Origin of the sequence: Blautia sp. DFI.3.45 (assembly GCF_020593505.1) — a bacterium.
Lineage (GTDB): Bacteria > Bacillota > Clostridia > Lachnospirales > Lachnospiraceae > Blautia_A > Blautia_A wexlerae.
On sequence record NZ_JAJDMI010000011.1, the window covers coordinates 1 to 57,671 of the forward strand.

Here is a 57,671-nt window from a genome sequence, read left to right on the forward strand (position 1 = left end):
AATCTGCACGCCCCACTTTGCGGTATATTTTGTCCGAATTCGGTTGTCGTAGCCCGCTATGACGCCCTCATCCGAACAAAATCTTCCACAAATTGTGACGCACATCTTGCGTAAAGCATTTTTCAAACACACTCTAAAGACTCCGAGAATACATACTTATGTTTAATATTTATTAGCGTCTTTCTTATTAACCTGAATAGTGATCTTAGTGCCATCCGGCTTCTCCACTGTCCATGTGGAAATATCCGGTTTCTCTGATACAACCATACTTGCACCTCTGCCTCCCACATCAGCTCCAAGGAAAAAGCGGATGGCATCATGCCTGCATTCCTTAATACAGGAAGTACATCCCCAGCAGTCTCTTACCTGACGGATAAAGGCTTTGTTCTCTTTATCCTTTTTGATCAGATTTCCGGGACAGGCTTCAATACATCTGCCACATCCTGCACATTTACTTTTTTGAATCCGAATGCTCATCTCTCACCTGCTCCTTTCTCTGCTGTATTCAAACCTGTATTTTCCTTTGTGATCAGGTCACGATATAAGATCTTAATCTCGCCGTTTTCCATACGGGAGTTTACATATTTCATCCACTCTTCGCTCTGCTGCGGGTAGTCTGTATTCTCTCCGAAACTATGCCATCTGGTTTCCTTTCTGGCTGCCAGATGTGCGATCACTGCCTGACACACGATCAGTCGTTCGCGAAGTTCATAAATCTGCATCAGTTCATAAGTATCTGTTGCTGCCAGAGTGTCAACTACTGGCAACAATGCTGCAATCTTTTCATCTGCCTTTGCAAGACTCATCCCGCTGTATCTGTAGTCTGTACCGATTCCTCCTGCATACTGATCCATGATCTTCTGCATGGCTTCCTCAAGCTGCTCTGCATTCATCAAAGAACGGGAAGCATTCAAATGTGATTCGTATTCTGCCTTCTTAGCTATTGCAGTTTGAGACAGCTCCTGTTCTCCGCCACGCTCTAAAGCCTCTTCCTTATTTTCCGCTGCGATCCGGTCATCATCTTTGCCATTCAGATATTCCAAAATCGCCTCTGCTGCGATCTCTCCTTCTGCCAGTGCGCCGGTTACATATTTCTGCGGACATCCTCCTGCTACGTCTCCGGCTGCATATAAACCTTCAATAGTTGTAGCTCTGTTATTATCTACCCAGTAACCGCTGGCTGTATGTCCGCCTACAATATATGGCTCTGTGCCCTCAATCTCTACATTCTCTTCGGATGGTCCTTTTCCGGCTTCCATCCATTTCAGAGTCTGGGACGGTGCCATATTCAGGTAAGCTTTGTAAAGGTCCTGCTCCTGTTCTTTGGAAATACCTTCCGTTCTGAGATAACATGGACCGTTTCCTTCTCTGTTCTCCATGACTGTACCGTAAACTCGCTGGGAAGTTGTCAGACCATATTTTGTTTCATAAATATCACCATGTGCATTGACCTGTCTGGCCCCAACACCCTGAGCAATAGTTCCTGTAGGAGCAATCGTGTCCTTACATCTCAATGCAATGAAACGCATCTCAAAGGTTGTCATCTCCGCACCGGAAAGAAGTCCCATTGCATATCCTGCACCTGTGTTAAACGGAGGATACCACATCTTATGTCTGGAAAATCCCGGATTATTCGGTCTGTAAAGTCCCGCTGCACCACCTGTGGCACAAAGAACTGCTTTCGCATCAATGTCATAGAAAATATCCTCATTAACGCTAAATCCAACTGCGCCTGTGACTTTTTTGTTTTCTGTTTTATAATCTGTAATATTTACATGATTGAGAACCGTAACATTCTCCTGTTCAGCTGCCGCCTTTGCAAGGATTGGCTTCATATTTTCGCCATTGATCTTGATGTTTCGGTTTCCTCTGGCAACATATTTTCCGTTTTCGTCCTTCAGGATGACCAGCCCCAGATCTTCCATCACCTTTGTCACATGATTCAGTCTCTCTGACATGGTAAGAAGAAGGTCTTCTCTTACGATTCCATGGGCATCCTTTTTGGCATAATCCACATAATCCTGTGGCACTCTGCCTTCTGTAATATATGCGTTCAATGCATTCACGCCCGCCGCCAGACATCCGCTTCGCTTAATATTCGCTTTCTCTGCGATCAGAACTTTTCTGCCGCTTTTTTTGCCGATCACATAGGCTGCAAAGCATCCTGCCGTACCGCCGCCGATGATCAGCACATCTGTCCTGATTCTCTCTGTTCTCATTCTCTCTTACCCTTTCCTCCATACCAGTGTGCCAACAAGTTGATTTCCCGATCAGTCTTGCGTCTGAATTTCTTATTTCTTCATTGTCGTCAGTCGCCGCAGCCACCGCTGTCAGATAATTACAAAGTCATCCCTTACAGCCTCATTTTCGATCAGCTGTACACTGTCACCTTTCAGTGCAAAAATCCTGTAAAGGAATACATTCACAGTCTCACCTTCCCGGATATCTGCTTTCTCCAGGCTTCTTCTGGCAGTTACGACGGAATTGTTGACTCTCACCTGAAGTTCCAGATTATCTCCCCTGAAAGAAACCCGTTCAACCACTCCCCGGGATACGGAAGTTTTGAACTTCTCCACCTCATCCAGTTTGGAGATTTTTACAAATTCCGGGCGGACAATGATCTTGTCTGCTCCTTCTGCCTGAGCAAAGGTATGGAAATCATCCGCATTTTTCAACACAGATGGCTGTCCGAAGAAGGACGCTGTAAAAGCTGTCTCAGGATTTCTATAAACCCCTATAGGAGTTCCTTTCTGTTCGATCCGTCCTGCATTAGTGATAATAATCTCATCTGCTACTTCAATGGCCTCATCTTGATCATGAGTAACGAAAATACTGGTAATTCCCAGCTTCCCGATCATCTCTTTTAACCAGCTTCGCAGTTCCTGACGGATTTTTGCATCAATGGCTGCAAAGGGCTCATCCAGAAGCAGCACCTGGGGATTTGGAGCAAGGGCTCTGGCAAATGCCACCCTTTGCCTCTGACCGCCGGATAACTGGCTTGGATATCTTTTTTCCAGTCCTTCCAGCCCCACCAGTTTGATCAGTTCTCTGACTCTGGCATCAATTTTCTTCTTATCAGCCTTCTGAACCTTCAAACCAAATGCAACATTGTCATAAACTGTCATATAGCGAAACAACGCATAATTCTGAAATACAAATCCAATCCCACGCTGACTGGCCGGAACATCATTTACCACTTTTCCATCAATAATGACCTCTCCGCTGTCCGGGGTTTCCAGACCTGCAATCATTCGAAGAATAGTTGTTTTTCCGCTTCCGCTTGGTCCCAACAGACCAATCAGTTTACCTTTCTCAATTCCGAAATTCACATTCCTTGATGCCTGGTAAGAACCATATGTCTTATTGATATTTTTTAACTCTACATACATATCAGGCTTCCTTCTTTCCTTTATATTCAATCAGGCTTCTGACTACCAGAATGATAACCGCCATGATCACAAGCAGTGAAGATACGGCAAACGCCGGAACATACTGAAACTCATTAAACAAAATCTCTACATGAAGAGGAAGTGTATTGGTCTTTCCTCTTAAATGTCCGGAAAGTACAGATACCGCTCCAAACTCTCCCATTGCTCTTGCCGTACAGAGCACAACTCCGTACAGTAATGCCCATTTGATATGAGGGAATGTGATCTTCCAGAAAATGGTCCATCCACCTGCTCCCATCAGGGCTGCCGCTTCCTCCTCATCGCTTCCTTCTGCTTCCAGAACCGGAATCAGTTCTCTGGAAATAAAAGGAAAGGTTACAAATACAGTTGCAATAATGATTCCCGGTACAGAGAATACAACTTTAATCCCTAACTTCATGAGAAAAAAGTAAACAGGACTCTGTCGTCCGAAAATCAGAAGAAAGATCAAACCTGCAATAACAGGGGAAATAGTAACCGGAAGGTCGATCAGTGTGGTAAGAAGCTTTTTACCCCTGAACTGAAACTTCGTCAGTGCCCAGGCTGCAAAAACACCAAAAACAGTGTTAAAAACAACTGCAAAGAGTGTTGCCTTCACTGTAAGAAGAAGTGCTTTGATGGTGTACTCATCTGTCACTGCAGCTGCATAGACCTTCCATCCGCTCCGCAATGCTTCTGTGATCACAGTGATCAGAGGAAGAAGGAGCATGACTGCCAGAAACAGAACACTGATCACGACAAGCAGCCATTTTGTAATTTTCTCCGAAGTCTTTTCATTGTTGTCCATCAGGCATTTCCTCCTCTTAAAATTCTTGCATTTCTCTGCTGTATCATACTGTTAAGGAACAGAATAAAAAATGAAACTGCCAACATCACAAGTGCGATTGCCGTTGCACTTGAATAATCAAATTCCTGAAGCTTTGACATAATAACCAGCGGTGTGATTTCTGTATAATAGGGTTTATTTCCTGCGATAAATACAACACTTCCATATTCACCCAGACATCTTCCGAACGCAAGTCCGGTCCCTGCAAAGATCGCAGGCTTCAGTTCCGGAAAAATGACCTTCCAGAAGATAGTTGTTTTCTTTGCTCCCAGCACTCCTGCTGCCTCGCTGTAAGAATTATCCATCTTTTCCAGAACCGGCTGTACACTTCGCACAACGAACGGTATTCCTACAAATATCATAGCCACTGTAATACCTATTCTTGTGTATGCGATCTTGATACCGAATCCTGCAAAAAAGCTGCCGACAATTCCCGAATCTGAGGTCAGGGATGTCAGTGCAATACCTGCTACCGCTGTGGGAAGAGCAAAGGGAAGTTCGATCATCCCATCCATAAGTCTCCTGCCCGGAAAATCATATTTCACAAGCACCCACGCAAGAACAGTTCCCATAATTCCATTTATTACTGCTGCTGCAAAAGCACATACAAAACTGGTATAAAAGGATACCAGCACTCTGGCCCTTGTGATGGTTTCGATAAAATCTTTAAAACTCAGCTTCGCTGTGTAGACCACCAGGCTTGCCAGGGGGATCAGAACTACCAGACTCAATATGGAAATGGTAATTCCCATGGAGAGCCCAAACCCTGGAATCACCGGTTTATTTCTTTTTTTCATAATCAATTACCACCTCTCCTGTCTCATATATTCTGTCTGTGCTTATGCTCTTGCTTCATCTTGTCTTCCTTTATCTCTCATAAATCTGATCGAAAATTCCGCCATCTGTGAAATGTTTCTCCTGCACTTTATCCCATCCGCCATAATCACTGATATTTGCCAGATTTATATTCAGATCAAACGTATCACTGTGCTTCTTCAGGATTTTCTCATTAGTGGGGCGGAAATAATTCTCTGCTGCGATCTCCTGTGCTTCGTCGGAATACAGATAATTCAAATACTCAGTTGCCAAATCTCTTGTATCTCTGTAATCCACCACTTCATCTACCACCGCCACAGAAGGCTGTGCCAGAATACTTACGCTTGGAGTAACAATCTCATACTCATCCGGATAATCCCGCATGGATAGATAAGCTTCATTTTCCCACGCAACCAGCACATCTCCTTGTCCGTTCTCCACGAAAGAGGTCGTTGCACCTCTTGCGCCTGAGTCAAGAACCACCACATTCCGGTAAAGTTTCTTGATAAATTCCTTCATCTGCGCTTCATCGCCACCATACTTTTTATCTGCGTAAGCCCACGCTGCCATGTAGTTCCATCTGGCACCGCCGGAGGTTTTCGGATTTGGTGTTACTACTCCCACTCCTTTTTTCGTCAGATCGTCCCAGTCTTTGATATCCTTGGGATTTCCTTTCTTCACCAGAAATACGATAGTGGATGTATAAGGAGAACTGTCATTGTCAAATTTATCTTTCCATCCTGCCTTGATCAGCCCTGCGTTTTCAATAGACTCAATATCATATTCAAGTGCCAGGGTTACCACATCTGCATCCAGACCATTGGCTACCTCCAGTGCCTGTTTCCCTGAACCGCCATGGGACTGTATCACTTCCACATCTTCCCCGGTCTTCTCCTTCCAGTGGTCTTCAAATATTTTATTATACTGTTCAAACATCTCTCTGGTAGGATCATAGGAAACATTGGTGACAGACACCGTTTTTCCAAAAGCCTGTACCGGCATCAGTGCCAGTACAACTGCAAGACCAAAGGCAAATAATTTTCTGATCATGTTTCATCTCCTTTAAGGTACCAGTAGTTTTTTGCATTCTCTACTTTTCATAGTTATTCGATATGTTTTATATGATATTACAAGAAATGACAGAATTTGTCAATAGTGTATTAAAATAAGTACAATTTACGTTGTATAGATGTTACTGTTCACACATCACTATCCCGCGAGGTGTTTTGGCATGAATATGCCAAAATCCCGAGACATACAAGCCAAAATTCCATTGCCGCAGGCAATCTGGAATGAATTTTGGCTACGTTACTGAGAACGGAGTGAACAGTAACGTATAGATAAGAACACAAAAAAAGCAGCATCCTGAAATACAGAATGCTGCAGTCAAAATTACATATTTTTTATTCGGCAGAAGCTGCTGCCTTTTCTTTCTCCGGGAAAAGCTTTCCGAAAATAAATCTTACGAATGGTCCGGCATAAAAGATCTGCCAGAAGAATGCCATCGGAAAGTTCATTGCTGTTGTCTGGAGCCATGTGGGAATGATCTGACTTGCCGGTGCATGTTTGATCAGCACAGTTGCCGCAAAGCTCATACATGGACACATAAATGCAACGGATACTGCTGAGATTGCAAGTACAAGGTGGAACGGATTATCTCTTCTCATATCCACAATACCAAATGCAATCTTCTTTGCAAGACCACCGATGATAAAGAAATCAAGAATAAATGCAATCGGTCCCATGAATGTTAATTCATGAAAAGCTAACAGAAATGTCTCATTTGTCATTGTCCCTGTATTCAGTACAATGTTGTAGCAGATCATGGCATAAACCATTACAAACACCATGATAATTGTAAAAATAACTTCCTGAAACTTGTTTTTAGGCATAAAAAATCCTCCTTAGATAGTATGAATAACATCAATTAGAGATTTGTGTTGTTCATAACCATCCAGGAGGATGTACCGTTTCCAATAATACCAAATATCTGTTTCTTAAATTTACCGTTGATTATTATATGGATTCCGGATGCAAAAGTCAAGATTTTTTTTATAAATATGGTACCCCCGGGGTCTCCGGATAGCTGCCCATTGCGATCAGAAGTTCCAGACCGATCTGTCTTGCATTCAGTACCGCTGTTTTCGCAGCACTGGCATCACCTGCAACTGCCAGAATCACTTCATTGGAATGACTGGTTCCCTTATCAGGTGTCATATATTTTGCAATAGAAAGAGAGGCAGACTTCATCGCTGTATCTGCCATTACCAGTCCGATTGCAGCAGGAGAGCCAGCCATAAATCCGAATGCTTCTCCCATTGGTACTCCGAAAGCCTTATTCAGTACCTGTCCTGCACTGGCTGAATAGGCAAACTCCAGATGACCACTTTCACTGATATATACCTCTCCTGCATTTTTATTGGTAAGCTCCAGTGCCATAGATATGGCATGGCGCACATCTGAGACATCAGTTCCTCCAAGAACAATATAATTACCGTGACCGCCCCAGCCCTTTGTATCCCTTGGCAGTTCTATGGAAAGAACCTCTGTGTTGGTTGCTTTTACTGCATCATCAAGAGCAGTCAGCTGCCCTGCTGCCCCTGTACGGGAACTGAATAATCCCAGACAATGATACTTCGTTCCTATGTTCATCTCCTTGAGCAAAGTATCATCAATTCCGGAAATCACAAGTCCTATCGTATCCAGCACTGCTTTACCTACAAATTCACTGCGCGTACAGTGTGTGCTGATATTTTTTATATCTATCATTTGTTACGCCCTCCTGTATATATTACCCCATAATACCAGATTTTATATGTTTAGCTTATCATGCCCTGACAGGATAGGCAACAGAAATATACTATGGTGATCAATGTGACGAGAACACAAAAACGACAAAAATCCCCAACTCCCGCAGACCAATTCTGCGGGAGCCGGGGATTTTATGTAGGTATGAACATAATACACGAATACGCCAGTTATATAATCGATATTATACAATTAATTACTTCACGATCATACCAGTCTTCCTGTCACTGAAGATTGCTACCTCGATCAGGAAGATGATACCAAGGATCAGCTGCTGTAACTGTGTCGGCATCATCAGCATTACCAGACCACTGGAAAGTACTTTGTATGTCATAACACCAAGAATGATGTTATAGAATCTTACTTTAGCACCGCCGTTTACAGGCATTCCGCCAAGTACCAGAGCGATCATGATCTGTGTTTCCAGCTGGTTACCTGCTGTAGATGTAACGGAACCTACTTTGATAGCATTTACAAATGCTGCAAGTCCTGTGATACATCCTGCTGCCACGAATACAAGGATCTTTGTAGTCTCTACACGGATACCTGCGAATCTTGCTGCTGTTTCACCTGCACCGATTGCTTTCAGTCTGGAGCCCAGACCTGTGTAAGTAAATACAAGATATGCCACTACGAAGATGATCACTGTGAAAGTAAGCATAAATGGCAGTGTGTTGTATTTGGAAATATCACTTACTGCGTAAACAGGTGAGTTAGTTGTTGCATATGCACAAACTCCACGGAACAGATACATGGTACAGATTGTAACAATGAAGCTTGTGATTTTTCTCTTAACATTGAAGTAACCATTGATCAAACCGATGAGACCACCTGTTACCACACCACCGAGTGCTGCCAGAACCATATTGTAGTGGGAAAGGTAGCATACTACGATGGAAGCAACACCAAGCATGGAGCCCTGGGAGAAATCCAGACCACCCATTGTCATGACCATGAACACGCCGATGGATGAGATCAGCAGCATGTATGACTGGCTCAGAAGCAGTGATATATTTTTCGGCTGAAACAGTCTGCCGTCTGTGAGGATTGCAAATAATACACAGATGATCACGAATCCTGCAATAGGAAGGATCGTACGCACAATGGGACGTTCCAGAAATGGTACTTGCTCAGTTGATTTTTTTGTTGTACTCATTTTTTTACCCCCTTAAATCATATTGTCAATCAGATCTGTGTCTTTCAGATCCGGAGAGCGAAGGAATTCACCATTGATCTTACCGTCCTTCATGATCAGGATACGGTCTGCCATACCCAGAAGCTCCATGATTTCCTCAGAGATCATAATAATGGATTTTCCTCTTTTTCTCATATCGTCCATCATGGCGTAGATATCAGCTTTAACTTTGACATCAATACCACGTGTAGGGGAGTCAAGGATGATCAGGTCGGAGTCCTTACCAACCCAGCGTGCAAGAACGACTTTCTGTTTGTTACCGCCGGAAAGAGCGGATACAAACTGGTCAACGCCTGTCATTTTTGTACTCATCTGTTTTGCAAATTTATTGGCAAATTCATTCATTGTCTTTGCACGAAGGAATCCATGAGTCTTCAGATCCTCCAGAGATGGAAGACAGATGTTATCGCCAATTGTATCATTGATGACCAGAGATTCATTGTCTCTGTCTTTGGAAGCATAGGCAATACTGTGTTTGATGGCATCCGGAATGGAATTGATCGGTGTGCCGTCTCCCAGAGTTACACTTCCCTGGCGGAAATAGGAAGCTCCGAAGAGTGCCTTTCCAACCTCATGCATACCGCATTCGGAAAGTCCTCCGATACCAAGGATCTCACCTTTGTGAAGATCAAGGTTCAGGTTCTCGATCTGCCCTTTTACTGTCACGTTCTTTGCAGAAAGAACAACTTCGTCAGATACTTTTTCACCGTAGTCTGTACGATAGTAGCTGTCACCGATCTCACGGCCTACCATTAAGGCTTTCAGTCTGTCAGGTGTAGCTTCTTCCTTTGTGATGGAACCGATCTTCACACCATCTCGAAGTACACTGATATTATCAGACTGCTCGATAACCTCCTCAAGGTCATGGGAAATAAAGATTACGCAGTTTCCTGTGTCACGAACCTTGTGCATTACCTTGAAAAGCTCTTCACGGCCTTTCTGTCCAAGTGCTGTTGTTGTCTCGTCTACAACCAGAACCTTCGGATTAAAGTAGGTAGATTTTACGATCTCTACCAGCTTACGATCCTCGAAGTTGTAATCATCGATCACCTTAGTTGCATCAATATAGTTGAATCCGTAACTGTCCAGATATTCCTGGGCTTTCTTGTTCATTGCTGCGGTATTTTTGATACCACATTTAGTAAACTGATCCTCGTTTCCAAGGAAAATATTCTCTGCTACAGTCAGTCCGGAAAGTGTTCCGATCTCCTGTACGATAATGGCTACACCCTGATGGTTGGCTTCAACCTGGTTGGTTGCGGTGATCTCTTTTCCTTCAAGGATAAACTTGCCGGAATCTTTCTGGTAAATACCTGTCAGGCAGGATGTTAATGTAGATTTACCGGAACCATTTTCACCGATCAGTGCGTGGATCTCACCTTTATTAAATGTAAAGGAAACGTTGTCCAGGGCGTGTGTGATGCCAAAATGTTTATCAATATTTTCTGCTCTTAATAATATTTCACCCATAATCGTTCTCCTTATTTTACTACAAGACCTTTAACCGGTTTAGTTGTCAGTGCAACGATAACCAGCAGAGCAACACCTGTTACTACGTTCTGGATCGTAGTCGGAGCTCCCAGTGCAACGAAACCGTTGAACATAAGCTGAATGATCATTTCACCGATTACAATAGCGATAACCGGATGGCCATATTTCTTAAATGCCAGTCCAAAGAATGTTCCCATCAGAGGAGTAAAGTTACGGCTCATAGAGGAAAGGTTGGAAGCTGATGTCATGGAAGTACCAAAACTGATTGTCAGGATTGCCTGAAGTCCGAAGAAAAATCCTGCAAGAGTAAATGCTACGATCTTATATTTCGGAACATTTACACCCATGTTCTTGGCTACAACTTCGTTACTTCCGATGGCGTAAGTATAAGTACCGATTTTTGTATATTTCAAAATGAATGCGCAAAGCAGATATGCGATCAGTGCCAGGATCAGGTTGCCCGGATAATCACCAAATGCTCTGTAGTCTGCTGAAAGTATTACGTTCTTTCCGTTTGTGGCGTATACACTGAAGGCCTCATAGATCAGGGACAGCGCACATGTAACGATCAGGGAAGAGATATGTAATTTAATATAAACAATACCATTGATGAGACCAATGATCGTACCACAGATCAGCGGTGCAATGATAAGACCGGCATAACCGAATTTTTCACTTGCATTGCAGGCGATAATGGATGAAAGTACGATATTGGCACCAACACTCATATCGAAAGGTCCCATTACGCAGATAAAGTAGAGGCCACATCCGCCAACTGCGTAAATTAATGCTGATTTCATGTAAGTGGCCAGTTTCTCCGGGGAACCGAAAGTAGTCGGTGCAAGTACTTTAAATACTGCCCAGAAAACTACAAGCATAAGAACCAGAAGGCCGATTCCATAATACTGGCTTTGTTTGAGTTTTTTCATAACCATTCTCCTTATCCAATTCATCGCCCGCCAAAAGCAGGAGGTCACACGCTTCATCAGGGTTTGGCCTTTTGCTTCGAGCGGGCACTGACAATTACCTCTTAAAAGTTTCTCCACTGCCCTTTGGAGAAAAGGCAGTGGAGCACAAGTTCATCATATTAGTTGCTGTGACGGGAAATAACATCCTCAATAGAAAGTGATGTGGCTGCTTTGTTCAGATCATCAAAGCTGTATCCTGCTAATTCCACAAGCTCTTCGTCTGTGTATGGATCGTCATCTACAAAGTATTTCTTGTAGTTTTCATAGTCTTCGGAAGAAGATACATACAGGTATGGGAACTGGATTTCGTATCCGAAGGATCCTTCATCTTTTACATAGTTGCCTTTGATTGCGTTATATGTGATAAGGAATGCATATAACGGGTCGCAGAAGTGTCCGCCTGATTCAGCAAACATTCCGCCTGATTCAAGCTGCTCGCCAAGGTCATCAAGGAAGTCTGTGGAAACAACGTCGATCTTTCCTGTAAGTCCTTCGTTTGCCAGAGCACCGATGGAACCAACAAGCGGGTCACCGCCACCACCTGCAACGATCAGAGCGTCCATATCAGGGTTGGAATTGTAAAGGGAAAGAGCTGCTGCTGCACCTTCTTCAGAAGATGTGTTAGCATATACAGGCTCTGTGATTGTTGCCTGATCATCAGGATTAGCTTCGTTCCATTCGTCAACTGCCTGTTTGTAACCTGTCCATCTCTGCTGGAATGTAGCATCACCAACTGTCCATGCCTCAAGTCCGATGTTTCTGTCACCGTTCTCAAGAAGCAGGTTAACCAGTGTATATCCGTTTGTTACTTCGTCTTCATGAACTGCACCAAGATAATACTGTGAGTTGCATGCTGTCTGATATACTTCAGGGCTGTTCTCTTCGGAGATGATACGATAGAACTGTGTAAGGTAAACCTGATTTGCATCACATGTCTGGATGGCAGATGTCATTTCGGAGTCTGCAGAGTTACAGATTACGATACCGTTACATCCTGCTGCGCAAAGCTGTTCAACAGAAGCTGTAACCTGCTCAGATACGTGGCCCTGGTCAACATACATTACATTAACACCAAGAGCATCTGCTGCTTTGTCAATGATTTTTTTACTCTGGCTTCCAAGTACGTCTGTGGAGCTCCAGATTGATACGCCGATTGTGATGTCGTCATCGGCTGCCTGTGCTGTAACTGCACCTGCCGGTAAAGAACCAACCATTGCTGCTGTTGCTGCGATAGCGACTGCTTTTCTCATTCTTTTTTTCATGTTGTAAAACCCTCCTTGAAAAATTTTGGTTTCTTGTTTTTTTGAACGGAAGTTTTTCCGGGCTTTCCGTTCCTCTGTGATTATATTAAACCATACTTTGCCTTTGGTCAGTTAGGACATATTTGGAAAATTTTGTTGCACATTTTTGACCAGTTTATATATAAAACTTGGACAAAATATGAACAAGTTGAGCAAAATGCCAGTAACTTGTATGTTTTCTCTATTGTTTATAGCAATTCCATAAAATAATGCAATCAAGACAGTTCAGCAGAGTGCGAAGGACAAGGAAGATACCTGCAGGCGTGCTGACGCACGGCAAAGATATCTTCCCAAAAAGTCCTCTGTATCCATTCGATTCGATAAGAACCGCCATACAGAGGACTTCCGCTTTCGTTACTGTCCACTCAATTCTACCTGAGTTTCTTCCATATTATAATTGTGCAAATTTATTCCGATACTCCCTCGGGCTGCATCCCATCTTCTTTCGGAACACCCTGCTGAAGTAGTTATAATCATCATATCCCACCAGAAACGAAATCGTCTCCAGCTTCTTGTCCTGATCTTTCATAAGCTCTGCCGCTTTCTCCATCCGGATTCTGGTAAGAAATGCAATGATCGTCTCACCGTATTTCTGACTGAAAGTCCTGGAGAGATAGCTTGCATCCATATGATACTGTTCTGCCAGAGCAGTGAGTGTAATATTCTCATGATAGGAACGCTCAATATATTTATGGATCTGCTCTACCTGCTGCATAATAGAACCTGCATCAGAGCTTTTATCTTCTCCGCTCTCCCATAAGCTGTCCAGCAGGATTTTCAGGGAGGCGAGCAGAGACGGCGCATTGAGACATTTCATATAATAATCAATGTTATCCATGGCTTCCTCTGCCTGTGCGGTAAGCTCCGGACATTTCTCCTGAACATAACGGTAAAGGATTCCTGTAATCCTGCCCGCATACTGTTTCACATCCAGGTAAGTCCAGTTTCCATCATCACACTGTCTGAAATTACAGGTCTTAAAGATCAGCTTCTCTGCCTCTGCCTTCTGTCCCGTTGTCAACAGATGGTACAACTCCGTCTCCATATGTACAGGTGCTGATTTCCCGACCATCTGCATTTCGCTGTTTCTCTGCTGCTCTCCGGTTTTCTCTTCCGAACAGGAAAGGATACTGTGTTCCCTGTTAAACGGACGGGTAATCAGTGTTGAGATCAGTTCTCTGTAAACTGTACCGATATCATCCAGTGAACTTGTCTGCTCATGGAGCACAACAGAAACAGGGCCGTATTCTTCCAGCGGAAACTCCTTCAGAATATTTTCCGCCAGTGCTCTGAATTCCTTTGCATCAGCAGTCTTTACAATAAGAAATTCACTCATCTTATTGCTGTTGTTAAAAATAATCGCATTCTCCTCCAGACCGGTCAATTCTCTCAATCTGGACTTGATATTCCAGGACATCTGCAGATTATCATGTTCAAACTGCTCCGCAATCTCTGTAATATTGTAAAATTTAACCATCAGTGTGGCTACTTCCGAAAATGTATTCGTGCTGGATACATGAGTCTGGGATGCTGACTGCCCGTACAGTTTTCCGGAAAGCAGTGCCGAGTATTCACTGTCTTCCAGAAATGATGACAGCTTATGTTTCTGAAGCTTGCTGGTCTCATCCTGCTTTTTTGTATTCTCCCGCTCTTCCAGAAGTCCCAGTGCCTTGGTAAGCACCTTTACCATCTCTTCTTTTCCCACAGGCTTCAGAAGATAATCCAGGCCGCCGGAAACAAATACACCCTTTACCTTATCAAAGTCATCATAGCCACTGATGGCGATGGTAATGATTTCAGGGTATTCATTCTGCAAACGCTGCAGCAATTCCAGACCGCTCAGAAATGGCATATTAATATCTGTGAGAATAATATCCGGTTTTTCTTCGGCAATCCTCTCTATAACCTCTTCCCCGTCACATGCAGGCTCCAGAAATTCCAGGGAATACTCCTCCCATGGTATCAGATTCCGGATATTTTCCCTGCTCCAGAATTCATCATCTGCAGCAAGAACCTTATATTTCATATTTTTCATTGTCTCTCTCCTTGCTTATTTTTGAACATTTTCGTAACTATTCAGTAGTCTACTATCCCGCGAGGTGTTTTGGCACGTAAGTACCAAAATCCCGAGACATACAAGCCAAAATGCCATCACCGCAGGTGATTTTTAATGCATTTTGGCTCGTAACTGTGAAGGTACTGAACAGTTACACATTTTCCATATCACCGGAATTCTCCGTAGAAACAGCCGGGACTGTGATCGTCACAGTTGTCCCCTCGCCTGCTGTACTTTCAATATGCAGTCCGTATTTCTCTCCGAAAAGCCTCTTCAGACGCGCATTAACATTCAGGATTCCAATGGAAATGCCGGATTCCACACGTTTCATATCATTCTGATCCAGCAGACGGTTCATAGATTCCGCATCCATTCCCGCACCATTATCCTGAATTGTGATCACCAGATTCTCATTCACATGTTCTGAACGAATCAGAAGCTTTTTGTCCTTACGGCGGACGTTTCTGAGACCATGTGTAAGTGCATTCTCCACAACCGGCTGGATGCAGATACGCGGCATCTGATCTGCCAGTGTATCGCTGTCAATCTGATAATCGTAAGCTATCGTTGAGCCATTTCTCACATCCATAACATAGAGATAATTTCTCACATGCGCCATCTCATTCTGCACAGTGGAAAGCTCATCTGTCATATTCAGACTGTAGCGGAAAATTGCAGACAGCGAATGACACATACCGCTTACCATCGGACAGTTCTGAGCATTGGCAATCCCGCTCATGGTATCCAGTGTATTATAGAGGAAATGGGGATTGATCTGTGCCTGTAGCATTTTATATTCCGTCCGCTCTACCAGCATTTTATGCTGCAGTTCTTCCTGCGCCATGACCTGCATACGGTCAAGCATTTCATTAAATTCCGTACCCAGCGTAGTCAGCTCCTGGGACCATCCTACGGGCTGCACCCGAAGCTGGGTTTCTCCGTCCTTGATCCGCGTGATAGTGCTGCTCATCTCTTCTACAGGCTTTGTCATCCACTGAGACACAAACAATACGATCACCATAATTGCAAAAATCATGGCTCCCATTATAATAAGAAGTGTTCGGATCAGTGTCTTCTGCGTTGCAGTGAGAAGAGACTGTGAGACAAGCACAAATGCCTCCAGATTATAATTCTCCTGAGACACCTGGATCAGATAATTCCCATCATACTCCTGTTCCAGTTCACCGGATTTATAATGACTTTGTACAACCTTTGCAAGCTGTTTCTGGATTCTGCACTGACTCTCTGAAGCCTCCCCGGTCATTGCGATTACCCGGTCATTTAATGGCTGCAGCCACAGACATACCTGCTCTACATCTACATATTTAGCCATAATAGAAGTAAGTGCCGCACTGTTAATATCACAGACCAGATACCCCAGGGCATTCCTGTCTGCATCATAATTATGCAGTTTCAGCACAAATCGCACAATATCTTTCTTTGCAGCAGAATTGTGATATCCGGAAATCATCAGATCTGTACGTTTTCCATGCACATAATCATAAACCCGGTCTGAATTATCATCATACTCTGCCTTGTAAATATCTTTGGGATATGTAACTGAATTGTAGCGGTAGCTGCTGATCAGATGATCCTTTGTATCATAAAGATACATGGCAAGAAGCTGATCCTCCTTTGTAAAACGCTTCCTTGCAAAATACCAGCTTCTCCAGTAATAATCCTTCATGCTTGCATCCTTTTCAGCAGCTTCACGCATAGCTGCGATAAGATCCTGCTCACTGTAGATCGTAAGCATTTCCCCTCGTATTGTGTGGATAAAATTAGACAGATCTGTCTGCATTTTATTCAGAGAAATCTCATGATCTGAAATGCTCTCTGCCCGAATCTGTCTGCGCAGAGACTGATGAAACAGAAATGTCTGCAGAAGAAGTGCGAACACTACACTTGCAATGCACAGAACAAGCAGTGCCCTCCGCATTGTCCACCTTTTTTTCATTATTCCTTCCCCCTCATGTCAAGCGGATAAAAATCATCCGCTTTGTTACGCGGCTCTACATCGAATAACTGCTCCGCAGTTTATTCGGTTAGATACCTGATAATTCTGTAGCAATTCCTGTAAATTTCACATTCTGATAAACAGATACAAAATGCATTATCCACAAAAAATCACCATATATCCTTATCATAATTATACATTATCACAATTATAATACAGGAATTTTGCATTGAAAAGCAAAACAGGAAACTTCCATCAAAAAAACAGCAGTAAAGTGTATGTCAATCCAATCCACCTTACTGCTGCCTGTTTTTCCTGATAACATCTAACTCAATATTTGTCAAACAGATATTCACAATCCGCTTCTCTGGCTGCTCATAATTTTATGTTCAGTAACACCCTTTGCGGCATATTTACTTTTCAATATGTACTGCACCTACTGCGCGGATATTCATTGGATATACGTTCTCTTTTCCGGCAAATTCAGAAATATAGGAAACATAGTTCTCTGTTTCTTCTTCCGGCACTACGCACATGATAACACCGGCAAATCCGCCTCCATGGATACGGCAGATACCTTTGCCCAGTTTCTCAAGGAAGAGATCTGTAAGAGCAAGCGCAACAGAAATCTTCTGCTCTGTATATGCTTTGATCGGATAGCAGTTCTGAAGTAATTCCCAGGAAGATTTTCCTGATTCACTGAGGAGCTTCAGTACAGTCTCACCATCTTTCTCTTCAACTGCTTTTGCAGCTCTCTCTACACGTTCGTTCTCTTTGAAGAAATGAATCGCTCTTAAGATTGCTCTGTCATTATCAATCTTATCCATATTTGCAAGCACTTTGTCAAGAGTTGTCTCACAGAGAAGCTCTGCTCCTGCTGCCTTGGCTGCCTCTTTCATTTCCATAGGGATCTCAGAGTATTCTTCACTTAAATCAGCATGACCTTTTCCTGTATTAACGATTACAAGATGATGATCATAATCATGGAAAGAGAAGTTTACTTTCTCATATTTTGGATTCTCTCTGTCTGAGAAGTCCAGAAGGATCGGTCCGCCAACTGCACATGCAAGCTGATCCATTAATCCGGAAGCCTTCAGCCAGTAAACATTCTCAGCATACTGTCCTGCTTTTGCATAGTTGATGTATGTCATTGCACCATCATTAAAGAAATAATTAATGATGGAACATACCAGCATTTCGAAAGATGCAGAAGAGCTTACACCTGCTGCACGGATTACATTTGTAGTCACATAAGCATCAAAACCGGCTACTTTAAAACCGAATTTCTGAATAGCTTCCACCATACCTGCTACCAGAGATACGGTTCCCTGAGCCTTCGGTACGCTGGCAAGGTCATTGATGTCTACGACAACTTCCTTGTCATATCCTTCACTTGTGATACGGATAACACTGCTGTTGTTCGGGTAAGCTGCACCGATGGTATCCATATCAATGCTGCCTGCGATCACACGGCCGCCATTATGATCTGTATGGTTTCCGATGATCTCTGTTCTTCCTGGTGCTGTAAAAAATTCTGCTGTATCATGATGGTAAATTTCTGCGAAATGATCAGCTACAGCCTGAAAACGTGCTGCTGATTTCTCTGCTTCGCCGTAAATACGTGTCAATTCATTTTTATTTGGAATATTCATTGTAAAAATCCTCCGTTCATTTTTCCGGTCTGACCGCTGATACATAGTTTTATGAGTACTATGTACTGACAATTTTCACGGTTTACAGTGGCAGTGCAGGTGTGAAAATCAGCGGCAGACGGGAATATGTGTATGAAAGTTTGGGAGCAGCCTTATCAGCTACACTCTTGAATTAAAGTATACCCTGCTGTGTCATAAAATTCCTTGATAATCTAAGGGGAAAATAGTAAAATCTTGCGTTTATATCTATATAAGTGTACAATATATTATATAAGTCATCAACAGCAATTTCGCATAACGGTCTTTCTCTGATGCAGCAGGTTGTCTGCAATATTTTCCGGAATTGCTATAAGATAGGATAATTAAAGATCATCATATATTCTCAATGGAGGACGCATATATAATGGCAGAGATCATAACCGACGGCTCACAGAAAGAACTGAAGAAACATGGCAGTGATGAATTTCCACTGCTGGTAAGCTATGAGAAACTTTCCGGCTACAAATCCGGCTCCTTTCTCTGGCACTGGCATCCTGAGATAGAAATCACCCTTGTCCTGGATGGACAGATTCTCTATAAAGTAAACCAGTGTACCTACCACATGAAAGCAGGAGATATCCTTCTGGGAAATGCCAATGTACTCCACGCAGGCTTCATGGAAGATATGAAAGACGGCAAATATGTCTCCATCACTTTTCTGCCAAAGATTATCTATGGTTCCTACGGAAGTATCCTGCGCAGGAAATATGTGGAGCCATTTTTACACAATTTCTCCCTTCCTGCAGTCTACATTGACTATTCGCAGCCCTGGCATGAAATTTTTTCCGAATATGTGAGAGAAATCATAACTCTGTATGAAGAGAAAAAGGAATTTTACGAACTGGATATCACCGGAACTCTGCAAAAGCTGTGGCGCTGTATGCTGCAGAATCTTCCGGAGAACCTCCCCTATACGGAACACAGCAAACTGGAACGCAACCGTATGCGTGAGATCATGGATTATCTGGAACACAATTACATGAATAAAATCCAGATGAAAGATATCGCAGAGGAAATCCACCTCTGCGAGAGCGAATGCAGCCGGTTATTCAAGAGATACATGAACGTATCCCTGTTTACATTTCTGCAGGAATACCGGGTGGAACGGAGCCTTGAATTTCTCCTCAGCTCCGACGACAGCATCATGGAAGTCGCCCAGAAATCCGGCTTCACAGACTCCAACTATTATGCCAAGGTATTCTCCAGAGTGAAGGGCTGCAGCCCGCAGAAATATAGAAAACAAAACACCAAAAAAGAATAATACAACATACGAAAGGAATTAAATAAATTTCTTCCGGCCGTTCAGCATCAGGCACGTTATGTGAAATTACTTGGGGAATAATCCATCAAAAAAACTGCTATATCAAACATTTCCTGGTATATGTTTCTTTGAATAACAATCCCAATACATCATTCTTGTTTCTATAGCAGTTTTTAGTCAATCCCTGTCTTTATATTCTTTCGGTAACTCTCAAAATATTTTTTATTCTATTACTTTATACACAGCAGTTCCAAATGCAGGAAGTGTACATCTTCCTGTTGCTTCTGTTTTATCATAAAGTGCGATCATTGGTTTCTGAAGTGTATATTCAATCTTTTCAGCCTGATAGTTTAATACAAAAATGTATTTCTCTCCATCCTTCTCACGCATAATCACTTCCGCTGTTTCCGGAGCTTCAATATATTCTTTAAATGGCTCTTTAATCTTCAGATAATCAAACAATGCTTCAGTATTTTCCTTATTGAAAGTTGCCCCCAGATGTAATACCTGTCCTTTGCCAACTGCATGGCAGGTAAGCGCAGGATTTCCTTCATAATAACTGTTTCCATAGATGGCCAGTGTTTTTGTGCCTTCCAGCGGTGTAATAATATCATTAAATACTGGCATTGGAATTTTCTTATCGCTAAACTCTGCAAATACCTCGTCTTCTGCAGGACTTGTAAATGTAAAATCACGTACATCTGTACCGGTAAGTTCTGCCAGCAACCCCGGCTGTGGAAGCATCACACATTTACCATTCATATCTTTATAACCTGAACGGCATCCGATAACCAATGTTCCGCCCTGCTCAACATATTCTTTCAGAAGTTTCACGCGTTCTTCACTGATTAGAACCGGATGTGCATAAAACAGTACCGGATATTTCATCAGATCTGTAAGTTCACTGTCCTCCTGCAGATATACAATGTCATATGGTGTATGTGTCAGCTGAGCAGCTTTAAAGATTCCCTGCTCGCTTGCTCCTGCTACTCTGTTATGCCATGTATCTACAGAAGTATCCCATTCATTATCGTAATCTTTAACGATTGCAAATGCTGCTTTATATTCTGAATTGCATACACCGTCAATTGCTTTTAACTTCTTATAGAAATCCTGAACCTCTCTGTATTTGCGATTCTCGCGATTATCATAATCCAAAATTCCATGCCAGTAGATTTCTGTACCAAATGTACAGGTTCTCCAGCGGAAGAAAGAAATATAATCAGCACCGTGAGCTACACTCTGCATTGCCCAGAGAGTTAACTGTCCCGGACGCGGAGACGGTGCTTCCATTCTGGTTGTCCAGCCATTTCCACCGGACTGCTGTTCCATAATTCCAAAATGAGGGCAAATAGAACGTACCTCTGCGAGATTATGGGACCATTTACGATCATTCAGATCATCACTGTGCAGCGGATTGCGATCCAGACCAAATGCAAAATCCGGATAAGAATCATAGCAATAAACATCAAGAGACTCTTTCTCCATTTTATGATTGTCGAGATTCCAGAATTTACCATTTGTTGTGATATAGTCTCCCGGTTTTACATATTTTTTGATAATCTCTGTCTGCATTTTACAGAAATGACGGGCACTCTCTGAAATAAATCTGATATAATCCAGATGCTGATGAGGATTAATTCCCTGACTTAAAACCGGGCGCAAAACATAAATCTGATCCCATTCCGTATAAGTCTGATTCCAGAAGGTAGTTCCCCATGCTTCATTTAATTTCTCCAGAGTTCCATACTGTTTTCTGAGAAATTCACGAAACACAACAGAATCTGCCTCTGAATAAAACTCATTCACTTCACAGTTGATTTCATTATCAATCTGCCATCCCACGATTGCCGGATGTTTCGCATAATGAGCAGCTTCTCTCTCCACAACCCTTGCACAAAGTCTCTGATAAACCGGTGAGTTATAATTATAATGTCTTCTTCCTCCATGTCTGAGAAGCACACCATCTTTTCGTGCATTTAAGACTTCCGGATATTTCTCTGTCAGCCATGCAGGAGGAGTTGCTGTAGGTGTTCCGAAGATAACTTTCATCTGCTTTTCACTGCACAGATTCAGAAATTCATCAAAGAAATCATAGGTAAAAACACCTTCCTCCGGCTCTACTTTGCTCCATGCAAACTCTGCAATACGGATCACAGAAATTCCGGCCTTCTTCATTCTGTCAAGATCATCTGCCCAGAGTTTCTTATCCCAGTGTTCCGGATAATAACAGGTTCCCATTGTCAGTTCGTTCCATTTGTAGTTCTGTTTTGCATTCATTGTCATGTCCTCCACCAAACATTTATATTTCATTCAGAGTATGATTGCCAGGTACCTGCATTACAGGAATCCTGAAAGTCACCTCTGTTCCTTCTCCCGCTACACTTGTCACATGAAATTCACATGCTTCTCCATATAACAAATTCAGCCTTCGATATACATTACTCAATCCAATACTGCTTTTTTTATTTTTATCACTATAATTCTGAATGACCAGTTTTAACTGCTCTTCATCCATGCCTTTTCCATTATCTGTCAGATTAAACTGAAGATATTTGTTATCACATAGCTGAATATTGATCCACAGGATTCCTTTTTCAATCTGTTCTTCCAGACCATGTACAATACTGTTTTCTATAACCGGCTGAATGATAAAGCTTGGCATATAGAAATTCAGCACTTCATCAGGAATATTATGTCTGATCTCTATTTTGTCTCCAAACCTGTATTTCTGGATAAATAAATAGTTATCTACAACCTCCATTTCCTGTTTTACCATATAATAGTCTTCCCTTTTGATACTTGCCCGGAGAAATTTTCCCAGAGCAACTGCCAGATCCGTTATTTCACTGTTTCCATTTGAAAAACCAAGCCAGCTTATCGTATCCAGGCAGTTATACAGAAAATGAGGGTTGATCTGCATTTTCAGAAATTCAATCTCAGCCTCTCTGTTTGCAATTTCCAGCGTATAATTCTTCTCTATCAGATTCTGTACCTTATCCGCCATCTGGTTATAAACCATACCAATCTGGCTGATCTCATCCTGACTTTCCACCTTGAATCGGGAATCAAAGTTTCCTTCCTGATATGCAGTCATGCTATCTACCAGTTTCTTTGTCGGTTTTACCATAACTCTGGCAGCATATCTCATTATTATCAGAGAAACCAAAAGCACGATTCCAAACGTAATAAGTACACTCACCAGCGCAATTCCTATATTCTTCCACAACTGCCCCACATTGATAGTGGAAACCAGAAGCCACCCATTATTCACATACTGATATGTAAAATAACTATTCTCTCCTGTACTGGGATCCTTGACAATTTTTACATTCTTAAAATCTCTCGTTTCCAGTGGAAAAGAATTTCCACACATATTTTTCTCACTAGATACGATAATGTCCATATCATTATTCAAAAGGTAAAAACGATTTTTATACGTGCTGGGAACAGATTGAAGTTTTTCGCTGAAATATGAATTTTTACACTCAATAATCATATATCCGATAGGTTTAAAATCATCAACACTTAGAATGGCACGATATAACCCAATCATTCCATTTTCTTCATCGTCTGCCCACAGTGCCCCTCCATTTTGGTCATAGATTTTTTCTTTTGTAATATCATCTGCTTTGATTCTTTTGCCAGAGGTTCCTATTACAATTTCCACATTATCCAGAGAAAAAATCCTGGCCGAAACAATTCCCGGGACATTAAAAACACTTCCTCGGATTTCACTGGAAATCGCTGCTTTTTCAGTTTGAAAGGATGTATTTTCCGGATTCACCAGTGTCTGATAATTGATTTCTTTTAAGTTCTTTTGCACACTGTTATTGATCAGAATCGACACAGAAAGCTGATCAATCTGGCTGATTCTTTCTTCCAATCCTGTTTCCGCTGCTACAGTAACATCGTTCATATGTGATCTTGCCTGTGAGTTATAAACACTGGAAAAACGAATTCCGAAAACAACCAGCAGAACAACACATGAGACAAACATTAACAGCATATAGACTTTAAAAATCTTATTCATCAAACTTCCGTTTGCCTTTAAAACACCAGTTTGTTTTGATTTATCGCGCCTTCTCATATCACTTTCCATTTCCTGATTTACTATTCAGTATTTCATAAAGTCCCGGGAAATTTTCACCATTTTCATTTCTATAATTTGACGGCGTACATCCAAATGTTTTCTTAAACATCTGTGAAAAATAATGCTGGTCATTAAACCCTGTTTTTTCACACACATCACTTATCTTTTCACCTGTTTTGATAAGACTGGCTGCACACATCAAGCGAATTCCGTTTAAAATATCTACAAAAGTGTAACCTGTTTCTTTTTTTATCTTACGTGAAATGTAACTCTCTGAAAAATGATATTTCTCAGCAAGGTCTGATAAAGAAATATTCTGTTCATAGTTCTGTGCAATATCTGTCATAATAGATTTAATCGTATTGGATGACTGTACAAAAAGACTGTTTACCTGCGATACCGCATCATGCTTTTCCCCAAATTCATCCTTCTGGCTTAATAACTTCTGTTCAAATCTTTTCTGTTCCAGACGGTGCATAACGTTATGCATTGTTTCCATCAGTTCATTTGGAGAAACCGGTTTAAGCAGATATTCATATACACCATATCGCATTGCCGATCTTGCATATTCAAATTCTGAAAATCCAGATAAAACTACAACAGCCACATCCATAGAGCGTTCTTTCACCATCTGCGCCAGTTCCAGTCCACTGAAACCGGGCATTCTGATATCGAAAATAACCAGATCTATCGATGTGCTCAATAAAAGTTCTTTCGCTTCTACTCCATTTGCAACCGAATACACATCTGTAATTCCTATTGATTTCCAGTCAAGACTCAGCAGTCCCCTGCGAATTACAACCTCATCATCTGCAATCAACAAATTCATAACATTACCACCTTTTTCTGATTCAAAGAATCACTGCCCCATATAAGAAGCAGTGATTTCTTTTTTCTGAATCATATCATCCTTTTACAGCACCTGCAACCATACCTTCCATAATTTGCTTATGTAATAAAATATAAACTACAATGCTAGGAATAATTGTAATAATAACTGCCGCGATCATACCTACATAGTCTGTAGAATACATCGCCTGGAAGTTGGTAAGTCCTACCGGCAGCGTCATTTTTGAACTTTCCGTGAGGAAAATTCTCGGCAACAGAAGATCATTCCACACATTGATAAACTGAACGACTGCAACTGTTACAACTGAAGATTTTGCTATTGGCAGGATAATCTTAAAGAAGCACTGAAATACCGTACATCCGTCAATAATTGCTGCCTCTTCAAGTTCTGTAGGAATACTTCTCATAAATCCGCAGATAATGAAAATGGCCATCGGAAATCCTACAGCAATCTGCGGAATAATAACAGCAAGATGTGTATCCAGAAGCCCCATCCCCTTAAAAATAGAGAACAGAGGAATTACCAGAGCATAAATAGGAATCATCATTCCTAAAAGGAAAATACTATGTGTAAGGTTTGCAAGCTTCCAATGCATTCTGGCAATTGCATAAGATGCCATTGTTGCAAGGATTACAGTAACCAGAACCGCAGAAACAGCAATAATAACTGAGTTTCCAAAGTATCTGAATACACCACCTTTTACAACTGCATTTACATAGTTTGTCATTGACCACTGTTCCGGTAATCCCCATGTATTCGTATACAATTCAGCATTCGTTTTAAATGATGCCAAAAACAGCCATACAAGAGGGTAGATACAAAGAATCGTAAACCCGATCAGCGATATATATTTAATAACGAGCCATATATTTTCTGAGGCACTTCTCTTCATTTCCCAACACCTCCTACACTGTTTCGTCTGTCTTGAATACTCTGTTGGAAATTCCTACAGATAATATACACAGTAACATTAAAACAACACCGATTGCACTGGCATATCCATAATTCAGAATATTAAATGACTGATAATACATATATGTAGACATAACCTCTGTTGCATGGTTTGGTCCACCTGAAGTCATAACAGCAACCAGATCGTAATATTTCAGAGAACCTGTAATAATCAGAACCGCGTCAATTTTCAGGATTGGTTTGATAAGCGGAAATGTGATGTACTTAAACTGCTGCCAGCCTGTAGCACCATCAATCTCAGCAGCCTCATAGAAAGAAGAATCAATATTTCTCATTGCAGCTAGCTGAATTACCATATGATAACCAACATACTGCCACATGATAACAATAATGATACAAAGCATTGCTGTCTCTTTGTTAGCCAGCCACATCTGCTGCAGACCGCCAAGTCCGATTGCCTTTAAGAATCCATTCAAAAGACCATAGTTACCATTGTAAATGAATGTCCATGTAAGACCAACTGCTACACCACAGATTACGCATGGAAGGAAAAATACAGTCTGGAAAAATGATGCACCTTTGATTTTTTTGAAGATTGCATTACCAAAGAACATTGCTAATGGCATATGTGCCACCAAAGATCCGACAACCATCAGAATATTATTTCCAAATGCATGTTTAAATGTTTTATCACTGAAAAGACTCAGATAATTTTTGATTCCTACAAAGTTCATCTTTGACATCAGGTCTGTATCAAATAATGAAAGATACACATTATAAAAGATAGGAGCTAATGCAAAGATTGCATAAATAATAAATGCAGGCAATACAAAAAGTGCTATGGTTTTCTTATTACCCATTACTTTATTCATAGACAACTCTCCCTTTTAACAAGCGGAACCCAATGTAAAATCTCAGGTTCCGCCAGTTTATTTAACAATCTGTTTATTTACTCTTGCTTTCTGCATAAGACTGCAGGGTATCAAATGCTTCCTGCACATCATCACCGTTTGCAATTCCAATTGCTGTATTGTTAAATTCATTTCCAAGATCAGTATCTACACGGTCAAACCATGGCGTCTGTGCCTTTGCATCTCCCAGAAGATTTACGAAATCTGCACACAGCGGTGTTAATTTTGAATCGTCGATATCAATGTTTGTACTTGGGAAACGTCCATAATCATAAAGTAATGAAGAAGTTGATTCTTCGTTTGTCATATATTTTAACAGTGCTACTGCAGCATCTACATTCTTGCAGTTCTTAGTAATCGCATAAGAAGTATCAACAGAGCCAACTTCTACACCTGCATATTCTTCATTTACTGCCGGCATTAAGAAACAACTAATATTTTCTGCTTCTGCAGCATTCTCTTTCTTATCCAGATTGGAGATTTCCCAACATCCGTTGAAGTACATTGCTGTCTGTCCATTTGCAAATTGTAACTGTGCCTCTTCTCTTGATACTCCGGTAAATCCATCTTCAAAATATCCTTTATTAACTTCTTCCTGGAACAGTTTACCAGCTTCAACCATACCTTCATCGTTCCATTTTCCTGTGCCGCCTTTTATAGAGTTGAATAAATCCTCGCCTTTAATTCCATCACTCAGCTGCTGGATATACTGAGATACAAGCCATGCATCATCCGCTGTAGAAGCTAATGCAACAGGTGTAACTCCATTTTCTTTTAATGTGTCGCATACCTGAACATACTCATCATATGTAGTCGGAACTTCAAGACCATATTTATCAAAAATTGCTTTGTTATAATACATGATAGCTGTACTCTGCTGAGTCGGAATCGCATATACTTCACCATCATATGTTAAAGGATCTAAGATACCTCCATTGAAGCTGTTCTTCCACTCCTCGTCTTCATCCAGATATTTCTGAAGGCTGACGATTTTATCACCATTTACAAAGTTTTCAAGATATCCAAGTTCCCATGTAAAGATAATATCTGTTTCAGAGTCAGAAGCCATCATTGTTGTCAGTTTTGTCTTATAGTCAGAGTTGGTTACGTTCTGAATTTCTACCTTTACTCCATACTCGTTGGACTCATTAAATCCATCAATGATCTTACGGTATCCTTCCATATATGCATCTGAATCAGAACCGTTCATCATAATAGTCATTGTTTCTGAACTGCTGTCTGCTTTTGAGTCTGAAGAATCAGAGCTTCCACCATTGCTTCCACAGCCGGTAAGCATACTTGCAGCCATTGCACCAATCAGTAAACACACTGTAAATTTTTTCATCTTATTTCTTTCCTCCCTGTTTGTGATATTTGTATATATCTCTGTGTTTTCTATAAGAACATTTTATCAATTTTTACATTCATTTAAAGAAAGAATTATGTCCTTTTTGTTTGTTATTTTGTCATTCATTTGTTAGTTTTTTGTCTTTTATAGTTTTTGCACAATATAATATCAATATTTAAAGGCAATATAAAACACAGGAATATCTATAAGAAAAATCTCCCTGTGTTTTACATTACCTATATTTTATGCTTCTTCAACAATTTTTATATTCCATGGTGAAACCGTGATGCTTTCTCCATCCTGTACAGATTCTCCTGATAACAACTCTGTACCGTTTTTTCCATAATAAGAAACTTTCTGTTCTTCTGCAGAATAGTTCAGGATATATCTGACACATTTTCCCAGATCGTTGGTTCCTTTTCTTACGATCACCGGCCATCTGTATTCCGGAAGCTCTAACTCAGCGCTCCTAAGTGCTTCTGTGATCACTGCTTTTAAAGTATTGTCATCTGTCATGCAACCAATGTAGATGGCAGTTCCTTTTTCATAATGATTCTTAGTGATTGCTGCATATTCTTTCCAATTATAATGATCATAAGATGCCAGAACTTCTGCTTCCTGTGGCATTAATAATTCCATGAATACTTTAGCTGTTGCAGGCACATCTGTATTTTCTTCAGTCTCAATATTTTCTTTTGTTTCATTTTTCTTATCTGCTTCATCTGCACCACTTTCTCGGATAATACTTCCAGTCAGTCCGACATTCTTCGGGAAGGTAAACTGCTGATAGTTGATTCCGAAGCAGTTACTTAAAATATGCGGCTGAATTTCATGACTTACCTTAATATTCTCATTCGCAAATGCAGTCTTAAATGTTGCCACCAGCGTACCACCATCTGCCACATACTGTTTCAGTCTTTCCAGAAGTTCATCTGGTGCTGCATAGAGTGCCGGGACAAAGATTGCTTTATACTGTTCCAGATTATCAGATTCCGGCCATACGAAGTCACACTCAATATTCATCTGATACAGTGCATCATAAATCCAGCGAACAACATCATTGTATCCAATGCCATTATTTCCTGCCGCAGTTGCTTCGATTCCGAACCACTTGAGAGCCGTTAATGCCTCATTACTTACAAGGATAGCGACATCATTTTTCTTCTTCAGATTCACCAGATGACTTCCGATTTCTGAGAATTCCTTGCCCATAATACATGCTTCGCGATACGGTGCATTCTCCTGCATGTCATGACTGAGAAGTCCCTTCCAGTATGTCTCAAAAGAATTATGAATAGAATGCCAATGCCAGTACATTACGCTGTTAGAACCACTTGCAAGGTGACTATAACCCTGAAGTCTGAGCTGTCCCTTATACGGAGTCCATCCCGGATAACCCTGAGCTTCTGTTTCCAGAACAAGATAGTTATCTCTCTTTAAAGAACGTGTCATATCACCGCCAAATGCAATCTCTGCCCCTGTCAGATCATCCTGTGTCGGATGATAAATATCTGTGCCTGCAATCGTCAGTGCCTTCGCTGCATGGTAATGGTTTACATCAGGCTGTACTCCATAGGAATATCCCCGCCATTCAAAGTCAAAATTATGAGTGATAAACTGATCTTCTCTGCGGTATTCATTTACGATATCTGCCTGCCAGCTTAAGAATTCGTCCACCAGCGTTCTCTGGAACTTCTCAAATTCAGCTCCGAGGCTTCCATTGATCGTTCCTCTCACATCAGGGAAATCTTCCCACGCATTGATGCGGTTGCTCCAGTAATCCAGACCAAATTCATGATTCATAGCATCCAGATCATTATTAAATTTCCTGCGGAGATATTTCACAAATTTCTCCTGCACATTCTTTCCGGCTGTTCCGTAGTATTTGGTTTCATTGTCTACCTGAAAACCAATAACGCATTTTCTGTGTGCGGTACACTCCATTAATTTACGGATCACACGCTCTGCATAGAAACGATACACCGGATGAGTGATATCCATAATCTGACGGGCTCCGTAGATTCCTCTGCCCTTTACGGTTTCTGCCATAACATCCGGGTGAGATTTCACCATCCATGTAGGGATTGCATATGTAGGAGTTCCGATGATCACATTGATCCCGGCTTCCTCCATTGCGTCCATAACACGTTCCACATGTGAGAAATCAAAAACACCTTCCTGTGGTTCACAGGTGCTCCATGTGGATTCTGCGATCCTTACTGTATTGATTCCTGCCTTTTTCATCATTGCCACGTCCTGCTGCAGGCGGTCGTATGGCATATACTCATCATAATATGCTGCTCCGTAGAGAAGTTTCTTCATTATAATATATCCTCCAGATCTTACACTATATTATTTCAACCAATCATAAATTTCTCAAACTGACTTTTTGCCGCAGCACTTACCCCGACTACATCTGTGTAACAAAATAACAGAAATGCTGCCATTGCAGAATACATAATGTTACTTGAAAAATCTCCACATCCATAAGCCAGACGTTCTTTAACCGTAACTTTTTCGGATGCATTTTCATTTGTAAATTTTTTAAAAAGCATCATCTTTCCTCCCTGTTTTGCTTTGCTTATGCATGTATACTAACAGAGATTTTTCGGATATTATATCATTTATTTTTGCAAACTATCATTTATTTTGGTTCTTTCCATTTTCCATATTTCTTTCTGTATCTGGCAGGTGTCATCCCCGTCTGCTGCCGGAAAATATTTCCAAAGTAACTTTGAGAACAAAAAGACAGATAACTGGCAATTTCTTTTATTTCATAATCAGAATAACGAAGCATATTTTCCGCAAGGCGTATTTTCTCTTTACGGATATACTGCTGTATAGTAGTCCCCTCAACCTTATGAAAAAGATCCGATAAATAGCTTGTATTTACCCCTATTTTCTGCCCAATCTCTCCTATAACGATATCACTGTGGAGATTCTGATAAATATAATTCTTTGTCCACTCAACCAGCTCATTTTTCTGCTGATTCTTATGAATTTCTGCCACACATTCTGCAAATTCGTATTCTGCCTGGCGCATCATGGAATCGATTTTTACTGCATTATTCATATCCTCAATCTTCATAATGTAACCATCCACAATGGAAAAAGCCTCTTCCGGAATCATTCCCCCGCTGATGGCTGCACGGGATGCAAGTGCGATAACACAGATGGCAATATTCTTCGCCTGGCGGACTTGATTTTTGGCAAGCTGTCCTACTTCTCCACGATAAGTTTCAGCTAAACTGCGGTTAAGCATTTCCACATCTCCATGACGGATACTATCCAATTCACGCACTTCCTGATCATAAGGATTATGTGGAAGTTCCTGCTCCTGATGCTCAAAAATAACGCTGGAAATCTGTCCTTTCACTTCTATAATATCTGTTTCCCGAATTCCATTCTTCTGCCAGAGATCATTAATCGTCAGTTCTTTTCCTGTTATCATATGATAGAGCATCAGAATTCCTGAGACAAACACTTTAAGCTCACAAAACGACAGACGAAAGCCCGTCTCATCACTGATATGGTGGTGCTGCATCAGATAATGTTCTGAATCTTTTATATGCTTTTCAGTGCTGACAGGACCTGCCACAATTTTTGCATTTTCTAATGAAACGACCGCATAAAGAATCGTATCTTTCTCATAAAAAAGATCCGGATAATCTTTTCTCTCACGCTCATGAACAGCAGACAGAAATTCCGGATCCGTAAATAAAGGATTACACTGCGCCGCCATGTCCCCATAACAGGCTTCTATTGCACCAGATTCGCTGATACAGGTAATATTTCCATGCAGAATGCGTACCATCTGTTCACAAATATATTCAAGATTCATGTTTTTCTCCCTTACAATATCTGTCCTACAACACGCAGCAGAATCGTAATCAGATAATCCAGACTCTCAGTTACTGATTACTCCGAAATTGTATTCTGCTCCAGATATTTCTTCAGTGAAGAGACATACAGATTCCCCACCTTGCTGAGAATCGAATTCTTTCTGGTAATATAGCCAATCTCCATGTCGCTGTTCTGGTTCTGCTCATCCCCTTCGAAGGGAATTGCCAGATAATCACTGCCATTAAGCTCCTCACAGATAATCCCTGAACACAGGGTATAGCCATTGAGTCCTACCATCAGATTCAGCATAGTCGCCCGATCCGAAGCCTTGACTGTTCTGGAATATTCATTGGTAGACAGAATTTCCTCTGACAGATAAAAACTGCTCTTGTCTCCCTGTTCAAAGGACAGACAGGGATATTTTGCCAGCTGGCTGTAGCTGATAGATTTCTCATTTGCCAGTGGATGATTTTTCCACAAATATACATATGCCTGACAGTCAATCAAATGATGAAACTCCAGATTCGCAGAGTGGAGAAGCTTTAGCAGTGCCTTTCTGTTGAAATCACTGAGATAAAGTACTCCCACCTCGCTTTTCATGGTGCTGACGTCACTGATCACATCTGCAGTCTTTGTCTCCCTGATGGCAAATTCATATTCCGACACATCAAACTTCTGCACCATATCCACGAATGCTTTCACTGCAAAAGAATAATGCTGGGTGGAAACGCCAAATTTCTTCTTATAGGAACCACCCTCACTGTATTTCTCAACCACACTTTCATACTGTCCGTATATCTGACGGGCATACATCAGAAATTCTGTCCCGTCATTGGTCAGTGTCACACCACGGCCGCTGCGGTTGAATATAATGATTCCAAGCTCCTTCTCCAGTTCCTTCACTGCATTGGTCAGAGAAGGCTGGGAAATATACAACGCCTCCGCAGCTTTATTCAGTGAACCGGTTTCGGAAATTGTAATGATGTAATTCATCTGTGTTAGTGTCATGTTGTCTCTCCCTTACATATCCTTAGATCTTTTAATCAACTTTTTTCAAAGTATTTTCTCTGGCTGTAATAATTTTACTATATCATCTGAAGTTTCTCAACATTGCAATTTCTGCAAACAAAAATCTCCTGTGCAGACATATCAAATCGATTTCCTATCTGCTTCAGAAGATTTTTTATAAAAAATAATTACAACAGTCTGAATACCTGCTCTGCAGTTGCAGCCATATTTGCCTTTGCAGTGTCCGAATCCATTGCTTCTTCCAGTGTGGAAATTCCGCGCACGATTGGAAAGAAGGCATCTATTCCTACTTCATTGCAGGCAACTGCCTCTTTCGTAACGCTTCCTGCAAATGCAATGGTTTTTGCGCCATATTTCTTACCAAGCTTTGCAACACCGACCGGGGCTTTCCCCATGGCAGTCTGATAATCCAGACAACCTTCACCTGTTACAACCACATCTGCATCCTTCATTTCCTCTTCTATATGGACAGCATCCAGAATAAGCTGTATTCCGGGCGTCAGCTCGCCATCCAGATAATTCAGAAATGCAAATCCAAGTCCGCCTGCCGCACCTGCACCTGCCGCATTCTGGTTATCTTTGTCGGTCACTTTGGCAGTAACCTCTGCATAGTTTTTCATGCCTGCATCCAGAATCGGAAGCATATCGGGGGTAACTCCTTTCTGCGGTCCATAGATATATGTAGCTCCCTGAGAGCCGCAGAGAGGATTGGTCACATCACAGGCAATCCTGAAATTACACTGGGAAAGAAGTTGCTTTTTGTCTGAAATTTCTACAGATACAATCTTTGCAAGTGCCTGTCCGCCTTCTCCGGCATCCTCTCCCTTTTCATCCAGAAATCTGTAGCCAAGTGCTTTCAGCATACCCACTCCGCCGTCATTAGTGGCACTTCCGCCAATACCGATAATGAAGTTGCGGATACCCCTGCTAATCGCATGAAGGATCAGCTCTCCCACACCACAGGTGGTAGCGGTCATAGGATCCTTCTTATCTGAAAGTGTGATACCTGCTGCTGTTGCCATTTCCATAACTGCGGTATTACTTTCCCTGAGATATCCATAATATGCCTGAACCGGCTCATGATAAGGACCTGTAACTGTCACATCCACACGTTCTCCCTTCAGACCTTCGATCAGCGCATCCGTAGTTCCCTCTCCACCGTCAGCCAGAGGTTTTACGATCACTTCTGCGTCCTTTTTTGCTGCAAGAATACCTGCTTTGACAGCCATTCCTGCTTCCATGGAAGTCATACTTCCCTTAAATGAATCAACTGCAACTACAACCTTCATAGCCAAAACCTCCAACTATTTCTATTATTTAAGACGGGTGATACATATTATGTTCTTTCTCCAGTTCTTTATAAAGCTGCATACAGTTCCAGTTCTGATTATGCTCCGTCAGAACCGCCTTGTAATCCACAGGTGTACCTGCTTTCCGCAAAGTATAGAGCACCTGGTCAAACAGATTCCCTGTGATTCCTGCAAGAATCAGCATTTCCTTCTCCATCTGCTCCTGAGGGATCAGTGCTGATGGAATCTGTACCTGAGAAATCTCTTTCACTCCTGCCAGATATCCGATTGGCTGACTATAGTCCTGAGGTTCTATGGTTTTAATCCGAAGCTTAAAAGGCAGCAACGCCATCTTTAACTTGCGAAGCTTCTGCTGATCCTGAAAATTTATTAATAAAATAGTTGGTTTCATATAAACACTCCTTCTGATACAAGTAAATCCCCACCCACTACTTATTGCTCTTTACAATTGAAGCAGGGACTTCTTTGATTCGGTTAAATAATTACAACTATTATACCCTCTTCACCCGAACCTGACAATCATAATAGCCTGCATAGGACTTTTTATATCACAGGAATATTACAAAATAATTTCCGGCAACGCAGAAAAACAGGCTTCGATATCTGTTTCATCGATGCCTGTTTTTCTGTGTTACAATTTGGAGCGGCATGGCTTTATCAATTACAAACTATTTCGCAGGATGTTCCTTGAGCACTTCGGAAACACTCCCACTCAAATAAGAAAACAGCGGGAAATATTGTAATTCACACATTATTGTGATAAAGTAGTGTCGTGCTATTTTTCCTGAACCCGGTATCTTATCACAGTTATAGGCCGCAGAAATTTTACCAGATTTGCGCATCACTCAATCCGTCTGCCAATATAGTCCTTCGGGTATCAGGAAATGAAAATAAAGAGGAGGGAACAAATGAAAAAATTCTATTCGTGGTATAAAAAACATATTACCGCAGCAATCTTTACCGGTCTGATCCTTGGTATCATTACCGGACTGTTTCTGGCAAACCGTTTCGAACCGGTACTTGCCATCACAAGCCTTATCGGAAGCATTTACATGAATGCTCTGAACATGATGATCTTTCCACTGGTCTTCTGTTCCATTATCATGGGTATCTCCAGTATCGGAAATGCCCGCACAACCGGCAAGATCACAGCCGGTGCCATGATCTTTTTCCTGTGCACTACAGCCCTTGCCAGCCTGGCAGGACTGATCATCCCGCGGCTGATCCATCTCGGTGAGGGTGTTAAATTCGAGATGGCAACTTCCGACATCCAGGCAACTGAGATGACCAGCATTCTGGACACCATCAAAAACCTGATCCCATCCAACCCGGTTGCAGCTTTCGCAAACGGAAATATGCTTCAGGTACTTGTATTCGCAGTCATCGTAGGCTTCACACTTATCGCCATCGGCGAAAAGGGTACTGCACTTCTGAAAGTCATCGATTCCTGTAACGAAGTCTGTCTGAAAGTCATCAGCACAGTTATGTACTTCACACCTATCGGTGTATTCTGTACTATCGTTCCTGTTGTAGAAGCCAACGGTACAGAAACCATCATTTCACTGGCAACTCAGCTGATCATCCTGTATGTGGCATTCTTCGGATTTGCCCTGGTCATTTACGGCGGCTCCGTGAAATTCATCGGCAAAGAAAGCCCTGTGAAATTCTTCAAAGCAATGCTTCCTGCAGCTCTGAACGCATTCGGAACCTGTTCCAGTTCAGCGACCATTCCAATCAGTAAACAGCGTATGGAAGACGAAATGGGCGTATCCAACAAGATCACAAGTATTGCCATTCCTCTTGGCGCTACTGTAAACATGGATGCCGTATCCATCCTGATGTCATTCATGATCATGTTCTTCGCCAATGCATGCGGAATTAACGTAAGCATTTCCATGATGATCATAATCCTTCTGGCAAACGTACTCCTGTCAGTAGGAACCCCGGGAATCCCGGGCGGTGCCATCGCATCCTTCGCAGCCCTGGCAACCATGGCAGGTCTGCCTGCAGGAGTTATGGGCGTTTACATCAGCATCAATACACTCTGCGACATGGGCGCAACCTGCGTCAATGTTATCGGAGATATGGCGGGATGTGTGGTTCTTAAGGAGAAGATTAAATTAGAAGATTAAGCAACCCCTAAATCTGTTGTTTCCAATCGACTTAACGCAAAAAAGCTGCTGTGCATTTCTATAAGCACAGCAACTTTTTTATTTACAGCAATCTCTTCGTCACGTTACTCTACACCGAATAACTGCTCCACGGTTTATCGGTTAAATTGCTGTCTGTCTCTATTTCTTTAATCCGGTTGTAACCTTACAGTTAGTTACTTTCAGGCTTCCTTCAGAAGCAAAGAGTGACAGACTTTCTCCCGGACGTTTATATGCTCTTGCATTTAATGCAACACCGTCTACATAGATTGTAGCAATTGTATCATCTACGATCATTTTAATATTGTACTTTTTACCAGGTACCAGCTCCAGCGGTCTCTCCAGTCCGATATTCTGGTTTGCAGGCCATGGCCAGTTTGGTTTTTTCTCAAATACATATCTGTCTTCTGTTACATTAAATACGAACTGATAAGACTCAGCCTTATCCTCATCTTCATAGAATCTCACACCGAAAGTTCTAGTTCCTTCTGTGAATTCCACATCTGCTTCGAATTTGAAGATATCTCCTGTATCTTTTGCAACTACTTTTTCTGTACTCTTAGTTGGAGTATCAATTACAAAATCTTCTGTCTTTTCTTCTTTATCAAATGCATTCCATACAGTTTCCGGAATTCTTACACCAAGAGTTCCATCTTCTCTCTGGTAAACCTCATGTGCCATAAATGTTCCTGCCCAGATGAAGTTATTGTCATCATCATCCTGATCCTTGGTAGCAACCCAGCCAAAGAGGATTCTCTGTCCGTTCAGTTCAAAAGTACGTCCTGCATAATAAGATCTGCCGTCAAATGCATCATCTTTCGGTGCGATCCATGGACCTTCCAGACTCTTGCTCATACGGTATACCATTTTACTTCTGTCACTGTATTCTGTCACAATATGATACCACCAGTCACCAATCTTAAATAAGTCCGGCATCTCATGCATAGTATAGAGATCCGGTGCCCAGAAATCTCCTTCAAACTTCCAGTTTTTCAGGTCTTTGGATGTGAATTTAACAGTTCTTCCTGTCTGTCTTGTCTTTGGTCCCTGTAATCTTGCGCCAAGGATCAGCAGATACTGATCATTTTCCTCATCGCGGATCACCCATGGATCTCTCCAGTCATCCGGGTCATAACCTTCCTGTGGTGTGAAGGTAAGTGCATCCTGAGTTTTGTGCCATGTTACAAGATCATCGCTGTATGCATGCATCAGAACCTGAGATGGTTTTCCAAGTGCCGGATAATCGCGGTTATAGCCTGTATAGAAAATATGATACTGTCCTTCTGCCTCGAAAACACTGCCTGCAAAGATGAACTGATCCTGTTCTTCATCTGTTCCTCTCGGAATTGCCACGCCTTTATCTTCGTAATGTACAAAATCAGAAGTTGTTGCCAGATCCCAGCCAAATGGTTCTCCAAATGGTCCCGGTTTTCTGGTATCTCTCTGATGATATAAATAGAATTTATCTCCATGTCCAAATGGCATGCAATCGCCAAACCATGTTCCCGGGAACTGATAGTATAATTTCTGCATAGTCTTAATCTCCTTTTTTATACTTTATTTCACTTTACAGGCCTGCTTGTACTTTTCCGGCAAGCCTGTTATTTACTCATAAATCAAACTACTGTTATCAGGTAATTCTTGCATATTATCAACCTTTTACTGCACCTGCTGTCATACCTGCCAGCATCTTCTTGCTGCTGAAGAAGTAGAAAATAAATACCGGAAGTACTGTTACAGTGATGGCTGCAAATGTACCACCCCAGTCTGTCAGTCCCATGCTTCCTACGAAGTCATTTAAACCAAGTGTAATGGTTTTCATATCTGTAGATCTGGTAAATGTATAAGCATTAATATACTCATTCCAGCAGAATACTGCCTGCATGGTTGCTACTGTGATAATAGAGTTCAGTGACATCGGAACCACCATCTTAAAGAAACATCCTATCGGTGAACATCCATCAATGATCGCTGCTTCCAGCATTTCTTCAGGGAAGAATTTGCTGAATGAATAAAACAGCTGAATGGAATAAGACAGTGAAAAAGCAATCTGTGGCAAAATAATTGCCGGGTATGTATTGATCAGTCCCATCTTATTAAAAATAGTAAACAATGGAATCAGTGCAACCTGCATAGGAAGCATCAATCCAAGAAGGAAATAATTAAGGACAAATTTTCTGCCTTTGAATTTGATTTTGCTTAATGCAAATCCAGCCATCAATGCAAATAAAAGCAGAGGAATCAATACACCGATCAAAACAATGATACTGTTTTTAAAATAAGTCAGCATATGGCTTTTTGTAAAAACATTGATAAAGTTTGTCAGCACCCATTTTGACGGGAGTGCATATGCCGGTAACTGTCTGAAATCATCCAGTGACTTAAAGCTTGAAGTAAATACATAGAAGAAAGGATAAACCTGCATCACAACAAGGATTAATGCTATAACCCATTTAATGATGCTCGGAATGGTTGGTTTTTTCTTTTTCATTCGTCATCCCCTCCTCCTGTGAATTTACGGAATAACATTCCAACTACCATACAGATGATTACGATCATGATCGCTACAGAACTTCCGTAACCATATTTCATACTGCTGAACGCCTGTTTATACATATAAGTTGTCATAAGTTCAGAAGCATTTCCCGGTCCTCCATGTGTTAACAGATAAGAGAACTCGAAAGATCTCAGGGAACCATTCAGTACCAGCAGACAGTTTGCAATGATAACCGGTTTAATATAAGGAATTCTTACATAAAGATATTCCTGCCATGTTGATGCTCCATCGATCAGTGCTGCTTCTCCCAGTTCATCCGGAACACCGATCAGTGCTGCATAAAAGATAACCATATACAGTCCCAGGTATTTATATGCTTCTACAAAAGCTGTTACATACAGTGAAATCTGAGGATTGGAAATCCACTCCATCAGTTTCAGAGATGGATCGATGAATGATAATACCTGATTCACAATACCGGTTGGAGTTACTGATAATAACTTTGTAAAAATCTGGCAAATCGCTACAGAAGAGATAACTACCGGAATATAATACAGAGTCTGTAAAGCAACTCTTCCTTTTTTAATACGACTGAGGAGAATCGCAAATAATAAACCTCCAAATACCTGAATTGCAACATTGATCACTGTATAAATCAGTGTATGCCATACAGTAGATCTGAAAACATCATCCTGTGTAAGAAGTTCAATGTAATTTTTGAAGCCTACAAATACCTTTTCACCAACACCGCTCCAGTCAAAGAAGCTGTAATATCCGGCCCATACAATGGACACGATTACAAATGCCGTATAGATAAGAAATGCCGGAAAAATAAATAAGAAAATTACTGATTTTTTTCCAAATGCTTTCTGCACGAGGCTCCCTCCTTTCCGAAAATCAAATTGTTTTATGTCTTTTCTTTCAAAGAGACTGACAAAAATTTTGCCAGTCTCCAGACTACTGCTTAAATTTTTTTATTTCTTTACCAGAGAATCACAGGTCTTAATAAATTCATCCGGTTTTATGATTCCCTGAGCAAGCTGCTGCTGTTCATCAACAATTTTAGTCATTACATCTGAATCCAGTTTATCATCCCAGGAAGTCCATGCTGTTTCTGCATCTTCAAACATTGGCTGAATATCATAGAATAACTGAGGAAGTCCCTCTGGAATTTCGTCGCTACTAAATGGTGAAAATACCTGTACCTGATTGTAGCAGACATCAGAATAATTCTCACACATATAATCAAAGAATTCCTGCATGGTATCATCATATGTTGCCTTATTAAATGCTTCTGCAAATCCTGCATGTATCGGTATGTTTGTAGGCATATTGTCCATTCCTTCTGTATCTGGTACAGGGAAGAATCCAATTTCTCCCTTGTCATACATATCTTCAGCAAGATTAAACTGACCAGAACCTGTATAAAAAATCGCTCCTGAACCACCGAAGAACAGGTTACTTGCAGAAGTAAAATCTACACTTGCAAATCCAGGTTCAAAATATCCTTTTGTTCCAAGATCATAAACAAGATTTACACCATATTTTGCAGATTCGTTTTTATCAAAAGATTCGGTTCCTGCCTGATATCCCTGAATAAATTCAGGTCCTGTCACTCTCCATGGAGAGAAAGAAAGATATCGCATAATCTGCCATGCTTCAGAGCCGCCTATGATTACCGGAATTTCTCCTATATCTGCGATTTTTTGACAATCTTCTTCAAATTCTTTCCATGTTGTTGGAGTATCTTTGATTCCCGCTTTTTCAAAGAGATCCTTTCTATACATAAAATATTCACAGTACAATGCCTGAGGGAAAAGATACAGGTTTCCATCATCTGCATCTGTAAGAAAATCACGAATTGCGCCATTCAATTTATCTGCATATCCATTTCTTTCAAGTTCATCTCCTACATTAACCAAAGCATCAATATCTTTGCAGGCTGTAGAAAGTGTTCCATTCGGGCATCCGAAAATATCCGGAAGTGTATCGCTGTTGATATACATCTGAAGCTTTGTGAAATAATCCTGCTGATCGTTTACAAGTTCAATTTCATAATCCAGACCTTTTTCATCACAGAAATTTTTAAGAAGATAATCAAATGTCTTATACTGTTCTGTAGACTCTGTACCTTTTAATAAAGCAGTAATCTTCGTTCTTTTTCCATCATCCGATTTCTTCGCAGAAGCTGTAACTGCTCCCATGCCTGTCAGAAGACTGGCTGTCATAGCTGCCGTCATGGCAAGTGATAACACTTTTTTCATTTTCCTCATTTACTTGTTTCCTCCTTTTAATTTGTGTTTCCTCGTTCTTGATGATTTTATTTTAGTCTTTTTGCCTTTTATAAACAATTGGAAATAAAAGTAAAAATAGGAGATTTGTGCACAAATTTTATACTGTGCACAAATCTCCTGTTCTATCGTCAGGCAGATAAAATCATCCGCCTCGCTACTTGCCTGATTCGATTAAATGACTTACCTGATACAGTTAACCTCGCTGTTTATATATATTTCCTGAATTCATTGGGTGTAATACCGTAACGCTTTTTGAATACTTTTATGTAATATCCAAAGTCTTTGTATCCTACCATTTCTGCGATTTCATATTGTTTATATTTATTATCTGCAATCAGTTTCTCCACCTGTTGGAACCGGACATCTGTCAGATATTCCAGAAAACTCTTTCCGGCATATTTCTTAAGAAGGCGGCTGATATAGGTTCTGCTTACATGGAATTTCTCAGTCAGATCATCCATAGATAAATCTCCTGAATAATTCTTCTCAATGTAAGAAAGAACACTCTGAACCAGTTTCCGGTTCCGTTCATCAGTTCCTTCTGTATTCTGTTTAATCAGCGTTCCAAACAGATTCAGCAGACAATTCAACACCTCTTCTGTGTTCTCGCACTGACAGATTCTTTTTATTCCATCCTGAAGCACAGAAAGATTCCAGTTTTTATTATGAATTTCACTGTCAACTGCACAGATATATGGAAATTTCATACATCCCAAAAGTAAATCCATTGCTGCAAATTTCACCGGAGATACATCTTCCGGTGCGTTTCGAAATATCTGATGAAGTTCATCCTCCGCTTTCTCAAAACTATCCTGAAACAAAGTCATCATAAAATGTGTTTTTTCACCGGAAGTAATCACAAAGTCTGTCTGTTTTTTATATTGCAGATCTTCGTATCTGAGTATGATATTCGTACCCAGATAAACACATTGCCTGCATGCTGTCTGTGCCTTACGGTACTGTGCATTTGCCTGATATTCGTCCACTTCTACATCGCTCAATCCAAAATTCATATGTGCTTTCAGATACCGTTCTACTTCTACCTGTATCTTACTGCATGCCTGCAATGCTTTTTCCATACATACTGCGTTTTCTTCTTCCTTTTCAAACAAAAGAATAAAATTATATTCTGCAGTTGCTGTATTATAATCGCTCAAAACATGAATTCCAAAATCATTAAAAATTTCCTCAAAAATATTGATGCATGCAAATTCCTCTATCCATTTATCTCCTGTATGGATTTTATTTTCTCCAACAACTTTTCGCCCTACACACACAATATATTTCTCTATTGTCAGATTCAGAGATTCTGCCTGCTCTTTTACAACTCCTTTTCCCTGGATTCTTCCATACAGAAGATTTCCCGCAAATTTGGATCTCAGCTGCGGAACTGACCTGTTGAAATATTTCTTCAGATCCCGGATTTCCTGCTGTTTTTCCTTCCTTGCATGAATTTCCCCTGCAATCCGGGCAGCCATTGCCTTTAACTCATCATAGTCCACCGGTTTGAGAAGATATTCTTCCACACCAATGCTGATTGCTTTCTGAGCGTAGGCAAAACTGTCATATCCTGTCAGTATCACTATAACCGCATTGGGATAAATCTCATGTGCTTTTTCTGCAAAATCCAGTCCATCCATTCCCGGCATCTTCACATCTGTAAGGATCAGATCCGGTTTCGCCTGCTCCAGTTTCTCCAGCCCTTCCAATCCGTTCCTTGCAGTTGCGGATATACGGTATCCATAATCGCTCCATGGAAACGAACATAAACCATCCAGAATAATATATTCATCATCTAATATCATTACCTGCAATTCCATTATCTCTCGTCTCCCCTTTTTTTGTTATTTTCATTTACAGTTTCATCGTATTTCCTGTAAGTAACTCCGACATTACCGTTCATCGGAATTTCCAGTATTACCTGTGTTCCCTTCCCCGGTTCTGATGTAATGCTCATCCTTGCCTTATTCTGATATACATAATCCAGTCTCTTTCTCACCGCATACACTCCCAGATGAGTATGTGTCCGCTCTGCTTCATGATCTGGCTCTTCCTCTGTCCCCATCAGTTTCTCCAACTGCTCCTGTGACATTCCAACTCCATCATCCTTTACTGTAAATACTGCCATTCCATCTGTAATTTCTCCTGAAACATAAAGGAAACAGTCCCATGTCGCATTTTCCACACCATGAATCACCGCATTTTCCACCAGTGTCTGAATAGTCATTTTCGGAATCTCTAATTCATTTAATCTCTCATCCACTTCAATATAAGATGTAAATTTATCTCCATATCTGGTTTCCTGTATGTAAAGATAATCCTGTACATATTTTATTTCCTCACGAATATAAACCATACTTCTTTTATTACTGATACTTGCACGCATCAGACTGCTGATAGAAGTAACCATATGACAAATATTATCCTCGCCCTTCTTTCGCGCCATCCAGTTGATCGTATCCAGTACATTATAAAGAAAATGCGGATTGATCTGTGCCTGCAAAGCCTGGAATTCAATATCTTTGTTAACTGTTTCCATCTCCACAACCTGTTTTATCAGCTGCTCTATTTTCTCTATCGTCTGGTTGAAAACAGAATTCATGGTTCCAATCTCATCCCTTCTTCCTTCCGGAAGACGGACAGAAAAGTCACCCTCCGCAAACTGCTGCATTGCTTTACTTGTACGCTTGATCGGACCAGCGATTCCCTTTGCCAGAATATTAGCAAGAAAAATACACAACATCAAACTTGCCAGAATAAGCATGATTGTCGTTTTCTGTAATCCTCTGGCTGTTTTCTGCAAGAAACTCATAGGGATCATTCCTACAACTGTAAGTCCTGTGTCAGAACTTCTCTGATATACACAGTCATAACCCTGTCCATCTGCAGTAAACAGAAATTCTCCTGTGTTGCCTGATATTTTTTCTATCCAGCTTCTGTCACTGATTGTCGCATCATTCTCTGCACTCTCTATCAGAACATTTTTGTCATTGTCCAGAAGAAAAATATGTGCAGCCAAAGAATCTCTGGCTGTGATCGTCATTTTTTTCAGATAGCTCAGCTTAATAGATGCTCTCAATATTCCCACTGGCTTCATAGTCAGAGAATCTTTGATCTGCTTTGCCATATACATCAGGCCTTCCTCAGAAGCATTATAATAAATACAGCGTCCTTTTGCCTGCTCCGCCAGTTCACAGGATATCTGAGCGGTCTTTTCATGAATCTCACGATTATTTGCCAGCAGATGATTTGCTCCGTTATAACCATACAGCTGGATATCCTTCATATAAATACTTGTATATCCCTGCAAAAGCAGCCTTCTGATCTGCCCTGATCTTGAATAATAGGAATACAGCTCTGTGCCATCCGATTTATATGGTTCATCAGACTCCAATTCCTCCTGAACCGTACTGTTATTTGCAATATACTCAAATGAATTCCTCACCATATCAAAATAATGATCCAAATTCACCGACAACTCGTTCACCACTCCCGCAGACTGCTTCCTTGTCTGTTCTGTCACAATTGAAGATGCAGACATATACTGCGAAACACTGGCAGCCAACAGAACAACCAATGCTACCCCTAACGTACAATACAGAATTTTTCTCTGTATCGACAGATTAATATACCACTTCTTTAAATTTTTCATCTCTCTTTTCCCTTTAATACCCCTTTATTTTTCCCGTTTTTCACTGCTGCGGTCTATTCCGGACAGCCAAAAAGCCGACACACTGCTTCCAGTCAATGTATCGGCTTTACTGCTTCATTTTATTATACAGGTATATTCCGTAACTTTTTCTGTTTTACAGATACTGACTGAATTCCACTTTCTCCTTGTTCGGACCCTCAATGGTAAAAAACTTCACACCATTTTCCCAGAATGGCAGGAAATGAATGGTATCCTGTGTGGAGTTTAAACCAGCTTCATTAATATACCGGAAAATCTCCTCAATATCTCTTACATCAAGTGCAACATGATCGATCGCTCCATGCTCCATCTTCGCCGCATGATTCTCATAAGTCTCCACTACCAGAGTTCCCAGTTTCAGAAACACAACCTTCTCATTCGCTTCCTCATTTACAGTCTCAAATGCAGTCTCAAAACCAAGTTTATGATAAAACTCCACAGTTTTATCAATGTCATTTGTCGGAATCCCGATATGCTGTACCCCTGTTGAATAATTCTTTAAATCCATGATCTTTACCTCTTTCTGCTCATTTTTGTAGCTTTTACTCATTTATTTTCATAATTTTACTTATCCAATATTTAATATTTTATTTTTTACAATATACGCAGAAAATCATTCGATTGTCAAGAGTAATAACTGATTCTTTTCACTTGACCCCTCCGTTCCCACCACCTCATCCATTTTCTCTTACACAGCCAATAGCCAGCGCGAAGCAGCATCTCTCTGCAGGTGAATCTGGAGGGAGCTTAGTAACTCTAAGGTGGGGGAAATCCGCGTTATGAAGAAAAATAGCAACCTGTCTGAGCGGAGTCTGCGACGGAGCGAGTTTTGCATTTTTCTTCATGCTTTTAGCGGATTTCCTCCACCTTAGAGTTACTTAGCCCCCGGAACTGAACCTGCAGAGAGATGCTGCTTCGCGCGTCCCTTATTGTCTGTGTACGCCCCACACCAACAAACTTCCCCCAAATACTTACAAAAACCTCTTGACTTTCAAAACAAACAGCGTTAAAATTGCTTTAGCTTTTTAAACAGCTAAACCTATAACGCATAAATTCAACGAAGGGAACCAGTAAAAACAGTCCCCCTGTCCTCAGAGAACTGCAGTCCGGTGAAATGCAGTGACAGATCTGTTTCGAATATCATCCCCGAGAAGGAAAGCCGAACCCTTGAATACAGCCATCACAGATATTGCCGTATTCACAGTAAGCTTCCCCGGCCGCCCCCCGTTACAGGAGCCGCGTATATCGGTACGTTGCAGAATCGTACTTGTTTCAAAGGTGAAACAGGGTGGTTACGGAATATCATATGTCCGTCCCTGCGTGGGGCGGACTTTTTTTATGTTATAGGAAATTACTCCATAATATTCCTATAACATAAAAAGCCCTGACACACGAGACATACTTTCTTTTCCAGGCTGTCGATCTGAAACCGAAACACTACTTCTGTTTTTCGCAGATAACAGAATTCACCACAGATGAAAAATGTAACTAATTACATATGATAACCATTACATTCCATCTGCCTTGAATCTGCTCCAAATTCCGAAAAACAGCAGTAAATTTTTTGAGAGGAGTAGAGAGCATGAAAATCTACAAAAAAATCATGAACGCACTGGCTGCAGTAGAAAAGATCGTCCTTGTGATCTCCACACTGCTGATCCTGGTGCTGACTGTGGGAAACGTATTTTCCCGTAAAGTCATCCACCGTTCCTGGTCCTTCACAGAAGAACTTGTAGTAGCGGTATTCGTACTCATCACCCTGCTGGCAGCCGCACTGGCCTGCCGCGAAGGAGAACTGGTCAGCCTGACACTGGTCACAGACCGTCTTCCAAAAAAACTGAAGAAACCATCTGTGATCCTGATCACAGTCCTGAGCATCATCTTCAGCGTCATCCTTTTCAAATACGGAATGGACAAGGTAATCACTCAGCTTCAGAATGGAAAAAGAACCTTCGTATTAAACTGGCCTGAATGGATCTTCTGGTCCTTCGTACCCATCGGTGCAGGATGCATGATCCTTCACTTCATTGAATTCTGTCTGGACTTCTGCTGCAAAACCGACAGCGCCAAAAATACCGACAACAGCACAAAAAGTAACATGAACACAATCACAACAGACAAAAAGGAGGGCAAATAAATGATCAGTGCAATCTTATTTATCTCCTTCTTCATATTCCTGATCCTGGGTGTACCCATCGGAATCTGCCTCGGACTTTCCTCCGTATGCGCAATCCTCTACTCCGGTACATCCCTGACGATCGTAGCAACCAACATGTACTCAGGAATCAGCAAATTCCTGCTCCTGGCAATCCCATTCTTCGTACTGTCAGGAAATATCATGGCAAAAGCCGGTATCTCCAAACGACTGATCAAATTCGTTGATACCTGCGTAGGCCACAAAAAAGGCGGTATCGCCATCGTATGTGTTATCGTAGCCTGCTTCTTCGGCGCCATCTCCGGTTCCGGCCCTGCAACTGTTGCAGCTCTTGGCGCCGTACTGATCCCTGCAATGGTAGAACAGGGCGGTTTCTCCGCACCATTCTCCACAGCACTGATGGCAACCTCAAGCTCCATCGCCATTGTCATCCCGCCAAGTATCGCCTTCGTTGTATATGCCTCCATCACAGGCACATCCATCGCAGATATGTTCATGGCAGGTATCGTACCAGGTCTTCTAATGGGCGTGGCACTGATAATCGTAGTAATGCTGGAAGCAAAGAAACACAATATCAAACCATCCAGGGAAAAAGCCTCCGGCAAAGAACGCTGGGACGCTTTTAAAGATGCTTTCTGGGGATTCCTGATGCCGGTCATCATTCTGGGCGGTATCTACGGCGGTATCTTCACACCAACAGAAGCAGCAGCCGTATCCGTTGTATACGGACTCTTCGTAGGTATGGTCATCTACCGCGAAGTTTCCATCCGCGATATGTTTGACATCCTGGTAGACTCAGCAAAGACAACCGGTGGTATCATGCTCATCGTAGCAAGTGCCTCCCTGTTCTCGTTTGTATGTACCAAATTCGGTATTGCAGATGCAGCCTCCAATTTACTTGGAAGCATCGCACACAATCAGTTTACCTTCCTGCTGATTGTAAATATCATCTTCCTGATCGCAGGATGCTTCATCGATGCAAACTCTGCTATGTACATCTTCATTCCGATCATGCTTCCTGTATGTAAGGCTCTTGGATACGATATAGTAGCATTCGGTGTTATGGCAACTGTAAACCTTGCAATCGGACAGGTAACTCCTCCTGTAGGCGTAAACCTCTTCGTAGCAATCAGCATCAAGATCAAAAAAGGTCTGGAAGTTACTCTGCAGGAGATCTCAAGGGCAGTTGTGCCAATGATCGCAGCCTGCGTTGCAGTTCTTCTGATCGTTACATACATCCCGATCACCTCCACTTTCCTTCCGAAAGCTCTTGCAAAAGAAGGCTCCTACACAGGTGATCAGTCCTCCGCTTCCTCTGACACAGCTTCCAAGGACGCAGGAGACGGCAATAACTCCTTTGACACAATCGCAGATTACAGCGACCTTGACTGGCCGGAAATGACCTGGAACTTCGCATGCTCCACTACTGAGACAAGTACATGGGCTGATGGCGGACGTAAGTTCGGTGAACTGATGGAAAAAGCCACAGGCGGCAAAGTCAAAGTCAACATTTACGCTGCTGACCAGCTTACAAACGGCAACCAGTCCGAAGGTATTCAGGCTCTGATGAATGGGGACCCGGTTCAGATCTCCATGCACTCCAACCTGATCTACTCTGCATTTGATCCACGTTTCAACGTTGTTTCTCTTCCGTTCGTCTATGATTCTTACGACGATGCAGATGCGAAATTCGATGGCGAAGCAGGTGCAAAGCTGAAAGAACTCCTCAGTGAGTACGGACTCCACTGCATGGGTATTGCAGAGAACGGTTTCCGCGAAATCACAAACAGCAAACATGAGATTAAATCTGTAGACGATATGAAGAACCTGAAGGTTCGTGTAGCAGGCTCCAACCTTCTGATGGAATGCTACAAGAGATGGGGCGCTGATGCCACAAACATGAACTGGTCTGAAACTTACACAGCACTTCAGCAGAACACAGTAGAAGGTCAGGAGAATCCGCTTCCCGCTATCGACGCTGCAAGTGTTCAGGAGGTTCAGCCTTACTGCTCTATGTGGGATGCAATTTATGACTGCCTGTTCTTCTGTATCAACGAAGACATCTACAACAGTCTCACACCACAACAGCAGGAAGTTGTTGACGAGGCAGGACAGAAAGCAGTTGAATATGAGCGTTACATCAACCGTTCCGGAGATGACGAGATCAAAGAACGCTGGGCAAGCCAGAACGGTGTAACAATCACAGAGAAAGAAGACATGGACATCGACTCCTTCAAAAAAGCAGTTGACGGTATCGATGACTGGTTTGTAAACGAGCTGAAGAGCCAGGGCTATGACGATGCCCAGGATCTGGTTGACCTTTTCACAAAGGATTCCTTCAATACAGTGGAAGATTACAGTGATCTGGACTGGCCGGAAACAACCTGGAATTTCGCTTGCTCCACTACTGAGACAAGTACCTGGGCTGACGGCGGACGTAAGTTCGGTGAACTGATGGAAAAAGCTACAGGCGGAAAGGTTAAAGTCAATATTTATGCAGCTGACCAGCTTACAAACGGCAACCAGTCCGAAGGTATTCAGGCTCTGATGAATGGGGACCCGGTTCAGATCTCCATGCACTCCAACCTGATCTACTCTGCATTTGATCCACGTTTCAACGTTGTTTCTCTTCCATTCGTCTATGATTCTTACGACGATGCAGATGCGAAATTCGATGGCGAAGCTGGTGAAAAACTGAAAGAAATCCTTGGCGAATACGGACTCCACTGCATGGGTATCGCAGAAAACGGTTTCCGCGAGATCACAAATAGCAAACATGAAATCAAATCTGTAGATGATATGAAGAACCTGAAGGTTCGTGTAGCAGGTTCCAACCTTCTGATGGAATGCTACAAGAGATGGGGTGCTGATGCCACCAACATGAACTGGTCAGAGACTTACACAGCACTTCAGCAGAACACGGTTGAAGGTGAGGAAAATCCACTTCCTGCTATCGACGCAGCAAGCGTTCAGGAGGTTCAGCCTTACTGCTCCATGTGGGATGCAATTTATGACTGTCTGTTCTTCTGCATCAATCAGGATATCTATGACGGCCTCACACCAGAACAGCAGGCAGTTGTTGACGAATGTGGCCAGAAGGCAGTTGAGTATGAACGTTACATCAACCGTTCCAGCGACAATGAGATCAAAGAACGCTGGGAATCCAAAAACGGCGTAACCTTCACAGAGAAAGCAGATATGGATATCGATTCCTTTAAAGAAGCTGTAGACGGCGTAGACGAATGGTTCGTAAATGAGCTGAAGAGCCAGGGCTACGAAGACGGCCAGGATCTGGTTGATCTGTTTACCAAATAATCCTTACGGTTACAAAACTCCATAAAAATAAATGAACAGGGTATGAAGTTTCATCAGATTACGATGAACTTCATACCCTGTTTTGTTTTTAATAATATAGAACGTAAAGTACTTGATATCTTCTATTTTTCACGTTATACTGAACAAGTATAATTGAACAGACCCGGATGCAAAGTTTCGCCCCCTGCCCTCCAGTTTCACGAAAGGAGGGTGATGCCCGATGAACACAATGGAAGTCCTTACTTTATTGTTAGTAATTTTTACGGCATTGACTTACATAGATCAACATAAAAAGAAATAAGCATCCCACCGCCCAAAGTTGGATGCTTAATTTCTTTACTCATTAATTATACCGAGGGCAACCGGAACACGCTTCCGGTCATCTTCTAAGTAGATTATACAATGGGGCACCTGATTTTTCAAGTGCCCTTTTTGTAAATTTAAATCTCAGATTTTCAGATAGGATTTAATTTTCTCCTCCTGCAGTTCTTCTCCAATCACGATCAGAACCTCCTGTCCTACATGAAGCGGTCGGATTGTAATTTCATTCTTCGTAGCATTTAATTCAATCCACTGCCGTCTATCGCACTCTGCCCATGCAGATAGTCCAGAACCATCTTCGCTGTCACTGTCTACTCTCATAAATCCCTTCATCCGGAACACACGCCCACATTCAGGATCAGACAGAATCTTCTCAGCCGCTTCCCGAAGCTCCTTCTCAGTCATCTTCACATTCATAAAGTACAAAGAAGTAAAGGCATCCTCTGCCTCAAACTCCGGTTTCCTGTAGCTTGCCATCACATATCCACAGGATGCGATTCTGTCAAAGTCCTCTTTCGACATCTCATCCCAATTCTTGTGGATAACATTAGCAGTATCCATACCATTCATTTCACAATGAAATCTCCTGCTGCAATGAACCTTCTCCAACGCCTGATTCACATGCTTAATCGTACCCTGGATTTCCTCGGGTGATGCGTCCTGGCTCTTGCTCATCACAATGCATCCGGCATCTGCCACCTCAGAAGCCAGAATGAAATCCGCCTCCTCTGACAGATCACGCTCCAGCTTAGAATCCACAATTGCAATCACATTCCCAATCTGATACCAACGATTTAACGGCTCCTCATGAAGAATATCAAAGAACTCATCCACATCAAAAATCCCAGACGGCTCCACGATCACACGGTCATAACCGCACATACCCATAGCAATCAGTTTCGTCTTAAATCTCCTCCTGTGGCAGTCCTTATCACACCCTCCTGAGATCATCTCCAGCTCACAGTTCTCTCCCATCAGATCCTGAAGCAACATCATATCCACATTCACAGCCCCGTAATCATTCTCCAGAATTCCAATATTATTACCAGCATCCATCAGATACTGCGCATACTTCCTGATAAACGTCGTCTTCCCTGAACCAAGAAAACCAGTGATCAGATCTATCTTTACCATCGTATATCTCTCCCTTGCTGCTGCATAATTTTTCTTTTTTATCCGTAAACCGGAACTTCATCATCTGTGATCCACATACCTGTACGATCATAGCATTATAACGCAGAAAACGCAACGCCCGCAAAGAAAGACCACAATTATTCATGTTCTGAAATAATTGCAGTCTTTCTGATAGTTCCTTATGACAATTCCAGCTTACCAGTATAAAGCTGATAATAAGTTCCTTTTAACTTAATGAGGTCTTCATGGTCGCCTCTTTCAATGATCTTTCCATGATCCAGTACGATGATGGCATCGCTGTTTCTGATGGTTGAAAGTCGATGGGCAATCACAAATACAGTACGGCCTTTCATCAGGTTATCCATACCTTTTTGTACAATACTCTCTGTACGGGTATCAATACTTGAGGTTGCTTCATCCAGGATCAGTACAGGCGGATTGGCTACTGCTGCTCTTGCAATGGAGAGAAGCTGGCGCTGTCCCTGGGACAGTTCCTCACCGTCTCCGCTTAACATGGTATCATATCCTTTTGGAAGCATTTTGATAAACTGGTCTGCATGAGCCAGTCTTGCTGCCTCGTATACTTCCTCATCTGTAGCATCCAGTTTACCGTAGCGGATGTTTTCTTTAATAGTTCCTGTAAACAGGTGAGTATCCTGAAGTACGATTCCCAGAGAACGTCTCAGGTCATCCTTCTTAATCTTGGTAATGTTGATTCCATCGTAACGGATTTTACCTTCCTGAATATCATAGAAACGGTTGATCAGATTTGTGATCGTTGTCTTTCCTGCACCTGTGGAACCTACGAAAGCAAGTTTCTGTCCCGGCTTGGCGAAGAGGCTGATGTCTTTCAGAATAACTTTGTCCGGGTTATATCCGAATGTAACATCTTCGAATCGGACATCTCCTGTCAGTTCTGTATAAGTAACGGAACCATCTGCAGAATGTGGATGTTTCCATGCCCACATGCCCGTTCTCTCTTTGCATTCTGTGATATTGCCGTTGGCATCCTTTCTTGCATTAACAAGTTCTACGTAACCTTCATCCTCTTCCGGCTTCTCGTCAATGAGCCTGAAGATACGTTCTGCACCTGCAAGTGCCATAACAATGGCATTAAACTGCTGTGCCACCTGCATGAATGGCTGGGTAAAGCTCTTGGTGAACTGTAAATAGGAAGCCATAACACCGAGGGTGATGCCGCCCACACCTGTTACAGAGAGAAGTCCCCCAAGTACTGCTGTCAGTACGAACTGCAGGTTACCGATGTTACCGATCACAGGTCCCATCATGTTTCCGTATTTATTGGCGTTTGCAGAACTCTCGAAGAGTGCTTCGTTGAGTTTGTCGAATTCTTCTTTTGATTTATCTTCGTGGTTGAAAACTTTTACCACACGCTGACCATTCATTCGTTCTTCCACGAAACCGGTCACATCTGCCAGAGATACCTGCTGACGGATGAAATATTTGCCACTGTTGGAACCAATCTTACTGGTAACCTTCAGCATAATAAAAATAATCACAACTGCCAGAATTGTAAGCAGCGGACTTAACAATAACATGGAAATAAAGGTAACCACGATCGTAAACAGCGCCATCAGCGCCTGCGGGATCGCCTGGCTGATCATCTGTCGCAGGGTATCTGTATCGTTGGTATAGAGGCTCATGACAGATCCGTTTGTATTCTGGTCGAAATAGCGGATCGGAAGAGTCTGCATATGCTCGAACATATCATCACGGACACTTTTAAGCACACCCTGACCGATATAAACCATCATTCGGGTATAAATAAATGTGGCAATCACACCAAGTGCAAAAATACAGCCAAGGACTGCAAGTGCCTTATAGAGTTCTGCAAAGTTCGGATCTGTCTGTCCGATCAGCGGGATGATAAAGTCATCCAGCAGAAATTTCAGGGACAGGGATACTGCAATACTTGCTGCGGAACTGATAAAGATGCAGATAAATACGATGATAAACTGTATCTTATGGGTTCCTGTCATATATTTCAGAAGTCTTTTGGCAGTTTGGATGGTGTTCTGATCTAATTTTTTCTTCTTATTCATCGTCTCCGCCTCCTTTGACCTGTGATTCATATACTTCTCTGTAAATATCATTTGTCTTCAGCAGTTCTTCTGAAGTACCCACACCTGCGATCTTACCGTCATCCAGTACGATGATCTGATCTGCATCTTCAATAGAAGAAACTCGCTGTGCGATAATAATCTTTGTTGTGTTCGGGATCTCCTCGCGGAAAGCCTTACGTATCAGGGCATCTGTTCTTGTATCTACTGCACTGGTAGAGTCATCCAGGATCAGGATCTTCGGTTTCTTGAGAAGAGCCCTTGCAATACACAGACGCTGCTTCTGACCGCCGGATACGTTGTTACCGCCCTGAACGATCATTGTATCGTAACCATCCGGGAACTCACTGACGAATCCATCTGCCTGGGCCAGCTTACAGACCCTCCGAACTTCTTCCTCACTGGCATGTTCATCACCCCAGCGAATATTGTCATAGATGCTTCCTGAGAACAGCACATTTTTTTGAAGTACCATGGAAACCTGGTCACGAAGTACTTCCAGATTGTAGTTGCGTACATCCACGCCTCCCACCTGGACATTACCCTTTGTGACATCATAGAGTCTGGGGATCAGCTGCACCAGGGTAGACTTTGCACTTCCGGTTCCGCCGATGATACCTACTGTCTGACCGGATTTAATATGAAGATTTACATCCTTCAGGGAAAGATTTCCTCCCTCTCCTGCATAGCTGAAATCTACATGATTAAAGTCAATGGAACCATCTGCCACATTCTTTACTGCATCAGCTTTATCCTGCATCTCAGGAACTTCATCCAGAACCTCTACAATACGGTCTGTGGATGCTTCTGCTATCATGATCATAACAAACACGAAAGTTACCATGTTCAGGGACATGAGAATCTGAAGTGCGTAGACAATGATACTTGTCAGCTCACCGGTTTCCATGCCACCGAGAACAATACCTCTTCCGCCAATTGCAACAATGATAATGATTACAGTATACATGACAAACATCATAACCGGTGAGTTCCATGCAACGATTTTCTCTGCTTTAGTAAACAGATTATAAACATATCTGGAAATTCCATGGAATTTCTCAATCTCATAGTCCTCTCTTACGAAAGCCTTAACTACACGTGAGGCATTTACATTCTCCTGAACGGAATTGTTCAGGTTGTCATATTCATCAAAGACCTTGATGAAATGCGGATGTGCCTTTTTCGCAATAAAGATTAGTGTACCGCCAAGGACAGGAACAACTATCAGGAAAAGCACTGCGATCGGTTTGTTGATCGTCAGTGTCATAATCCATGACAGGATGATCATAAACGGTGCCCTGGCAAGAAGGCGAATACTCATCATGTATGCCTGCTGTACATTTGTGATATCAGTGGTCAGTCGTGTGACCAGACCTGATGTTGAAAAGTGGTCGATATTTTTAAAGGAAAAATCCTGCACCTTATAAAAAATATCGTGTCGTAAATTCTTCGCATATCCTGCTGCTGCAACTGCCGCCATATTTCCGGCCTGTACGCCGAAGAACAGGGAAAGCATTGCCATTGCAACAAGGATGACTCCACGCTGGATGATATAGCTCATATCTCCGTTTGCAATACCTACGTCGATAATCTTCGCCATCTCCAGAGGAATCAGAACTTCCATCAGTACTTCCAGGATTACAAGGATCGGAGCCAGTACAGACTGCTTCTTGTATTCCCGGACTGAACGTAAAAGTTTCTTATTCATCTTTGTCAATGTCCTCCTTATGTCTCGTTATTTCTGTTAAAAATCATTCCTGCTATCGCAGGATTTTTTCCGGTTTTCATACATCTGCCAGAGAACCTGTTTGCACAGTTCCACATCCTCCTTCGGAATTCCCCGTAGCATTTTGGCTTCGCCTTCTTCAATACTCTTTAAGATTGCAGGACGGATCTTCTCTGCTTTCTCTGTGGGAATGATCTGTTTCAGGCGTGCATCCTGTTTCGCACTCTCTCTGTAAATGTAACCGTTCTTCTCCATCAGCTTCAGGATCCCTGTCACTGTAGGTTTCCTGATCTGGAATTCCTCTTCAATATCTTTCTGATAGAGATCTCTGTGCATGGTTTCCAGAAGGATAAATTTCAGCACATGCTTCTGCATGGTCGTCAGATCGTCATTCTCCATCACCTCTGCCGGATTATGCCGTTTCATTGTATGGGATAAAATATGTATCAGCCTGCCTACATACATCTCATTCAGCTTCTGTTTCATTTCCTCGTCTATCTCGCCGCACCTCCTAAAATCAGTACACATACTATTGCAAAGCCATATAATAGTTAGGTTGCTATCCATTAGTTGCCTAACTATTATATGGCTTTGGTTTTTTTATGTCAATACTTATTTTATGTTTCTATTTTTGTTCTATATATGATATAGTATTAACGTTGTCCAACCAATACCCGGCAACGGGAGGAGGTGATATTCTTGTCAGAAATTATTCTTTCTTTTCTTATCTCCTGTGCAGCAGGTATAATCTGCCACTATATCTGCAAATGGCTAGACGGAGATAAATAGGACAACACTAGCCTAGTGGTTGCTTGTCCACTTTGTTAAAACAAGAAGAAAGCCCTGGGAGCTGCCACTCCCAGGGCTTTCATTCTTGTTATTCTTGTCAGATTAATTATTCTTTCTTCTGCCTATTGGCATTATATCATATGCATTTTAGGAAATCAATATTCTCCTTTTAAGCAACTCAAAAATTAAATTTGCAAGGACTCTCAGAATATGTTAGAATGATTTCACTAAATAAAGCATTAAAGGATTTTCAAAAATAAAGAGGTTTCACACAAAGGAGGATTTCTATTATGTATATTACATGTCTTGACGTAGAGGGCGTACTGGTACCTGAGATCTGGATCGCATTTGCTGAAGCAAGCGGAATCCCGGAGCTGAAGAAAACCACACGTGATGAGCCGGACTATGATAAGCTGATGAACTGGAGGCTTGGTATTCTGAAGGAACATGGTCTCGGACTGAAAGAAATTCAGGATGTGATCGCAAAGATCGATCCGCTTCCGGGTGCAAAGGAATTCCTGGATGAACTTCGTTCTTTCTCTCAGGTAATTCTGATCAGCGATACTTTCACACAGTTTGCAGCACCGCTCATGGAGAAGCTTGGCAGACCTACCTTATTCTGCAACACTCTTGAAGTTGCAGACAACGGTGAGATCACAGGCTTTAAGATGAGAGTGGAACAATCCAAGTTAACTACTGTAAAGGCTTTACAGTCTATCGGATTCGATACCATTGCAAGCGGTGATTCCTACAATGACCTGGGTATGATCCAGGCAAGCAAGGCTGGATTCCTGTTCCGCAGTACAGATAAGATCAAAGCAGATTATCCGGAGATCCCGGCATATGAAGAATATGATGAACTGCTGGCTGCTATTAAGAATGCAATGAAATAAATCAGCTTTATATCAAAATATTATTGCTATTTATATTTCACATCTGGAATGGGAAATTTCATTAATATAAATATCCACAAATAATAAAATCTGCAGATAAGATATCCATTATATGATATCTCCTGCAGATTTTTTGTAATTTAACCTCATAAAGCAGTTCCTGTCCAATATTCCAATTACCAAAAAACATATAAAAGAACAGCTGCTTTATTTTTTATTCCGTCACATACGCCTTCACAAGCTCATACGTATTCTTCACTCCATCCATATGAGATCTCTCATAATTATGTGAAGCATAAACCCCAGGTCCGATCAGGCCATGTCTGATGTCATATCCTGCGCGGAGAGTTGCCTCCACATCAGATCCATAATGCGGATAAACATCGATCGCGAAATCCAGACCATGTGCTTTCGCTGTATTGACCAGTGCAGTGATCAGATTATAATTGTACGGACCGCCGGAATCTTTGGCGCAGATGGATACCATACGCTCTGTACATCCAAGATCAGCACCCACACATCCCATATCTA

Annotated in this window: 44 protein-coding genes and 1 pseudogene (1 of these 45 running past the window's edge); 5 read left to right on the plus strand and 40 right to left on the minus strand. The window is 41.8% G+C overall.

Annotated features, from left to right (window positions below; genetic code table 11):
• Positions 1-60: 60 nt before the first annotated feature.
• The 16 genes and pseudogenes from LJE09_RS18700 to LJE09_RS05905 form a co-directional block, all read right to left on the minus strand.
• Positions 61-105, minus strand: a pseudogene (locus tag LJE09_RS18700) (hypothetical protein); the annotation flags it as partial.
• A gap of 57 nt (positions 106-162) precedes the next feature.
• Positions 163-477: a 4Fe-4S dicluster domain-containing protein gene (locus LJE09_RS05835; protein WP_008705189.1), complete on the minus strand. Its 315-nt coding sequence runs from the start codon at positions 475-477 to the stop codon at positions 163-165.
• Positions 474-2,219, minus strand: coding sequence for an adenylyl-sulfate reductase subunit alpha (locus LJE09_RS05840; protein ID WP_055053928.1), 1,746 nt, complete (start codon positions 2,217-2,219; stop codon positions 474-476). Before LJE09_RS05840 ends, LJE09_RS05835 begins: the two co-directional genes overlap by 4 nt.
• A 111-nt stretch (positions 2,220-2,330) precedes the next feature.
• Positions 2,331-3,389: a sulfate/molybdate ABC transporter ATP-binding protein gene (locus LJE09_RS05845; RefSeq protein ID WP_055053929.1), complete on the minus strand. Its 1,059-nt coding sequence runs from the start codon at positions 3,387-3,389 to the stop codon at positions 2,331-2,333.
• Between the two features lies 1 nt (position 3,390).
• Positions 3,391-4,215 (minus strand): sulfate ABC transporter permease subunit CysW, encoded by an 825-nt coding sequence (cysW, locus tag LJE09_RS05850; RefSeq protein WP_062808166.1) that lies wholly within the window; start codon positions 4,213-4,215, stop codon positions 3,391-3,393.
• Positions 4,215-5,051 (minus strand): sulfate ABC transporter permease subunit CysT, encoded by an 837-nt coding sequence (cysT, locus tag LJE09_RS05855; protein WP_195981608.1) that lies wholly within the window; start codon positions 5,049-5,051, stop codon positions 4,215-4,217. Before cysT ends, cysW begins: the two co-directional genes overlap by 1 nt.
• Positions 5,052-5,121: 70 nt before the next feature.
• A complete protein-coding gene (locus tag LJE09_RS05860; RefSeq protein WP_055059730.1) occupies positions 5,122-6,120 on the minus strand; it encodes a sulfate ABC transporter substrate-binding protein in 999 nt (332 codons plus the stop codon).
• A 353-nt stretch (positions 6,121-6,473) separates the two neighbouring features.
• On the minus strand, positions 6,474-6,962 hold the full coding sequence (locus LJE09_RS05865) for a hypothetical protein (RefSeq protein ID WP_008705200.1): 489 nt from the start codon (positions 6,960-6,962) through the stop codon (positions 6,474-6,476).
• Between the two features lie 160 nt (positions 6,963-7,122).
• Positions 7,123-7,839, minus strand: a complete 717-nt coding sequence (gene pduB / locus LJE09_RS05870; RefSeq protein WP_055153329.1) for a microcompartment protein PduB — start codon at positions 7,837-7,839, stop codon at positions 7,123-7,125.
• Positions 7,840-8,074: 235 nt separating this feature from the next.
• Positions 8,075-9,034 carry an ABC transporter permease gene (locus LJE09_RS05875; protein WP_055058631.1) on the minus strand — a complete coding sequence of 320 codons (960 nt, stop codon included), beginning with the start codon at positions 9,032-9,034 and terminating at the stop codon, positions 8,075-8,077.
• Positions 9,035-9,046: 12 nt separating this feature from the next.
• Positions 9,047-10,543, minus strand: coding sequence for a sugar ABC transporter ATP-binding protein (locus LJE09_RS05880; protein WP_055059728.1), 1,497 nt, complete (start codon positions 10,541-10,543; stop codon positions 9,047-9,049).
• 11 nt (positions 10,544-10,554) lie between these two features.
• Complete coding sequence (locus LJE09_RS05885; protein ID WP_227311045.1) at positions 10,555-11,493, minus strand: ABC transporter permease; 939 nt, start codon at positions 11,491-11,493, stop codon at positions 10,555-10,557.
• 158 nt (positions 11,494-11,651) lie between these two features.
• Entirely contained in the window at positions 11,652-12,794 is a 1,143-nt protein-coding gene (locus LJE09_RS05890; RefSeq protein WP_055058632.1) for a sugar ABC transporter substrate-binding protein, read from the minus strand.
• A gap of 430 nt (positions 12,795-13,224) precedes the next feature.
• Positions 13,225-14,868 (minus strand): AraC family transcriptional regulator, encoded by a 1,644-nt coding sequence (locus LJE09_RS05895; RefSeq protein ID WP_119253535.1) that lies wholly within the window; start codon positions 14,866-14,868, stop codon positions 13,225-13,227.
• 172 nt (positions 14,869-15,040) lie between these two features.
• Positions 15,041-16,846: a sensor histidine kinase gene (locus LJE09_RS05900; protein ID WP_227311046.1), complete on the minus strand. Its 1,806-nt coding sequence runs from the start codon at positions 16,844-16,846 to the stop codon at positions 15,041-15,043.
• A gap of 413 nt (positions 16,847-17,259) precedes the next feature.
• Positions 17,260-18,498 (minus strand): galactokinase, encoded by a 1,239-nt coding sequence (locus tag LJE09_RS05905; RefSeq protein WP_118408587.1) that lies wholly within the window; start codon positions 18,496-18,498, stop codon positions 17,260-17,262.
• A gap of 403 nt (positions 18,499-18,901) precedes the next feature.
• Between LJE09_RS05905 and LJE09_RS05910 the strand changes: the two genes are divergently transcribed.
• Positions 18,902-19,798, plus strand: a complete 897-nt coding sequence (locus tag LJE09_RS05910; protein ID WP_118521913.1) for a helix-turn-helix domain-containing protein — start codon at positions 18,902-18,904, stop codon at positions 19,796-19,798.
• A gap of 222 nt (positions 19,799-20,020) precedes the next feature.
• On the opposite strand, the gene LJE09_RS05915 is transcribed toward LJE09_RS05910, so the two are convergent.
• The 12 genes from LJE09_RS05915 to LJE09_RS05970 form a co-directional block, all read right to left on the minus strand.
• Entirely contained in the window at positions 20,021-22,078 is a 2,058-nt protein-coding gene (locus tag LJE09_RS05915) for a beta-galactosidase (RefSeq protein ID WP_227311047.1), read from the minus strand.
• A gap of 22 nt (positions 22,079-22,100) precedes the next feature.
• A complete protein-coding gene (locus LJE09_RS05920) occupies positions 22,101-23,888 on the minus strand; it encodes a sensor histidine kinase (RefSeq protein ID WP_227311048.1) in 1,788 nt (595 codons plus the stop codon).
• 1 nt (position 23,889) lies between these two features.
• Positions 23,890-24,720, minus strand: a complete 831-nt coding sequence (locus tag LJE09_RS05925) for a response regulator transcription factor (RefSeq protein ID WP_173697288.1) — start codon at positions 24,718-24,720, stop codon at positions 23,890-23,892.
• 76 nt (positions 24,721-24,796) lie between these two features.
• Entirely contained in the window at positions 24,797-25,633 is an 837-nt protein-coding gene (locus tag LJE09_RS05930; protein WP_118411483.1) for a carbohydrate ABC transporter permease, read from the minus strand.
• 13 nt (positions 25,634-25,646) lie between these two features.
• The gene (locus LJE09_RS05935; RefSeq protein WP_117675534.1) at positions 25,647-26,525 is read right to left on the minus strand and encodes a carbohydrate ABC transporter permease; all 879 of its coding nucleotides are present in this window, start codon (positions 26,523-26,525) and stop codon (positions 25,647-25,649) included.
• A 73-nt stretch (positions 26,526-26,598) separates the two neighbouring features.
• Positions 26,599-27,909 (minus strand): ABC transporter substrate-binding protein, encoded by a 1,311-nt coding sequence (locus tag LJE09_RS05940; RefSeq protein WP_118521910.1) that lies wholly within the window; start codon positions 27,907-27,909, stop codon positions 26,599-26,601.
• 246 nt (positions 27,910-28,155) lie between these two features.
• Positions 28,156-30,234 carry a beta-galactosidase gene (locus LJE09_RS05945; protein ID WP_227311049.1) on the minus strand — a complete coding sequence of 693 codons (2,079 nt, stop codon included), beginning with the start codon at positions 30,232-30,234 and terminating at the stop codon, positions 28,156-28,158.
• Positions 30,235-30,269: 35 nt separating this feature from the next.
• Positions 30,270-30,470 carry a hypothetical protein gene (locus LJE09_RS05950; protein ID WP_173679603.1) on the minus strand — a complete coding sequence of 67 codons (201 nt, stop codon included), beginning with the start codon at positions 30,468-30,470 and terminating at the stop codon, positions 30,270-30,272.
• Between the two features lie 86 nt (positions 30,471-30,556).
• The gene (locus tag LJE09_RS05955) at positions 30,557-31,753 is read right to left on the minus strand and encodes a helix-turn-helix domain-containing protein (protein ID WP_118521908.1); all 1,197 of its coding nucleotides are present in this window, start codon (positions 31,751-31,753) and stop codon (positions 30,557-30,559) included.
• A 77-nt stretch (positions 31,754-31,830) separates the two neighbouring features.
• Complete coding sequence (locus LJE09_RS05960) at positions 31,831-32,763, minus strand: LysR family transcriptional regulator (RefSeq protein WP_118521907.1); 933 nt, start codon at positions 32,761-32,763, stop codon at positions 31,831-31,833.
• A 188-nt stretch (positions 32,764-32,951) separates the two neighbouring features.
• Positions 32,952-34,073, minus strand: coding sequence for a glycerate kinase family protein (locus LJE09_RS05965; RefSeq protein WP_227311050.1), 1,122 nt, complete (start codon positions 34,071-34,073; stop codon positions 32,952-32,954).
• Between the two features lie 28 nt (positions 34,074-34,101).
• A complete protein-coding gene (locus LJE09_RS05970) occupies positions 34,102-34,485 on the minus strand; it encodes a DUF3783 domain-containing protein (protein ID WP_055200934.1) in 384 nt (127 codons plus the stop codon).
• A gap of 517 nt (positions 34,486-35,002) precedes the next feature.
• Here LJE09_RS05970 and LJE09_RS05975 point away from each other — a divergent pair.
• Positions 35,003-36,226 carry a dicarboxylate/amino acid:cation symporter gene (locus tag LJE09_RS05975; RefSeq protein WP_055200930.1) on the plus strand — a complete coding sequence of 408 codons (1,224 nt, stop codon included), beginning with the start codon at positions 35,003-35,005 and terminating at the stop codon, positions 36,224-36,226.
• Between the two features lie 159 nt (positions 36,227-36,385).
• Here the strand turns inward: LJE09_RS05975 and LJE09_RS05980 are convergent, their stop codons facing one another.
• The 7 genes from LJE09_RS05980 to LJE09_RS06010 form a co-directional block, all read right to left on the minus strand.
• Positions 36,386-37,777: a GH32 C-terminal domain-containing protein gene (locus tag LJE09_RS05980; RefSeq protein WP_025580901.1), complete on the minus strand. Its 1,392-nt coding sequence runs from the start codon at positions 37,775-37,777 to the stop codon at positions 36,386-36,388.
• Positions 37,778-37,895: 118 nt separating this feature from the next.
• Positions 37,896-38,735, minus strand: a complete 840-nt coding sequence (locus LJE09_RS05985) for a carbohydrate ABC transporter permease (protein WP_008705243.1) — start codon at positions 38,733-38,735, stop codon at positions 37,896-37,898.
• Complete coding sequence (locus LJE09_RS05990; RefSeq protein ID WP_008705245.1) at positions 38,732-39,616, minus strand: carbohydrate ABC transporter permease; 885 nt, start codon at positions 39,614-39,616, stop codon at positions 38,732-38,734. Before LJE09_RS05990 ends, LJE09_RS05985 begins: the two co-directional genes overlap by 4 nt.
• A 99-nt stretch (positions 39,617-39,715) precedes the next feature.
• On the minus strand, positions 39,716-41,014 hold the full coding sequence (locus LJE09_RS05995) for an ABC transporter substrate-binding protein (RefSeq protein WP_022380978.1): 1,299 nt from the start codon (positions 41,012-41,014) through the stop codon (positions 39,716-39,718).
• A 227-nt stretch (positions 41,015-41,241) separates the two neighbouring features.
• The gene (locus LJE09_RS06000; protein ID WP_008705249.1) at positions 41,242-42,855 is read right to left on the minus strand and encodes a response regulator transcription factor; all 1,614 of its coding nucleotides are present in this window, start codon (positions 42,853-42,855) and stop codon (positions 41,242-41,244) included.
• On the minus strand, positions 42,855-44,687 hold the full coding sequence (locus tag LJE09_RS06005) for a cache domain-containing sensor histidine kinase (RefSeq protein WP_161233708.1): 1,833 nt from the start codon (positions 44,685-44,687) through the stop codon (positions 42,855-42,857). The genes LJE09_RS06000 and LJE09_RS06005 overlap by 1 nt, the downstream gene beginning before the upstream one ends.
• Before the next feature lie 154 nt (positions 44,688-44,841).
• Positions 44,842-45,234: a VOC family protein gene (locus LJE09_RS06010; RefSeq protein ID WP_055059749.1), complete on the minus strand. Its 393-nt coding sequence runs from the start codon at positions 45,232-45,234 to the stop codon at positions 44,842-44,844.
• A 1,074-nt stretch (positions 45,235-46,308) separates the two neighbouring features.
• Here LJE09_RS06010 and LJE09_RS06015 point away from each other — a divergent pair.
• Both LJE09_RS06015 and LJE09_RS06020 read left to right on the plus strand, forming a co-directional pair.
• Positions 46,309-46,863: a TRAP transporter small permease gene (locus LJE09_RS06015; protein WP_025580891.1), complete on the plus strand. Its 555-nt coding sequence runs from the start codon at positions 46,309-46,311 to the stop codon at positions 46,861-46,863.
• The gene (locus tag LJE09_RS06020; protein ID WP_227311051.1) at positions 46,864-50,196 is read left to right on the plus strand and encodes a TRAP transporter large permease subunit; all 3,333 of its coding nucleotides are present in this window, start codon (positions 46,864-46,866) and stop codon (positions 50,194-50,196) included. It begins immediately after the preceding gene.
• Positions 50,197-50,643: 447 nt separating this feature from the next.
• Here the strand turns inward: LJE09_RS06020 and LJE09_RS06025 are convergent, their stop codons facing one another.
• From LJE09_RS06025 to LJE09_RS06040, 4 genes are all read right to left on the minus strand, one after another.
• Positions 50,644-51,651, minus strand: coding sequence for a GTP-binding protein (locus LJE09_RS06025; RefSeq protein ID WP_161276090.1), 1,008 nt, complete (start codon positions 51,649-51,651; stop codon positions 50,644-50,646).
• A gap of 179 nt (positions 51,652-51,830) precedes the next feature.
• Positions 51,831-53,714 carry an ABC transporter ATP-binding protein gene (locus tag LJE09_RS06030; RefSeq protein WP_008705260.1) on the minus strand — a complete coding sequence of 628 codons (1,884 nt, stop codon included), beginning with the start codon at positions 53,712-53,714 and terminating at the stop codon, positions 51,831-51,833.
• Positions 53,707-55,440, minus strand: coding sequence for an ABC transporter ATP-binding protein (locus LJE09_RS06035; RefSeq protein ID WP_008705262.1), 1,734 nt, complete (start codon positions 55,438-55,440; stop codon positions 53,707-53,709). The genes LJE09_RS06030 and LJE09_RS06035 overlap by 8 nt, the downstream gene beginning before the upstream one ends.
• A 36-nt stretch (positions 55,441-55,476) precedes the next feature.
• Positions 55,477-55,944, minus strand: a complete 468-nt coding sequence (locus tag LJE09_RS06040; protein ID WP_008705263.1) for a MarR family winged helix-turn-helix transcriptional regulator — start codon at positions 55,942-55,944, stop codon at positions 55,477-55,479.
• 593 nt (positions 55,945-56,537) lie between these two features.
• Between LJE09_RS06040 and thrH the strand changes: the two genes are divergently transcribed.
• The gene (gene thrH, locus LJE09_RS06045; protein ID WP_025579681.1) at positions 56,538-57,140 is read left to right on the plus strand and encodes a bifunctional phosphoserine phosphatase/homoserine phosphotransferase ThrH; all 603 of its coding nucleotides are present in this window, start codon (positions 56,538-56,540) and stop codon (positions 57,138-57,140) included.
• Positions 57,141-57,354: 214 nt separating this feature from the next.
• Here thrH and LJE09_RS06050 read toward each other — a convergent pair whose 3' ends face one another.
• A protein-coding gene (locus LJE09_RS06050) for a M42 family metallopeptidase (protein WP_025579680.1) crosses the window boundary here: on the minus strand, positions 57,355-57,671 show its final stretch. 703 nt of this gene lie beyond the right edge of the window; the window shows 317 of its 1,020 coding nt (coding positions 704-1,020); its start codon lies off the right edge, out of view; its stop codon occupies positions 57,355-57,357.

What these genes read in the sequence shown, in the direction of transcription:
- LJE09_RS05995 (WP_022380978.1), bottom strand. Translation starts at nt 41,014, where the DNA reads ATGAGGAAAATGAAAAAAGTGTTATCACTTGCCATGACGGCAGCTATG.
- LJE09_RS05925 (WP_173697288.1), bottom strand. Translation starts at nt 24,720, where the DNA reads ATGAATTTGTTGATTGCAGATGATGAGGTTGTAATTCGCAGGGGACTG.
- LJE09_RS05875 (WP_055058631.1), bottom strand. Translation starts at nt 9,034, where the DNA reads ATGAGTACAACAAAAAAATCAACTGAGCAAGTACCATTTCTGGAACGT.
- LJE09_RS06000 (WP_008705249.1), bottom strand. Translation starts at nt 42,855, where the DNA reads ATGGAATTGCAGGTAATGATATTAGATGATGAATATATTATTCTGGAT.
- LJE09_RS05905 (WP_118408587.1), bottom strand. Translation starts at nt 18,498, where the DNA reads ATGAATATTCCAAATAAAAATGAATTGACACGTATTTACGGCGAAGCA.
- LJE09_RS05985 (WP_008705243.1), bottom strand. Translation starts at nt 38,735, where the DNA reads ATGAAAAAGAAAAAACCAACCATTCCGAGCATCATTAAATGGGTTATA.
- LJE09_RS06005 (WP_161233708.1), bottom strand. Translation starts at nt 44,687, where the DNA reads ATGAAAAATTTAAAGAAGTGGTATATTAATCTGTCGATACAGAGAAAA.
- LJE09_RS06030 (WP_008705260.1), bottom strand. Translation starts at nt 53,714, where the DNA reads ATGAATAAGAAGAAAAAATTAGATCAGAACACCATCCAAACTGCCAAA.
- LJE09_RS05900 (WP_227311046.1), bottom strand. Translation starts at nt 16,846, where the DNA reads ATGAAAAAAAGGTGGACAATGCGGAGGGCACTGCTTGTTCTGTGCATT.
- LJE09_RS05915 (WP_227311047.1), bottom strand. Translation starts at nt 22,078, where the DNA reads ATGAATGCAAAACAGAACTACAAATGGAACGAACTGACAATGGGAACC.
- LJE09_RS05895 (WP_119253535.1), bottom strand. Translation starts at nt 14,868, where the DNA reads ATGAAAAATATGAAATATAAGGTTCTTGCTGCAGATGATGAATTCTGG.
- LJE09_RS06020 (WP_227311051.1), top strand. Translation starts at nt 46,864, where the DNA reads ATGATCAGTGCAATCTTATTTATCTCCTTCTTCATATTCCTGATCCTG.
- LJE09_RS05865 (WP_008705200.1), bottom strand. Translation starts at nt 6,962, where the DNA reads ATGCCTAAAAACAAGTTTCAGGAAGTTATTTTTACAATTATCATGGTG.
- LJE09_RS06040 (WP_008705263.1), bottom strand. Translation starts at nt 55,944, where the DNA reads ATGAAACAGAAGCTGAATGAGATGTATGTAGGCAGGCTGATACATATT.
- LJE09_RS05880 (WP_055059728.1), bottom strand. Translation starts at nt 10,543, where the DNA reads ATGGGTGAAATATTATTAAGAGCAGAAAATATTGATAAACATTTTGGC.
- LJE09_RS05920 (WP_227311048.1), bottom strand. Translation starts at nt 23,888, where the DNA reads ATGAGAAGGCGCGATAAATCAAAACAAACTGGTGTTTTAAAGGCAAAC.
- LJE09_RS05860 (WP_055059730.1), bottom strand. Translation starts at nt 6,120, where the DNA reads ATGATCAGAAAATTATTTGCCTTTGGTCTTGCAGTTGTACTGGCACTG.
- LJE09_RS05980 (WP_025580901.1), bottom strand. Translation starts at nt 37,777, where the DNA reads ATGCAGAAATTATACTATCAGTTCCCGGGAACATGGTTTGGCGATTGC.
- cysT (WP_195981608.1), bottom strand. Translation starts at nt 5,051, where the DNA reads ATGAAAAAAAGAAATAAACCGGTGATTCCAGGGTTTGGGCTCTCCATG.
- pduB (WP_055153329.1), bottom strand. Translation starts at nt 7,839, where the DNA reads ATGATAGATATAAAAAATATCAGCACACACTGTACGCGCAGTGAATTT.
- thrH (WP_025579681.1), top strand. Translation starts at nt 56,538, where the DNA reads ATGTATATTACATGTCTTGACGTAGAGGGCGTACTGGTACCTGAGATC.
- LJE09_RS05955 (WP_118521908.1), bottom strand. Translation starts at nt 31,753, where the DNA reads ATGAATCTTGAATATATTTGTGAACAGATGGTACGCATTCTGCATGGA.
- LJE09_RS06025 (WP_161276090.1), bottom strand. Translation starts at nt 51,651, where the DNA reads ATGGTAAAGATAGATCTGATCACTGGTTTTCTTGGTTCAGGGAAGACG.
- LJE09_RS05930 (WP_118411483.1), bottom strand. Translation starts at nt 25,633, where the DNA reads ATGAAGAGAAGTGCCTCAGAAAATATATGGCTCGTTATTAAATATATA.
- LJE09_RS05975 (WP_055200930.1), top strand. Translation starts at nt 35,003, where the DNA reads ATGAAAAAATTCTATTCGTGGTATAAAAAACATATTACCGCAGCAATC.
- LJE09_RS05835 (WP_008705189.1), bottom strand. Translation starts at nt 477, where the DNA reads ATGAGCATTCGGATTCAAAAAAGTAAATGTGCAGGATGTGGCAGATGT.
- cysW (WP_062808166.1), bottom strand. Translation starts at nt 4,215, where the DNA reads ATGGACAACAATGAAAAGACTTCGGAGAAAATTACAAAATGGCTGCTT.
- LJE09_RS06010 (WP_055059749.1), bottom strand. Translation starts at nt 45,234, where the DNA reads ATGGATTTAAAGAATTATTCAACAGGGGTACAGCATATCGGGATTCCG.
- LJE09_RS05910 (WP_118521913.1), top strand. Translation starts at nt 18,902, where the DNA reads ATGGCAGAGATCATAACCGACGGCTCACAGAAAGAACTGAAGAAACAT.
- LJE09_RS06015 (WP_025580891.1), top strand. Translation starts at nt 46,309, where the DNA reads ATGAAAATCTACAAAAAAATCATGAACGCACTGGCTGCAGTAGAAAAG.
- LJE09_RS05960 (WP_118521907.1), bottom strand. Translation starts at nt 32,763, where the DNA reads ATGACACTAACACAGATGAATTACATCATTACAATTTCCGAAACCGGT.
- LJE09_RS05845 (WP_055053929.1), bottom strand. Translation starts at nt 3,389, where the DNA reads ATGTATGTAGAGTTAAAAAATATCAATAAGACATATGGTTCTTACCAG.
- LJE09_RS05935 (WP_117675534.1), bottom strand. Translation starts at nt 26,525, where the DNA reads ATGAATAAAGTAATGGGTAATAAGAAAACCATAGCACTTTTTGTATTG.
- LJE09_RS06035 (WP_008705262.1), bottom strand. Translation starts at nt 55,440, where the DNA reads ATGAATAAGAAACTTTTACGTTCAGTCCGGGAATACAAGAAGCAGTCT.
- LJE09_RS05840 (WP_055053928.1), bottom strand. Translation starts at nt 2,219, where the DNA reads ATGAGAACAGAGAGAATCAGGACAGATGTGCTGATCATCGGCGGCGGT.
- LJE09_RS05945 (WP_227311049.1), bottom strand. Translation starts at nt 30,234, where the DNA reads ATGAAGAAACTTCTCTACGGAGCAGCATATTATGATGAGTATATGCCA.
- LJE09_RS05890 (WP_055058632.1), bottom strand. Translation starts at nt 12,794, where the DNA reads ATGAAAAAAAGAATGAGAAAAGCAGTCGCTATCGCAGCAACAGCAGCA.
- LJE09_RS05940 (WP_118521910.1), bottom strand. Translation starts at nt 27,909, where the DNA reads ATGAAAAAATTTACAGTGTGTTTACTGATTGGTGCAATGGCTGCAAGT.
- LJE09_RS05970 (WP_055200934.1), bottom strand. Translation starts at nt 34,485, where the DNA reads ATGAAACCAACTATTTTATTAATAAATTTTCAGGATCAGCAGAAGCTT.
- LJE09_RS05965 (WP_227311050.1), bottom strand. Translation starts at nt 34,073, where the DNA reads ATGAAGGTTGTAGTTGCAGTTGATTCATTTAAGGGAAGTATGACTTCC.
- LJE09_RS05885 (WP_227311045.1), bottom strand. Translation starts at nt 11,493, where the DNA reads ATGAAAAAACTCAAACAAAGCCAGTATTATGGAATCGGCCTTCTGGTT.
- LJE09_RS05950 (WP_173679603.1), bottom strand. Translation starts at nt 30,470, where the DNA reads ATGATGCTTTTTAAAAAATTTACAAATGAAAATGCATCCGAAAAAGTT.